Annotated in this window: 51 protein-coding genes (1 of these 51 running past the window's edge); 22 read left to right on the plus strand and 29 right to left on the minus strand. The window is 72.4% G+C overall.

Annotation, left to right across the window (positions count from 1 at the left end; all coding sequences use genetic code 11):
- On the minus strand, positions 1 to 1412 hold the 5' portion of the coding sequence (purL, locus tag AB4880_RS20785) for a phosphoribosylformylglycinamidine synthase subunit PurL (RefSeq protein WP_367921118.1). Its footprint begins 862 nt before the window's first position; 1412 of the gene's 2274 nt are visible here — the first part of the coding sequence; the start codon lies at positions 1410 to 1412; its stop codon lies beyond the left edge, outside the window.
- Between the two features lie 268 nt (positions 1413 to 1680).
- Here purL and AB4880_RS20790 point away from each other — a divergent pair, with 268 nt between their 5' ends.
- Entirely contained in the window at positions 1681 to 3102 is a 1422-nt protein-coding gene (locus AB4880_RS20790) for a glycoside hydrolase domain-containing protein (RefSeq protein WP_367921119.1), read from the plus strand.
- Between the two features lie 12 nt (positions 3103 to 3114).
- Here AB4880_RS20790 and AB4880_RS20795 read toward each other — a convergent pair whose 3' ends face one another.
- On the minus strand, positions 3115 to 4665 hold the full coding sequence (locus AB4880_RS20795; RefSeq protein ID WP_367921120.1) for a PucR family transcriptional regulator: 1551 nt from the start codon (positions 4663 to 4665) through the stop codon (positions 3115 to 3117).
- Between the two features lie 114 nt (positions 4666 to 4779).
- Between AB4880_RS20795 and AB4880_RS20800 the strand changes: the two genes are divergently transcribed.
- Positions 4780 to 5238 carry a nucleoside deaminase gene (locus AB4880_RS20800; protein WP_367921121.1) on the plus strand — a complete coding sequence of 153 codons (459 nt, stop codon included), beginning with the start codon at positions 4780 to 4782 and terminating at the stop codon, positions 5236 to 5238.
- Positions 5235 to 6521 (plus strand): cytosine permease, encoded by a 1287-nt coding sequence (gene codB / locus AB4880_RS20805; protein WP_367921122.1) that lies wholly within the window; start codon positions 5235 to 5237, stop codon positions 6519 to 6521. The genes AB4880_RS20800 and codB overlap by 4 nt, the downstream gene beginning before the upstream one ends.
- A gap of 124 nt (positions 6522 to 6645) precedes the next feature.
- On the opposite strand, the gene purQ is transcribed toward codB, so the two are convergent.
- Positions 6646 to 7314 carry a phosphoribosylformylglycinamidine synthase subunit PurQ gene (gene purQ / locus AB4880_RS20810; RefSeq protein WP_367921123.1) on the minus strand — a complete coding sequence of 223 codons (669 nt, stop codon included), beginning with the start codon at positions 7312 to 7314 and terminating at the stop codon, positions 6646 to 6648.
- Complete coding sequence (gene purS, locus AB4880_RS20815) at positions 7311 to 7556, minus strand: phosphoribosylformylglycinamidine synthase subunit PurS (protein ID WP_367921124.1); 246 nt, start codon at positions 7554 to 7556, stop codon at positions 7311 to 7313. Before purS ends, purQ begins: the two co-directional genes overlap by 4 nt.
- A gap of 75 nt (positions 7557 to 7631) precedes the next feature.
- Here purS and AB4880_RS20820 point away from each other — a divergent pair, with 75 nt between their 5' ends.
- From AB4880_RS20820 to AB4880_RS20835, 4 genes are all read left to right on the plus strand, one after another.
- Positions 7632 to 8138 (plus strand): YflT domain-containing protein, encoded by a 507-nt coding sequence (locus tag AB4880_RS20820; RefSeq protein WP_367921125.1) that lies wholly within the window; start codon positions 7632 to 7634, stop codon positions 8136 to 8138.
- 82 nt (positions 8139 to 8220) lie between these two features.
- A complete protein-coding gene (locus AB4880_RS20825) occupies positions 8221 to 9216 on the plus strand; it encodes a WXG100 family type VII secretion target (RefSeq protein WP_367921126.1) in 996 nt (331 codons plus the stop codon).
- Positions 9213 to 9563: a hypothetical protein gene (locus AB4880_RS20830; RefSeq protein WP_367921127.1), complete on the plus strand. Its 351-nt coding sequence runs from the start codon at positions 9213 to 9215 to the stop codon at positions 9561 to 9563. The genes AB4880_RS20825 and AB4880_RS20830 overlap by 4 nt, the downstream gene beginning before the upstream one ends.
- An 11-nt stretch (positions 9564 to 9574) precedes the next feature.
- Positions 9575 to 9907 carry a hypothetical protein gene (locus tag AB4880_RS20835; protein ID WP_367921128.1) on the plus strand — a complete coding sequence of 111 codons (333 nt, stop codon included), beginning with the start codon at positions 9575 to 9577 and terminating at the stop codon, positions 9905 to 9907.
- Here AB4880_RS20835 and AB4880_RS20840 read toward each other — a convergent pair.
- Complete coding sequence (locus tag AB4880_RS20840) at positions 9900 to 11456, minus strand: long-chain-fatty-acid--CoA ligase (protein ID WP_367921129.1); 1557 nt, start codon at positions 11454 to 11456, stop codon at positions 9900 to 9902. The genes AB4880_RS20835 and AB4880_RS20840 overlap by 8 nt on opposite strands.
- Before the next feature lie 99 nt (positions 11457 to 11555).
- Entirely contained in the window at positions 11556 to 12458 is a 903-nt protein-coding gene (locus AB4880_RS20845; protein WP_367921130.1) for a phosphoribosylaminoimidazolesuccinocarboxamide synthase, read from the minus strand.
- A gap of 96 nt (positions 12459 to 12554) precedes the next feature.
- Between AB4880_RS20845 and AB4880_RS20850 the strand changes: the two genes are divergently transcribed.
- Positions 12555 to 13538 (plus strand): sulfotransferase family protein, encoded by a 984-nt coding sequence (locus AB4880_RS20850; RefSeq protein WP_367921131.1) that lies wholly within the window; start codon positions 12555 to 12557, stop codon positions 13536 to 13538.
- Here the strand turns inward: AB4880_RS20850 and AB4880_RS20855 are convergent.
- Complete coding sequence (locus AB4880_RS20855; protein WP_367921132.1) at positions 13522 to 14412, minus strand: hypothetical protein; 891 nt, start codon at positions 14410 to 14412, stop codon at positions 13522 to 13524. The genes AB4880_RS20850 and AB4880_RS20855 overlap by 17 nt on opposite strands.
- Positions 14413 to 14512: 100 nt before the next feature.
- Between AB4880_RS20855 and AB4880_RS20860 the strand changes: the two genes are divergently transcribed.
- Entirely contained in the window at positions 14513 to 14875 is a 363-nt protein-coding gene (locus AB4880_RS20860; RefSeq protein ID WP_367921133.1) for a hypothetical protein, read from the plus strand.
- Between the two features lie 34 nt (positions 14876 to 14909).
- Positions 14910 to 15227, plus strand: coding sequence for an antibiotic biosynthesis monooxygenase family protein (locus AB4880_RS20865; protein ID WP_367921134.1), 318 nt, complete (start codon positions 14910 to 14912; stop codon positions 15225 to 15227).
- On the opposite strand, the gene AB4880_RS20870 is transcribed toward AB4880_RS20865, so the two are convergent.
- The 7 genes from AB4880_RS20870 to AB4880_RS20900 form a co-directional block, all read right to left on the minus strand.
- Positions 15214 to 15615 (minus strand): SRPBCC family protein, encoded by a 402-nt coding sequence (locus AB4880_RS20870; protein ID WP_367921135.1) that lies wholly within the window; start codon positions 15613 to 15615, stop codon positions 15214 to 15216. The two genes, AB4880_RS20865 and AB4880_RS20870, sit on opposite strands and share 14 nt — an antisense overlap.
- A 12-nt stretch (positions 15616 to 15627) precedes the next feature.
- Positions 15628 to 17055, minus strand: a complete 1428-nt coding sequence (gene purB, locus AB4880_RS20875; RefSeq protein ID WP_367921136.1) for an adenylosuccinate lyase — start codon at positions 17053 to 17055, stop codon at positions 15628 to 15630.
- 50 nt (positions 17056 to 17105) lie between these two features.
- Positions 17106 to 17612, minus strand: coding sequence for a GNAT family N-acetyltransferase (locus AB4880_RS20880; protein ID WP_367921137.1), 507 nt, complete (start codon positions 17610 to 17612; stop codon positions 17106 to 17108).
- Positions 17605 to 18033: a Uma2 family endonuclease gene (locus tag AB4880_RS20885; protein WP_367921138.1), complete on the minus strand. Its 429-nt coding sequence runs from the start codon at positions 18031 to 18033 to the stop codon at positions 17605 to 17607. Before AB4880_RS20885 ends, AB4880_RS20880 begins: the two co-directional genes overlap by 8 nt.
- A 160-nt stretch (positions 18034 to 18193) precedes the next feature.
- Complete coding sequence (locus AB4880_RS20890; protein ID WP_367921139.1) at positions 18194 to 18694, minus strand: GNAT family N-acetyltransferase; 501 nt, start codon at positions 18692 to 18694, stop codon at positions 18194 to 18196.
- Between the two features lie 2 nt (positions 18695 to 18696).
- A complete protein-coding gene (gene purD, locus AB4880_RS20895; protein ID WP_367921140.1) occupies positions 18697 to 19968 on the minus strand; it encodes a phosphoribosylamine--glycine ligase in 1272 nt (423 codons plus the stop codon).
- A 35-nt stretch (positions 19969 to 20003) separates the two neighbouring features.
- Positions 20004 to 21287, minus strand: coding sequence for an adenylosuccinate synthase (locus tag AB4880_RS20900; protein ID WP_367921141.1), 1284 nt, complete (start codon positions 21285 to 21287; stop codon positions 20004 to 20006).
- A gap of 213 nt (positions 21288 to 21500) precedes the next feature.
- Here AB4880_RS20900 and AB4880_RS20905 point away from each other — a divergent pair, with 213 nt between their 5' ends.
- Positions 21501 to 21881 carry a nuclear transport factor 2 family protein gene (locus AB4880_RS20905; protein ID WP_367921142.1) on the plus strand — a complete coding sequence of 127 codons (381 nt, stop codon included), beginning with the start codon at positions 21501 to 21503 and terminating at the stop codon, positions 21879 to 21881.
- A 165-nt stretch (positions 21882 to 22046) separates the two neighbouring features.
- On the opposite strand, the gene AB4880_RS20910 is transcribed toward AB4880_RS20905, so the two are convergent.
- Positions 22047 to 23477, minus strand: a complete 1431-nt coding sequence (locus AB4880_RS20910; protein WP_367921143.1) for a carboxyl transferase domain-containing protein — start codon at positions 23475 to 23477, stop codon at positions 22047 to 22049.
- 70 nt (positions 23478 to 23547) lie between these two features.
- On the opposite strand from AB4880_RS20910, the gene AB4880_RS20915 reads away from it, so the two are divergent.
- Positions 23548 to 24516: a diacylglycerol/lipid kinase family protein gene (locus tag AB4880_RS20915; RefSeq protein ID WP_367921144.1), complete on the plus strand. Its 969-nt coding sequence runs from the start codon at positions 23548 to 23550 to the stop codon at positions 24514 to 24516.
- A complete protein-coding gene (gene lysS, locus AB4880_RS20920; RefSeq protein WP_367921145.1) occupies positions 24456 to 26186 on the plus strand; it encodes a lysine--tRNA ligase in 1731 nt (576 codons plus the stop codon). Before AB4880_RS20915 ends, lysS begins: the two co-directional genes overlap by 61 nt.
- A 297-nt stretch (positions 26187 to 26483) precedes the next feature.
- Here the strand turns inward: lysS and AB4880_RS20925 are convergent, their stop codons facing one another.
- Together AB4880_RS20925 and AB4880_RS20930 are read right to left on the minus strand one after the other, a co-directional pair.
- Positions 26484 to 27530: a type IV toxin-antitoxin system AbiEi family antitoxin domain-containing protein gene (locus AB4880_RS20925; protein WP_367921146.1), complete on the minus strand. Its 1047-nt coding sequence runs from the start codon at positions 27528 to 27530 to the stop codon at positions 26484 to 26486.
- 211 nt (positions 27531 to 27741) lie between these two features.
- A complete protein-coding gene (locus tag AB4880_RS20930) occupies positions 27742 to 28182 on the minus strand; it encodes a DUF3151 domain-containing protein (protein WP_367921147.1) in 441 nt (146 codons plus the stop codon).
- A 96-nt stretch (positions 28183 to 28278) separates the two neighbouring features.
- Between AB4880_RS20930 and AB4880_RS20935 the strand changes: the two genes are divergently transcribed.
- Complete coding sequence (locus AB4880_RS20935) at positions 28279 to 29805, plus strand: MDR family MFS transporter (RefSeq protein WP_367921148.1); 1527 nt, start codon at positions 28279 to 28281, stop codon at positions 29803 to 29805.
- A 6-nt stretch (positions 29806 to 29811) separates the two neighbouring features.
- Here AB4880_RS20935 and ilvA read toward each other — a convergent pair whose 3' ends face one another.
- A complete protein-coding gene (ilvA, locus tag AB4880_RS20940; RefSeq protein ID WP_367921149.1) occupies positions 29812 to 31107 on the minus strand; it encodes a threonine ammonia-lyase IlvA in 1296 nt (431 codons plus the stop codon).
- A gap of 2 nt (positions 31108 to 31109) precedes the next feature.
- The gene (fbaA, locus tag AB4880_RS20945; protein ID WP_367921150.1) at positions 31110 to 32141 is read right to left on the minus strand and encodes a class II fructose-bisphosphate aldolase; all 1032 of its coding nucleotides are present in this window, start codon (positions 32139 to 32141) and stop codon (positions 31110 to 31112) included.
- A gap of 114 nt (positions 32142 to 32255) precedes the next feature.
- Between fbaA and AB4880_RS20950 the strand changes: the two genes are divergently transcribed.
- Positions 32256 to 32873, plus strand: a complete 618-nt coding sequence (locus tag AB4880_RS20950) for a hypothetical protein (protein ID WP_367921151.1) — start codon at positions 32256 to 32258, stop codon at positions 32871 to 32873.
- Complete coding sequence (locus tag AB4880_RS20955; protein ID WP_367921152.1) at positions 32870 to 33376, plus strand: SigE family RNA polymerase sigma factor; 507 nt, start codon at positions 32870 to 32872, stop codon at positions 33374 to 33376. Before AB4880_RS20950 ends, AB4880_RS20955 begins: the two co-directional genes overlap by 4 nt.
- Here AB4880_RS20955 and AB4880_RS20960 read toward each other — a convergent pair.
- Positions 33373 to 34020, minus strand: coding sequence for a TrmH family RNA methyltransferase (locus tag AB4880_RS20960; RefSeq protein ID WP_367921241.1), 648 nt, complete (start codon positions 34018 to 34020; stop codon positions 33373 to 33375). The genes AB4880_RS20955 and AB4880_RS20960 overlap by 4 nt on opposite strands.
- A 106-nt stretch (positions 34021 to 34126) precedes the next feature.
- Here AB4880_RS20960 and AB4880_RS20965 point away from each other — a divergent pair, with 106 nt between their 5' ends.
- Together AB4880_RS20965 and AB4880_RS20970 are read left to right on the plus strand one after the other, a co-directional pair.
- Complete coding sequence (locus tag AB4880_RS20965) at positions 34127 to 34861, plus strand: DedA family protein (RefSeq protein ID WP_367921153.1); 735 nt, start codon at positions 34127 to 34129, stop codon at positions 34859 to 34861.
- 189 nt (positions 34862 to 35050) lie between these two features.
- Positions 35051 to 35485, plus strand: coding sequence for a VOC family protein (locus tag AB4880_RS20970; protein ID WP_367921154.1), 435 nt, complete (start codon positions 35051 to 35053; stop codon positions 35483 to 35485).
- Between the two features lie 79 nt (positions 35486 to 35564).
- On the opposite strand, the gene pyrE is transcribed toward AB4880_RS20970, so the two are convergent.
- Complete coding sequence (pyrE, locus tag AB4880_RS20975; protein WP_367921155.1) at positions 35565 to 36110, minus strand: orotate phosphoribosyltransferase; 546 nt, start codon at positions 36108 to 36110, stop codon at positions 35565 to 35567.
- Positions 36111 to 36189: 79 nt separating this feature from the next.
- On the opposite strand from pyrE, the gene AB4880_RS20980 reads away from it, so the two are divergent.
- Complete coding sequence (locus AB4880_RS20980) at positions 36190 to 37398, plus strand: pyridoxal phosphate-dependent aminotransferase (RefSeq protein ID WP_367921156.1); 1209 nt, start codon at positions 36190 to 36192, stop codon at positions 37396 to 37398.
- A gap of 35 nt (positions 37399 to 37433) precedes the next feature.
- Here AB4880_RS20980 and AB4880_RS20985 read toward each other — a convergent pair whose 3' ends face one another.
- Positions 37434 to 38492 carry a hypothetical protein gene (locus AB4880_RS20985; RefSeq protein ID WP_367921157.1) on the minus strand — a complete coding sequence of 353 codons (1059 nt, stop codon included), beginning with the start codon at positions 38490 to 38492 and terminating at the stop codon, positions 37434 to 37436.
- 54 nt (positions 38493 to 38546) lie between these two features.
- Positions 38547 to 41138 carry an ATP-dependent chaperone ClpB gene (gene clpB, locus AB4880_RS20990; RefSeq protein WP_367921158.1) on the minus strand — a complete coding sequence of 864 codons (2592 nt, stop codon included), beginning with the start codon at positions 41136 to 41138 and terminating at the stop codon, positions 38547 to 38549.
- Between the two features lie 401 nt (positions 41139 to 41539).
- Between clpB and AB4880_RS20995 the strand changes: the two genes are divergently transcribed.
- Positions 41540 to 43033, plus strand: a complete 1494-nt coding sequence (locus tag AB4880_RS20995; protein WP_367921159.1) for a hypothetical protein — start codon at positions 41540 to 41542, stop codon at positions 43031 to 43033.
- Here AB4880_RS20995 and AB4880_RS21000 read toward each other — a convergent pair.
- From AB4880_RS21000 to dnaK, 6 genes are all read right to left on the minus strand, one after another.
- The gene (locus tag AB4880_RS21000) at positions 43030 to 43947 is read right to left on the minus strand and encodes an Abi-alpha family protein (protein WP_367921160.1); all 918 of its coding nucleotides are present in this window, start codon (positions 43945 to 43947) and stop codon (positions 43030 to 43032) included. The two genes, AB4880_RS20995 and AB4880_RS21000, sit on opposite strands and share 4 nt — an antisense overlap.
- 13 nt (positions 43948 to 43960) lie before the next feature.
- Entirely contained in the window at positions 43961 to 45295 is a 1335-nt protein-coding gene (locus AB4880_RS21005) for a DUF445 domain-containing protein (protein ID WP_367921161.1), read from the minus strand.
- Positions 45296 to 45523: 228 nt separating this feature from the next.
- Positions 45524 to 45955, minus strand: coding sequence for a heat shock protein transcriptional repressor HspR (locus AB4880_RS21010; protein WP_367921162.1), 432 nt, complete (start codon positions 45953 to 45955; stop codon positions 45524 to 45526).
- Positions 45955 to 47148: a molecular chaperone DnaJ gene (gene dnaJ / locus AB4880_RS21015; RefSeq protein ID WP_367921163.1), complete on the minus strand. Its 1194-nt coding sequence runs from the start codon at positions 47146 to 47148 to the stop codon at positions 45955 to 45957. The genes AB4880_RS21010 and dnaJ overlap by 1 nt, the downstream gene beginning before the upstream one ends.
- Before the next feature lie 31 nt (positions 47149 to 47179).
- Entirely contained in the window at positions 47180 to 47758 is a 579-nt protein-coding gene (gene grpE / locus AB4880_RS21020) for a nucleotide exchange factor GrpE (RefSeq protein ID WP_367921164.1), read from the minus strand.
- Positions 47755 to 49614 carry a molecular chaperone DnaK gene (dnaK, locus tag AB4880_RS21025; RefSeq protein ID WP_367921165.1) on the minus strand — a complete coding sequence of 620 codons (1860 nt, stop codon included), beginning with the start codon at positions 49612 to 49614 and terminating at the stop codon, positions 47755 to 47757. Before dnaK ends, grpE begins: the two co-directional genes overlap by 4 nt.
- A 132-nt stretch (positions 49615 to 49746) precedes the next feature.
- On the opposite strand from dnaK, the gene AB4880_RS21030 reads away from it, so the two are divergent.
- On the plus strand, positions 49747 to 50595 hold the full coding sequence (locus AB4880_RS21030) for an aldo/keto reductase (RefSeq protein ID WP_367921166.1): 849 nt from the start codon (positions 49747 to 49749) through the stop codon (positions 50593 to 50595).
- An 87-nt stretch (positions 50596 to 50682) separates the two neighbouring features.
- Positions 50683 to 51811, plus strand: a 1129-nt coding sequence (locus AB4880_RS21035) for a hypothetical protein (protein WP_367921167.1), incomplete at its 3' end; no start/stop codon positions are given.

The following is a 51811-nucleotide window of genomic DNA, read 5'->3' on the forward strand; positions in this document are numbered from 1 at the left end:
CGGACCATGCCCGAGTCGGCCGGCTGCGCGAGGACGGTGTTGCCCTGGACGTAGCGGTCGTACTGGTCGGTGATCCACGACTTGTCGCACAGGTTGGGGCTCGCCACGAGCCGCAGCAGGGTCGCGCGCAGCTCGTCGCCGGTGGTCGGGCGGGCCAGCGCCTCGGCGCCGTCGGCCTGGAGCGCGTCCTGCCACGCGGGGCGGGCGAACGGGCGCTCGTAGACCGGGCCGTCGTGGGCGACCGTGCGCGGCGGGACGTCGACGACGGTCTCGCCGTGCCAGTCGATGACCAGCCGGCCGGTCTCGGTGACCTCGCCGATGACCGCGGCCTCGACGTCCCACTTGGTGGTGATCGCAAGGAAGGCGGCGATGTCGCCGGGCTCGACGATCGCCATCATCCGCTCCTGGCTCTCGCTCATGAGGATCTCCTCGGGCGAGAGCGTGGAGTCGCGCAGCGGCACCTTGTCGAGGTGGACAAACATGCCGCCGTCACCGGCGGAGGCGAGCTCGGACGTCGCACAGGACAGTCCCGCGCCGCCGAGGTCCTGGATGCCGGCGACGACGCCGGCCCGGAAGAGCTCGAGGGTGCACTCGATGAGCAGCTTCTCCATGAACGGGTCGCCGACCTGGACGCTGGGACGCTTAGCCGGGCCGTCGGCGTCGAAGGTCTCGGAGGCGAGCACCGAGACGCCGCCGATGCCGTCGCCGCCGGTGCGGGCGCCGTACAGGACGACGAGGTTGCCCTCACCGGACGCCTTGGCGAGGTGGAGGTCCTCGTGGCGCAGGACGCCGACGCAGAGCGCGTTGACGAGCGGGTTGCCGAGGTAGGTCTCGTCGAAGACCGCCTCGCCGCCGATGTTGGGGAGGCCGAGGCAGTTGCCGTAGCCGCCGACGCCCGCGACGATGCCCGGCAGCACCCGGTGGGTGTCGTCGGCGTCGAGCGGGCCGAAGCGCAGCGGGTCCATGACGGCGACCGGGCGCGCGCCCATCGCGATGATGTCGCGGACGATGCCGCCGACGCCGGTCGCGGCGCCCTGGTAGGGCTCGACGTACGACGGGTGGTTGTGGCTCTCGACCTTGAAGCTGACCGCGTAGCCCTGGCCGATGTCGATGACGCCGGCGTTCTCGCCGATGCCCGCGAGCATCGGGCCGATCGGGGTCTCCTGGGGAATCTCACCGAACTGCTTGAGGTGGACCTTGGAGGACTTGTAGGAGCAGTGCTCGCTCCACATGACCGAGTACATCGCGAGCTCGGAGCTGGTGGGACGGCGACCGAGGATCTCCTTGATCCGGTCGTACTCGTCGGCCTTGAGGCCGAGCTCGGCCCAGGGCTGCTCGCGGTCCGGGTCACCGGCCGCCACGGCCACGGTGTCGAGGGTGGAACGGGCGGGTGCGGAAGCGGTGTCGGCCACGGCCCCAAATCTATCGGTCCCGGCTCCGAACCCTCGACTCCGCGTCCCTGTGAGACGCACCCGAGGCCGTCGCGGCCACCGGCCGGGACCTCGCCCCGGACGCCCGGTGAAGAATTTCCCGCTTGGTGCACCTTTGTCGAAGATCCTTCGGCCAAGGGTGAATTACACGGCTGTAGTTCAAGCGAAGCTCTGTTACGCCTGTGAAAGTTGTGGTTATCGTGACTCGGCTTCCTCCACCGGACCCGCCCACCTTCCCCTGGAGTCTCCGATGCCCGCCCGGCCTGTGCTCACCCGTCTCGACCGCCTCGACCGCGTCCGGCTGCGGCTGCTCGCCGCCGCGAGCGGCGCGCTCGTCGTCCTGCTCGCGCTCGCGCTGCTCGGCCCCAACCGGTCGACGCCCGACACGAGCTCGCCGGTCGACCTGCGCGCGAAGAGCACCAACCCGGTGACGCCCGGCAACTTCACCGGCTACGGCTTCGACCAGTGCCTGGCGCCGAGCCAGAAGGCGATGGACGCCTGGCTCGAGAACTCGCCCTTCCTGGCGGTCGGCATCTACATCTCCGGCAACTCCCGCGCCTGCCGCAACCAGCCCAACCTCACGCCGACCTGGGTGAGCACCCAGCTGGCGAAGGGTTGGCGGCTGCTGCCGATCACGCTCGGCCCGCAGTCGAGCTGCGTCGGTCGCTACCCGCGCTACGGCGCCAAGATCGACCCGACGATCAGCAACGTGAGCACCGACAGCTACGCCGCCGCGCGCGCCCAGGCCAAGGCCGAGGTCGACAAGGCCGTCGCCGCCGCCGGCGCGCTGGGCATCGTGCCCGGCAGCACCCTCTGGTACGACCTCGAGGGCTGGTCGAACGTCAACAACGCCACCTGCCGCGAGTCCGCGCTGGCGTTCCTGTCGACCTGGACCAAGCGGATCCGCAACCGCGGCTACGTCTCCGGCGTCTACTCCAGCGCCGGCTCCGGCATGAAGATCCTCGACGACGCCCGCCACGCCGGCCGCGCCGACGTGATCATCCCCGACCACATCTGGGTCGCGCGCTGGGACGGCGCGGCGAACACGTCGACGTCGTACCTGCGGACCGACGGCTGGATGCCCGGGCGCCGGATGAAGCAGTACCAGGGCGGCCACAACGAGACGTGGGGCGGCGTGACGATCAACATCGACCGCAACTACCTCGATCTCGGCAGCTACTACCCGGCCGCCGAGACCCACTGCGGCAACGTCCCGGTCGACCTGCCGGTCTATCGCAAGATCATGCCGCGCACGAAGACCTACCGGCCCGACCCGACGCAGGTGCGGGCACTGCAGTGCCTGCTCCGCGAGCAGAACGCCTATCCCGGCAACCTGACCGGCACCTTCAACACCCGCACCCGCGCCGCCGCCCTCGCGTGGCAGCAGCGGTCCGGCCTCGGCACCAGCACCTCCTGGCGCAAGAAGGACTGGATGAACCTGCTCACCGCCGGCGCCCGGCCGGTGCTGAAGGTGGGCTCGCGCGGCGCCGACGTACGACGGGTCCAGCGCGCGCTGCGCATCGCGATCCCGTCGGCGAACGTCGCGGTCAACGGCATCTACGACGCTCCGATGGCGAACGCCGTCACGGCGTACCGCAAGCAGGTCGGGCTGCCGGCGTACGGGATCGTGCAGGGCACGACCTGGGCCTACCTCGCCGGCGCCCGGCGCTAGCCCGAGCCGGCCTCAGCCGCCGAAGCCGACCTGCGGGTCGAGCCCGGTGCGCATCCGCCAGCCGAGCAGCGCGAGGTCGAGACCGGTGCGGTGGTCGGGCTCGTCGAGGGAGACGCCGAGCAGGCGCTCGATCCGGGCCAGCCGGTCGTAGAGCGACTGCCGCCGCAGCCCGAGCAGCTCGGCGGTGCGTGCCTTCGACAGTGAGCAGGCGAGGTAGGCGTCGAGGGTCCGCAGCAGCTCGCTGCGGTGCTCGCGGTCGTGGTCGATGAGCGGCCCGATCTGCTCCCGCACGAAGCCGCGCATCACGTCGGGGTCGATCGCGGAGGTGACCAGCCGGTGCGCGGCGACGTCCCGCTCCATGACGACGCCCTCGCGGCGGCCGTAGCGACGCGCGGTCCGCAGCACCTGCCGGGCGCGCGCGATCGCGGCGGCCAGGTCCCCGGGGTCGGCGACCGGGGTCGTGGCGCCGAGGAGCAGCCGGCCGGGCAGCCGCTGGGCCAGGCGGTCGCGGGCGGCCGTGAGCTCGTCGCGGACCTGTGCCGGCACGGCGCGCCGCCCGCCGCGGTGGACCACGACCACCTGCCCGCCGCTCACCCCGACGAGGACCGCCGGGTCGCCGCGGCCGTCGTCCAGGAGGACCTGCTCGGCGGCGGCGACCGCGTCGGTCAGCGGTACGGCGGCGTCGACCTCGAGCGCCGCGACCACCATGTGCCGTCCCTCCTGGGGCGGCCAGCCGAGCGCCGCCAGCCGGCGCAGCACGTCGGCGCGCGACACCACGACTCCCGCGGCCAGGTCGGAGACCAGCGACTGCGCGGGCCCGGGGCGGTGACCGGCCCCGCTCCCCCGCCCGAGCTCGAGCGAGACCGCGTGGCCCGCGACCTCGGCGAGCCGCAGCCGGTCGGCGTTCTCGGCGCCCAGCAGTCGCAGGGTGCCGAGCGGCCCGGCCGGCCCGCGGACCGGCACGCTCACCTGGCCCTCGTCGGCGACCGACGCGATCCGGCTCCGCTCGACCGTCTGCCCCTCCGGGTCGCGCAGCTCGACCGGGCAGCCGGCCAGCCGGGAGACCTCGTCGAGCAGCGCACGCAGGCCGTGGCCCTCGATGACCACCTGGGTCAGCGCCCGCCAGCCGGCATCGCCGCCGTCGCCCGCGCCGGAGCCCGCGGCGACCTTGCGGCGCACGAGCAGCTCGTGGAAGTCCTCGACCATCCGCTCGAAGGGCACCACCTTGTGGAACACCAGCACCGGCAGGCCGCGGCGGCGGGCGACCTCGAGCATCGACTCGGGAACCGCGAAGAAGGTGCGGCCGAGCTCCATGGCGAGCGCGGCGATGCCGACGTCCGCGAGCTGCTCGACGTACGACGCGAGGTGGTCGGCGGTGCGTCCGTGCAGACCGAGACCCGAGGTCAGCAGCACCTCGCCGCCCGCGAGCAGGGCGCCCATCTCGAAGACCTCCGAGGAGTGCACCCAGCGCACCTGGACCCGGTCGACGTCGCCGACCAGGACCTCGGTGTTGGCAGCCCGGAACGACGGCAGCGCCAGCACTTCGGCGAGACTTGCCCCCATCAGGACGTTCCGTCCAGACGATCGCGACTCATGCCGGACAGTATGTCCCTTGTCGGTCCGGATCGGCTCTGGTGGTGTGAGCGCCGACACACCCCGACCCACCGGAGGCGCCCCATGATCACCGACGACGACCGCAGGTTCCTCGATCTCGCGATCGAGCAGGCCCGGATCGGCTGGGAGGAGGGCGGCATCCCGATCGGCGCCGCGCTCGTGCACGAGGGCGAGGTGCTCGCCGTCGGCCGCAACCGGCGGGTCCAGCTCGGCTCCGCGATCCGGCACGGCGAGACCGACTGCATCGAGAACGCCGGCCGCCTGCCCGCGAAGGTCTACCGCGCGAGCACCCTCTACACGACCCTCTCCCCCTGCTTCATGTGCGCCGGGACGTCGGTGCTCTACGACATCCCGCGGATCGTGGTCGGCGAGAACGTCAGCTTCCAGGCCTCCGAGGAGTGGCTGCGCTCGCGCGGCGTGGTCGTCGACGTCGTCGACGACCCGACCTGCCGCGAGCTGATGGTCACGATGATGCACGAGAAGCCCGAGCTGTGGGCCGAGGACATCGGGGAGGAGGCATGACCGCACCCGTCACCGCCCCCGCGGGCGAGGCCGTCGTCGACCCGGACTACCCGGTCACGCCCGTCCCCGCGCACGCGCGCAAGTCGTTCCTCTCCCTGGCCGTCGTCCTGCTCGGCTTCACGGTCTTCACCCCGACCATGCTCGCCGGCGCCCAGCTCGGCTCGGCGTTCGCGCTCGGCGAGCTGCTCCGGGTGATCCTGCTCGGGTCGCTGATCCTCGGCACCTACGTCGCCGTCCTGGGCTGGATCGGCGCCAACACCGGCCTGACCACGGTCGTGATGGCCCGCTACGTGCTCGGCAACCGCGGCAGCAAGCTGGGCTCGATCCTGCTCGGCGGCACCCAGATCGGGTGGTACGGCGTCGTCATCGGCACCATCGGCGACCTCACCGCGCAGGCGTTCTCGTGGGAGTCGGGCGCCGCGAAGGCCGCGGTCATGATCCTGACCAGCATCCTGATGTGCCTGACCGCCTGCTACGGCTACCGCGGCATGTACTGGGTGTCGGCGATCTCGACCCCGCTGATCCTGATCCTCGCGTTCTGGGTGCTGCTCCGCTCGCTCGACGAGGTCGGCGGCTGGAGCGGGCTGGCCGACGTACGGCCGGACGGTTCGATGACGATGGCCGTCGCCATCACCACCGTCGTCGGCACCTTCGTCTCCGCCGGCACCCAGGCCCCGAACTGGACGCGCTTCGCGCGCTCGGGCAGCCAGGCACTGGTGGCCTGCGTGATCGGGTTCCTCATCGGCAACGGGCTGATGATCTTCTTCGGCGCCACCGGCGCGATGACCTTCGGCCAGGGCGACTTCGTGCTCGTGCTCTACGACCTCGGCCTGGTGGTGTGGGGACTCGTGCTGCTCTTCGGCAACCTCTGGAAGTCGAACGCCGACACGGCGTACGCCTTCGGGGTGGCGGGCGCCGAGCTGTTCGAGAAGCCCCGGAAGACGCCCTTCGTGGTCGGCGGCTCGGTCATCGGCACGGTGCTCGCGCTGGTCGGCGTCCAGAACCACCTGGTCGACTACCTGGTGCTGCTCGGCGTCTTCATCCCGCCGCTCGGCGGCGTCATCATCGGCGACTACTTCGCCCGCTGGCGCGGCGGGATGCCGGAGGGCGAGCGCCTCCCGGCGCTGAACGTGCCCAATATCGCGGTGTACGCCGTGGCCTCGGGGCTCGCGTGGATCGCCAAGGAGACCGAGTTCGGCGTGCCGCCTGTCAACGGCGTCGTCGTGGCCGCGATCGGCGCGTACGCCGTCGGGCGCGCCGGACTCAACCGCCGGCTCACCTGAGCCGGCCGGTCCGACCCCGGGCCCGCTTGTAACTCGGTGTTCGTGCAACTACCACGGTGCTGTGACGTGTCATGACCCTGTGGTGGATGCACGGACACCGAGTTACAGCTGCGTTACAGCTGCGTCAGGCGAACGCGCCCTCGACCAGCGACGTGAAGAACCCCAGCCCGTCGACCCCGCTGCCGGTCAGCGCCTCGACCGCGTGCTCGGGGTGCGGCATCAGGCCGACCACGTTGCCGCGGGCGTTGGTCACGCCAGCGATGTCGTTGAGCGAGCCGTTCGGGTTGACCTCGAGGTAGCGGGCCACGACCTGACCCTCGCCCTCGAGGCGCGCGAGGGCGTCGGCGTCGGCGACGAAGCCGCCCTCGCCGTTCTTGAGCACGATCCGGATCTCCTGGCCCTGCGTGTAGGCGGAGGTCCAGGGGGTGCGGTTGTTCTCGATGCGGAGCAGCTGGTCGCGGCAGACGAACTTGCGGTGATCGTTGCGGATCAGCGCGCCGGGCAGCAGGTGCGACTCGCAGAGGATCTGGAAGCCGTTGCAGATGCCGAGGACGGGCATGCCGCGCTCGGCGGCGGCGACGACCTCGCCCATCACCGGGGCGAAGCGGGAGATGGCGCCGCAGCGGAGGTAGTCGCCGTAGGAGAAGCCGCCGGGAAGCACGATCGCGTCGACGCCCTTGAGGTCGGCGTCGCCGTGCCAGAGGGCGACGGCCTCGTTGCCGCCGATGCGGATCGCGCGCTGTGCGTCGACGTCGTCGAGCGAGCCGGGGAAGGTGACGACGCCGACCTTCACTGCTCGACGCTCACGATGTAGTTCTCGATGACGGGGTTCGAGAGCAGCGTCTCGGCCATCTTCTCGACCTCGGCGAGCACCGCGTCGGTGACCTCGCCCTCGAACTGGATCTCGAACCGCTTGCCCTGGCGCACATCGGTGACGCCGGAGAAGCCCAGCCGGGGCAGTGCGCCCTGGACGGCCTTCCCCTGGGGGTCGAGGATCTCGGGCTTCGGCATGACAGCTACGACGACTCGGGCCACGGCCCGCAGTCTAGTGCCGCCGGGCGCGGGGACCGATTCCCGGCTTCCCCCTCGGGACGGGGGCAGACTGGAGGCATGAGCACCCCGACTCCCCTCGGCCGCGGCCGGTCCCTGTTGACGCTCGACTTCCCCCAGTCCCTCGCCGTCTACGACGACTACCCGACCGCCCAGCGCACCGTCGACTTCCTGTCCGACAACGAGTTCCCGGTGCAGAACTGCATGATCGTCGGCACCGACCTCAAGCAGGTCGAGCGGATCACCGGACGGCTGACCTACGGGCGGGTCGCTGCGGGCGGTGCGATGAGCGGGCTCTGGTTCGGCCTGTTCGTCGGCATCCTGCTCAGCTTCTTCGGCACCGGCGGAACCGGCGCGATCATCTTGTCGACGGCGCTGCTCGGCGCGGCGTTCGGCGTGATCTTCGCGCTCGCCGGCTACGCCGCGACCCGCGGCCAGCGTGACTTCTCCTCGGTCAGCTCGGTGGTCGCGACCCGCTACGAGGTGCTCGTCGAGCACAAGGTCGCCACCCAGGCGCGCGAGCTGCTCGCCAAGCTCCCCGGCGCGCTGCCCGACCCGTTCGCCTGAGCGGCGACGCCGGCCGGGTTTCCGCGGCGGCGGTCGCGGGCAGGAACGACCTGCCCGTGCCGTCCGCACCGAGGAGCCCACCATGGCCGCCGAGCTCAGCGTCGAACTGTCCGATCTCCGCGGCTGGGGGCATCAGGTACGACGGGCGGGCGGCCACTGCACCATGCTGTCGACGTACGTCGCGACGAACGTTCCGGACGGCGACTTCGGCCGCATCCTCTCGCTGATCCAGGGCGACTACGAGTCGATGGCGACCACCGTCCGGGAGGCGCTCTCGACCGACGGCCATCGCCTCGACCTGGCCGGCGACTCGCTGCACGCGACGATGCGGCACTTCGCCGACGCCGACGCCGACGTCGCGCAGAGCTTCGGCCTCGGCGCCCGGATCACCGACGACGGCAGCGCGGCCGCCGCCTTCTCCGACGGCGGCGGGACGACGGCAGCGGCGCCGACGTCCGGCGGCGAGACCCTGCCGGAGGTCAGCTTCGGCTGGCTGTTCGACAAGGCGTGCGAGCTCATCAGCTGGGTCGGCGGCCCCGACCTGCGCTCGTGGGTGACCGAGCAGATCGCCGGCGACGTCGACAAGGCGTCGACGCAGGCCTCGGCGTGGGCGAACGCGGCCACCGCGATGCGCGCGGTCGAGGCCGATCTCGACCGCGGCGAGCGTGCCATCGAGCGCACCTGGACCGGCGACGCCGCGACCGCCGCCCAGGCCTACCTCGACCAGTGGCTGGCGTCGCTGCGGCAGCAGGCGTCGTCGCTCGACCAGATCGGCAGCTACCTCCACGACATGGTCCAGCAGGCGGTCGAGATGGCCCAGGTGGTCGTGGACATCGTCAAGGAGATCATCAGCATCATCAGCGCCGGCTGGTCGATGGCGTCGATCCCGATCTACGGCCAGATCAAGCTGGTCGACAAGGTCAAGGACGCCATCAAGCTCGTCAACGACGCGCGCAAGGTGATCACCGTCTTCTGGAACGCGCTGAAGCTGGTCGTCGACGGCATCAAGCTGACGGTCACCGTCTTCACCTCCGAGTCGCTGCCGGCCGCGCCCGCCCTGCCCGGGGCGGTCGCGTGACCACCGGCGCGGGCCACGACCCGTGGCTCGAGCTGCGGGCCACGATCGCCGGCGCCCGGGCGGCGCTCGACCGGGTCCGCGCCGTCCCGACGACGACGCCCGAGGAGCGACGCGAGCTCCAGCGGGTCGCGCGGTCCGGCGAGCTGGGCCCGCGGATGCGCGAGCTCGCCGAGCACGTCGAGGCGGGCGAGACCAGCTGGCCGGAGGTGTTCGAGGGGATCTCGCCGTACACCGATCTGCTGCGCGACCACCTCGACGCGATGGTCGCCCTGCACGGCGAGAGCGTCCGGCAGCAGCTCGAGGCCGACCCCACGTTCGACCCGACGGCTCCACACGAGGACGTGTGAGGATGACCGGCATGTCCGCCGACCACGACCGCGCCCGGGACGACGAGCCCGGGTCGCGCCCGCTGGCCCAGGCCGGGTCGGCCGTCGCGAGCCTCGCCGAGGCGTGGCTGCGCGACTCCGTCTACTGCGGCGTCGGCCTGCTCGCCCTGGTCACCGTCGTGTGCGGCGTGGCGGCGTCCGACCGGGTCGGCATCGCGGTCCTGGGCGTCGTCGCCGGGCTGGCCTGCTTCGCGATCCCGACGGTCGCCGTCGTCCGCCGGCCGTCGGCATCGCGGGTGTGGCTCGCGCTGCTGGCCGGCGCCGTCATGGGCGGCGCCGGCCTCGCGCTGGTGCTGACTAGCTGAGCTCGCGCTTGAGGATCTTGCCGGTCGCGGTCATCGGCAGGGACTCCACGATCTCGACGACGCGCGGGTACTTGTAGGCCGCCATCTGCTCCTTGCCCCACGCCACGATCTCCTCGGGCGTGGCGCTGGCGCCGGGCTTGAGGATGACGAACGCCTTGATCTCCTCGCCGTGGCTCTCGTGCGGGACGCCGATGACGGCGGCGAGCGAGACGGCCGGGTGGGTGAGCAGGACCTCCTCGATCTCGCGCGGGTACACGTTGTAGCCGCCGCGGATGATCATGTCCTTGGAGCGGTCGACGATGTAGTACCAGCCGTCGGCGTCCTTGCGGCCGAGGTCGCCGGAGCGGAACCAGCCCTCGTCGTTGATCGCCTCGGCGGTGGCCTCGGGACGCTTGTAGTAGCCCTTCATGATGTTGTGGCCCTTGATGGCGATCTCACCGATGCCGTCGGGGTCCGTGATCTCGGCCCAGCTGTCGGGGTCGATCAGCTTCATCTCCACGCCGGGGATCGGCGTGCCGATCGAACCGACCCGCACCGGCGAGCCGAGACGCGAGAAGCTCGCGACCGGCGAGGTCTCGGACAGCCCGTAGCCCTCGAGGATGACGACGCCGAAGCGCTTCTCGAACTCGTGGTGCACCTCGACCGGCAGCGCGGCGCCGCCGGCGACCGCGACGCGGAGGTTGGCGGCGAGCTCGTGGACGTCGACGGTGTCGTCGAGCGCGTTGAGCAGGCCCCAGTACATGGTCGGGACGCCGGCGAAGAAGGAGACCTTCTCCTTGAGCATCAGCCCGATCGCGGGCGCCGCCTCGAAGCGCGGCAGCATGACGACGGTGCCGCCGAACGCGAAGGCGCCGTTCTGGATGACGGTCTGGCCGAACGAGTGGAACAGCGGCAGCACGCACAGGAAGGTGTCGGGCTTCGCCGCGTCGGCGCCGAAGAGGTCGGAGCCGGCGAGCGCGTTGGCGCGCATGTTGCGGTGACGCAGCTCGGCGCCCTTGGGCTGACCCGTCGTGCCGGAGGTGTAGAGGATGACGGCGGTGTCGTCGTCATCGACGTCGACGGTGTCGAACGTCGGCGGCTGGGTCGTCATGCCCTGCCCGAGCGTCTCGGTGCCCTCGATCGGGGACGGCGCCGTCGGGTCGGCGGTGATGACGAAGAAGTGGTCGCAGCCGTCGGCGGCCTGGAAGCCGGCGTACGCCTCGGTGCCGATCGGCAGGTCCGGCGTGCCCTGGAAGGCGAAGTAGGCCTTCGCGTCGGAGTCGCCGAGGTGGTAGGCGACCTCACGGCCCTTGAGCAGCACGTTGAGCGGGACGACCGTCGCGCCGGCCTTGAGGATGCCGTAGTAGACGATCGTGAAATACGGCAGGTTGGGGCAGCTGAGCGCGACCTTGTCGCCGGGCTTGATCCCGCGCGAGACCAGCAGGTTGGCGACCTGGTTGGCCGCGCCGTCGACCTGCGGGTACGACAGCCGCGTGTCGCCGAAGACGATCGCGGTGCGGTCGGGATAGCTCTGTGCGCTGTTCTCGAGGAACTCGGCGAGGTTCGTCATGCGCCACAACCTACTGGCCGGTCATGACGTGGGTCACTGGTCGCGGGACCAGAACCTCGCGAGCGGGGTTGTGCCCGGGACTAACCGCGGTCGTCCGGGTCAGAACCTCTCGCCGGTGAGCCGCTCGTACGCCTCGAGGTAGCGGCTGCGGGTCCGCTCGACGACCTCGGCCGGCAGGGCCGGCGGCGCCTCGCCGGACGCCTTGTCCCAGCCGCTCTCGGGCGAGAGCGCCCAGTTGCGCACGATCTGCTTGTCGTACGACGGCTGCGCGCGGCCGGGCTGCCAGTCGTCGGCGGGCCAGTAGCGCGAGGAGTCGGGGGTGAGGACCTCGTCGGCGAGGACGATCCGGCCGTCGCCCCCGGGGACGACGCCGAACTCGAACTTGGTGTCGGCGAGCAGGATCCCCTGGGCGCGGGCGATCTCCTCGGCCCGGGCGTAGACGCGGAGGGTGAGGTCGCGCAGGGACGCCGCGGCGTCGGCGCCGATGGTGGCGACGACGGCGTCGTAGGAGACGTTCTCGTCGTGGTCGCCGAGCTCGGCCTTCGTGGCGGGGGTGAAGATCGGGGTCTCGAGGCGGCTGCCGTCGTCGAGGCCGGCGGGGAGCGGGATGCCGCAGACCTCGCCGGTGGCGCGGTAGTCGACCAGACCGGAGCCGGTGAGGTAGCCGCGGGCGACGCACTCGACGGGGAACATGTCGAGCCGCTCGCAGATCACCGCGCGACCGCGGACGGCGTCCGGGACGTCGGTCGAGATGACGTGGTTGGGCACCAGCTCGGCGAGCTGCTCGAACCACCACAGCGACATCCGGGTGAGGATCTCGCCCTTGTCGGGGATCGTCGTCTCGAGGACGAAGTCGAAGATCGAGAGCCGGTCGCTCGCGACCATCAGCAGTTTGCCGACGTGGGGCCCCTCGGTCAGCTCGTAGAGGTCGCGGACCTTGCCGGAGTGCAGGTGGCGGGCGCCGGGGAGCTCCGGGGCGGGCGGGATGTTCGCGAGCGTCACGGACGACAGCCTATTGATCCCGACCTCCGGGCCGGCGTTGCGCCCGCCTACTTATCTATCTAGACTTATTTACAAGACTATCGGACGGGGGTCGCGATGCTCCGGGAACCACAGCCCGACTTCCTGCTCGTCGGCGCGCCGAAGGCCGGCACCAGCGCGCTCCATCTCGCGCTCGCGGCCCACCCGGACGTCTTCGTGACCACGCCCAAGGAGCCGAAGTTCTGGCTCTGCGAGGGGGCTCCGCCCCCGCACTGGCGCGGCCCCGGCGACCGGCACTCGCAGCAGGAGTGGATCTGGCGGGCCGACCAGTACGCCGACCTCTTCCGGCCCGCGCCGGCCAGCTCGGTCCGCGGCGAGAGCACGCCGTTCTACCTCTGGCACCGCGGCGCCCAGCGGCGTATCGCCGACAGCCTGCCCGAGGTCCGGATCATCGCCGTCGTCCGCGACCCGATCGACCGGGCCTACAGCAACTGGATGCACCTGTGGTCCGACGGGCTCGAGCCGGAGTCCGACTTCGAGACCGCGTTCGGACTGCAGGACGCCCGGAGCGCGGCGGGCTATGCGCCGTTCTGGCGCTACCGCGACCTCGGCCTGTACGGCGAGCAGCTGCGCGACCTGGTCAAGCTCGTCGACCCCGCCCGGGTCCTCGTCGTCCGCTATCGCGACATCGTCGACGAGCCGGCCGCGACCGTCGACCGCGCCTGCCGCTTCCTCGGCATCCGCGAGGGACAGGTCACGAAGATCCCGCGCGACAACTCGCGCCCCTATGTCGCGCCGGGATGGCGCCCCCGGGTGCTCGGCCCGGTGGTGCGCGGCGGCGCCCGGGCCGGCCAGTTCGCGCCGCCGCAGCTGTGGCGGCGCGCCAGCGCGCCCCTCGTCGCGCAGCTGCAGGCCCGCGACGCGCACCGGCCACAGCTGAGCCCCGCGCAGCGCGAGCGCCTGCTGCCGGCGTTCGCGGACGACATCCGGCTGCTCGGCGAGCTGACCGGCGACGACTTCTCCGACTGGCTCTCCACGCGCGACCGGGGCTCGTTCGCCCAGCGGTCGAACGGAGGAACCGAGGTCAGTGCACCAGCGTGACCAGGTCGTGCGCGCCGTCGGCGCGAGCGGCCTCGACGTAGAACCGGGTGCGGCCGTCGGGCAGCGGCACCGCGCTGGCATAGCGCCACGCCCCGTCGCCGTACGGCGAGGCGATCGGCGGCACGTCGGCCGGGACGAGGCGGGCGCCGTCCCAGACGGCGAGCCCGGTGGTCTCGGACCAGTTGGACGCGGCGTCGGGGCGGCCGTCGTACAGGACGGCGAGCGGGCCGCCGTCGGTGCGCGGCAGGACCGTGGTGACCCGAGCGCCGCGGGCATCCCACTCCCCCGGGCGGCCGGCAAGCACGACGCCGTGGTCGGTCCACGCCAGGCCGTCGACGCTGGTGAGCCGGCGGGTCGTCATCCGGTCCTCCTGGCCGGGCTCGTCGAGGGGGTGGCAGCACAGCCACATCTCCCAGCCGTCCGGCCCGTGGGTGACGACCGGGTCCTTCACCGCGACCAGGTCGTCGCCCGGCAGCACGACCTGCCGGCGACCGGAGGGAAGGTCGGCCGGCGTCGGCGCGGTGAGGCTGTCGACCCACCAGTGCTTCGAGCCGGGCGTCGCGCAGGACAGGTAGAGCCGCCAGCCCGCCCCCGGGACGGGCACGAGGACCGGCCGCTCGAAGGACTCGCAGCTGAACGCCTCGCGCTGCACCTCGGCGACCGGCTCGAACCGCCCCCCGTCGTCGGAGCGCGCGACCACGACGCTCACGCCACGACCCTCGGTGAGCGGGCGCCGCACACGGTAGGTCAGCCAGAAGACGCCGTCGACCAGGACCGCGCTCGCGGCGCCGGCCCAGTTGCCGGCGCCGGCGGCCGGAGCGGGGACGACGACCCGGGCGTCGCCGGAGGTCGGGACCGTAGCGGCAAGAGTCATGACCCGGATCATACTCCACAAGATTGATCGACTTATTGATCAACTTGACCAAAGGCGGGGTGGCCGCACGTGCGCGGCACGGCAATGGCAGCATGTCGCCATGACGGAGTCCGCGCAGCCGCTCACCGACAGCACGTCCTTCGCCGGAGACCAGGTGGTCTGGGAGGACGAGATCTGGGTCCTCGCCCGCCACGAGGCCGGCGACCGCCTCGGCCTGACCCTCCACCACCGCGACCCGGAGGGCTTCGGCCAGCTCTCCGACGAGCACGCCTCGCAGCTGGGCCGGATCGGCAACCGACTGATCCGGATCATCGAGCACCTGCCGGAGGCCGGGAAGGTCTCCCTCGGCCGCACCACCGACGAGCACGTCCAGCTGACCTTCGAGGTCACCGGCGTCGGGGCCGAGTGCCTGCACGAGGTGGCGGTCAAGCTCGCCAACTGGGGCGGCGACGCACGCGCCTGACCGGCGCTTCGGACACCCCTCCTAGAGTCGGGACATGTCCGTCGTGAAGATCAACGCCATCCAGGTCCCGCCCAACGCCGGCCCCGAGCTGGAGAAGCGGTTCGCCGCCCGGGCCGGCGCCGTGGAGGGCTCCCCCGGCTTCCTCGGCTTCCAGCTGCTGCGCCCGACCGCGGGCGAGGACCGCTACTTCGTCGTCACCCACTGGGCCGACGAGGAGTCCTTCGCGGCCTGGCGCGACGGCCAGGGCCGCGCCGTGCACGCCGAGACGCCGGGCGAGGCGCCCCGCAAGCCGGTCGCGACCGGCGCCGACCTGCTGGAGTTCGAGGTCGTGCTCGACGTCAAGCCGTCCTGAGCAGCTCCGCCGCACGGCGTAGGTCGGCGGCCACGGCCACCCGGGCGATCCGGGTGAGCAGCGGCCCGCCGACACCGAGCCCGCGGACCGCGAAGTCCGCACTCACCCGGCAGCCGTCGCCCTCGGGTGCGAACGTCAGCGCGAGCCGTGCGGTGAAGGGACCGCACGTGCCCTCCTCCACCCAGCGGTACGGCGGCTCGGCGAGCGTCGTCCGCATCCGGGGCCGGACGCCGGGCACCACGGTGACGTCGGTCCACGCGCTGTCGTCGTCGCGGACGGCGGCGACGGCGCGCAGCGACGACTGCCAGGCCGGGCGGTTGCGCGGATCGGCGAGGTAGCCGTAGGCCCGGTCCGCGGGGACCGGGACGGCGACCTCGATGCGGGTCATCGGCTCAACGGCTCAGAGGATCGCGCCGGGGACGTAGGCGGCCGCTGCCGGGTTGGCCCGGACGACGTCCTCGACCTGCCGGCAGACCTCCTGGGTCTGCGCGACCGCGGCCCCGGTGAAGGTGATCGGCTCGGCGACCAGGGTCTGCAGCTGCTCGGCGGTGAGACCGAGCCGGTCGTCGGCGGCGAGCTTGGCGAAGACGTCGTTCTCGGCCTGGCCCTGGCGCATCGCGAGGGCGGTGCCCACGGCGGCCTCCTTGATCGCCTCGTGGGCGGTCTCGCGGCCCACGCCGTTGCGCACCGCGGCCATGAGCACCTTGGTGGTCGCGAGGAACGGCAGGTAGCGGTCGAGCTCGCGCTGGATGACCGCCGGGAAGGCGCCGAACTCGTCGAGCACGGTGAGGAAGGTCTGGAAGAGGCCGTCGACGGCGAAGAAGGCGTCGGGCAGCGCGACCCGTCGTACGACGGAGCAGGAGACGTCGCCCTCGTTCCACTGGTCACCGGCGAGCTCGCCGACCATGGAGAGGTAGCCGCGGGTGACGACGGCCAGGCCGTTGACCCGCTCGCAGGAGCGGGTGTTCATCTTGTGCGGCATCGCGGACGAGCCGACCTGGCCCTCCTTGAAGCCCTCGGTCACCAGCTCGTTGCCGGCCATCAGCCGGATCGTGGTGGCCAGGTTGGACGGCGCCGCGGTCAGCTGAACCAGCGCGGAGAGGACGTCGAAGTCGAGCGAGCGCGGGTAGACCTGGCCGACGCTGGTGAGCACGCGCTCGAAGCCCAGGTGGCGGGCGACCCGCTGCTCGAGGTCGGCCAGCTTGACCATGCCGTCAGGGCCGCCGCCGAGCAGGTCGAGCATGTCCTGCCCGGTGCCCATCGGGCCCTTGATGCCGCGCAGCGGGTAGCGCGCGAGGAGCTGGTCGATCCGCTCGAGCGCGATGAGCAGCTCGTCGGCCACGGTGGCGAACCGCTTGCCGAGGGTGGTCGCCTGCGCGGCGACGTTGTGGGACCGGCCGGCCATCACGGTGGTCTCGTGCTCGGCCGCGAGCCTGGCCAGGCGGGCCAGGGTGGCGACCGCGCGGTCCTGGAGCAGGGTCAGCGACTGGCGGACCTGGAGCTGCTCGACGTTCTCGGTGAGGTCGCGGCTGGTCATGCCCTTGTGGATGTGCTCGTGACCGGCGAGGGCCGCGAACTCCTCGATGCGCGCCTTGACGTCGTGGCGGGTGACCCGCTCCCGCGCGGCGATGCTGTCGAGGTCGACGACGTCGACGACCTTCTCGTAGGCCTCGACCACACCGTCGGGCACGTCGATCCCGAGGTCGCGCTGCGCCTTCAGGACGGCGATCCACAGTTGCCGCTCAAGGACGATCTTGTGCTCGGGCGACCAGATCTCGGCGAGGTCGGCGGCGGCGTAGCGGGTGGCGAGGACGTTCGGCACGGTCACGGTGGTCGATTCTCCCACGGTTGGCGCCGGAAGCGTGACTCAGCGCCACCTCAACGCAGGGCGCGGACCAGGACCATCTCGCCGTCCTCGGTCGTGCCGCGGACGCCGGTGAACCCCGCCTTGGCCGCGACCCGCAGGCTCGCGGCGTTGTCGGGGGCGATCGACGCCCGGACCCGCACCCCCGCCGCGTCGGCCCGCGCCAGCAGCGCCCCGAGCGCCTCGGTGGCCAGCCCGTAGCCCCGCGCCGGCCCCACCAGGCCGTAGCCGACCTCGACCTCGGGCACCCCGTCGTCGGCCTCCTCGGGCGGCCCGAAGAAGCCGATCGAGCCGATCACGATCTGCTGCTTGAGCGACACGATCGACCGCGGACCCCACGGATCGCCGTCGTGCCACAGCGTCGCCGCGCCCCGGTCGTCCTCGCGCGGGAACTCCGGGTGCCAGTCGGGACGACGCCGCCCCTCGCGGATGTCGGCGACGGTCGCGGCGTCCCAGAGGACCAGGCGCAGGCGCGGCGTCTCGACGCCCGCGGGTGCGGCCGAACGGGGCGTGTCAGTCATCGAGCAGGCCGAGAAGGTCGACGGTCACGACGCCATGCTCCCCTATCGCGACCTCGCCAAAGGGACGGGCCTCGTCGAAGCGGGCCAGGGTGTGCCAGGAACCGTCGACGAGGGTGCGGACCTCGAGCCAGCGCTGGGCGGGATCGACGATCCAGAGCTGGCCGATGCCGGCCGCGGCGTAGTCGTGCGGCTTGCGGAGCAGGTCCTCCGCACGCGTGCTCGGGGACAGCACCTCGACCACGAGCACCGGGTCGTCGACGAAGAGCCCCTCGGGCCGGGTCGTCGCGTAGGCGTCGGCGATCCGAACCCGGTTGCGGGCCAGCCTGATGTTGCCCGAGGACGAGCCGTCAAGGCCGTCGACGGAGTCGAAGAGGTTCGCAAGCCTGCGGGCGACGCGCTGGACGGGCTCGACGACCTCCACACGAACTCCTGACCCCGAGACGGACACACCGGACCACTCCTTCCCCATCATGACCCGACCGTCGGGCACGGGGAAGACTCACCCGGCAACACCGCCGCCGAAACCGGCGGCGTGCGTTGTCCACGGGCAACGCGCTGACCTGCGGTTTCGCCGCCGGCGGTCAGTCGGAAGCGAGCATCTTCTGCCACCACACGACGTCGATCCACCGCCCGTGCTTGCGCCCCACCTCGCGCAGCACCCCCTGCCGCTCGAACCCGCAGGCCCGGTGCAGGCCCTCGCTGGCGTCGTTCGGGAGGGCGATGCAGGCCAGGGCGGTGCGCATGCCGGCGGCGGCGAGGCGGGCGAGCAGGTCGTCGTACAGCAGGCGGCCGACGCCGCGGCCGGTCGCCGCGGCGGCGAGGTAGACGGTCACCTCGCGGGTGTGGTGGTAGGCGCCGCGGTCGCGGAACGGGCCGGAGTAGGCGAAGCCGACGACCTCGGCGTCGACGACGGCGACGAGGAAGTGGTCGCCCTCGTGGGCCGAGGCGAGCTTGGCCGACCAGCGCTCGCGCGGTGGCGGCTCGACGTCGAAGGTGGCGTAGCCGTGGGCGACCTCGTGGGCATAGATCGCGGCGACCGCGTCGAGGTCGGCTTCGGCCGCCGGCCGGACGAGCGGCGCCACGGTCAGTCGTCCTTGAGCGAGGCGCCCTCGACGACGCCGAGCGGCTCCGCCGCGATGTCGGTACGGCGCTGCAGCCCGTCGAACGAGATCAGGTCGGCCGCGGCATAGGCGCGCGAGCGCGCGTCGGCGATGTCGTAGCCGACCGCCCGGACGGCGAGCACGCGGCCGCCGGCGGTGACCAGCGCGTCGTCGACGATCGCGGTGCCGGCGTGGATCACGTCGACGTCGGCGACCAGGTTGGCCGCACCGACGCCGGTGATGACGTCGCCCTTCGACGACGACTCCGGGTAGCCCGCCGAGGCGAGGACGACGGTGACCGACGCGGCGTCGCGGAACGCCGGGGCCGCCACCGACCCCAGCGAGCCGTGGGCGGCGGCCGCCAGCAGCTCGCCCAGCGGTGACTCGAGGACGGCGAGGACGGGCTGGATGTCGGGGTCGCCGAAGCGGCAGTTGAACTCGATGACCCGCGGACCGGCCGCGGTGAGCGCGAGGCCGACGTAGAGGCAGCCGACGAAGGGCGTGCCGCGGCGCGCCATCTCGTCGAGGGTCGGCTGGACGACCTGCTCCATGACGACGGACGCAAGGTCGGCGGGCGCCCACGGGAGCGGCGAGTAGGAGCCCATGCCGCCGGTGTTGGGCCCGCGGCCCCCGTCGAAGATCCGCTTGAAGTCCTGCGCCGGCTGGAGCGGGTGGGCCGTCGCGCCGTCGCAGACCGCGAACAGCGAGACCTCGGGGCCGTCGAGGAACTCCTCGACGACCACCCGGCCGCAGCCGGCCGCGTGGGCCAGCGCCTCGTCGCGGTCGCGGGTGACGACCACGCCCTTGCCGGCGGCGAGGGCGTCGTCCTTCACGACGTACGGCGCGCCGAACTCGTCGAGCGCCGCGGCCACCTCCTCCGGCGTGGTGCACGTGCGCGAGCCGGCGGTCGGGACGCCCGCGGCGGCCATGACCTCCTTGGAGAACGCCTTGGAGCCCTCCAGCATCGCGGCGGCCTTCGACGGCCCGAAGACCGCGATCCCGGCCGCGCGGACGTCGTCGGCGACGCCCGCCACGAGCGGCGCCTCCGGACCGACGACGACGAGGTCGGCGCCGATCTCCTGGGCGAGCGCGGCGACCGCGCCGCCGTCCATCGGGTCGACCGGGTGGAGCGTGGCGAAGGCGCCGATGCCGGGGTTGCCGGGGGCGGCGTGGACCTCGCTCACCCCCGGGTCGCGGGAGAGCGCGAGGGCGAGCGCGTGCTCGCGGCCGCCGGTGCCGATGACGAGGGTCTTCACGGGAGGATCCTAGGAGGGGTCGCGGGGTGGGATCGTCAGCGCAGCGGGTGGCGGACGACGGCCTGCTCGCGCTCGGGGCCGACGCCGACGACCGAGATCCGCGCGCCGGACCGGGCCTCGACGAACTCGACGTAGTCGCGGGCGTTCTTCGGCAGCTCGTCGAACGAGCGGCAGCCGGAGATGTCCTCGGTCCAGCCCGGGAGGTTCTCGTAGATCGGGACGGCGTGGTGGAAGTCGGTCTGGTTGACCGGCATCTCGTCGTGGCGGACGCCGTCGACGTCGTAGGCGACGCAGACCGGGAGCTCGGCCAGGCCGGTGAGCGTGTCGAGCTTGGTGAGGACGAAGTCGGTCACGCCGTTGACGCGCGCGGCGTAGCGGGTGATGACGGTGTCCATCCAGCCGCAGCGGCGCGGGCGGCCGGTGGTGGTGCCGTATTCCCAGCCGGCCTTGCGCAGGAACTCGCCGTTCTCGTCGTGCAGCTCGGTCGGGAACGGACCCTCGCCGACGCGGGTCGTGTAGGCCTTGGCGATCGCGATGACCTGGTCGATGCGGGTCGGCGGGATGCCGGTGCCGGTGCACGCGCCGGCGGAGATCGCGCTGCTGGACGTCACGAACGGGTAGGTGCCGTGGTCGACGTCGAGCAGGGTGGCCTGGCCGGCCTCCATCAGCACGACCTCGTCGCGGTCGAGCGCCTCGTTGAGGAGCAGGCCGGTGTCGCAGACGTACGGCGCGAGCCGCTCCGCGTGCGCCAGCAGCCCCTCGACGGTCTGCTCGACCGAGGGGGCGCGGCGGTTGTAGATCTTGGTGAGGATCTGGCCCTTGAGCTCGAGGGCGCCCTCGACCTTCTGGGTCAAGATCTTCTCGTCGAAGAGGTCCTGGACCCGGATGCCGATCCGGTTCATCTTGTCGGCGTACGTCGGCCCGATGCCGCGGCCCGTCGTACCGATCCGGCGGGAGCCGAGGAAGCGCTCGGTGACCTTGTCGATCGTCCGGTTGTAGTCGGCGATCACGTGCGCGTTGGCGCTGAGCTTGAGCCTGCTGGTGTCGACGCCGCGGGCCTCGAGGCCGTCGATCTCGTGGAAGAGCACGTCGATGTCGACGACGACGCCGTTGCCGATGACGGGCGTGCAGCCGGGCGTGAGGATGCCGCTGGGCAGCAGGTGGAGGGCGTACTTCTCGTCGCCGACGACGACCGTGTGGCCGGCGTTGTTGCCGCCGTTGAACTTGACGACGTAGTCGACCTGGCTGCCCAGGTGGTCGGTCGCCTTCCCCTTGCCCTCGTCGCCCCACTGGGCGCCGACGATCACGATTGCGGGCATCTGCTCGCTCCTTCGCTCGGGACGGAGTCCCTCCGCTCCGCCTGATCGGAACGGCTGCTCAACGCACCCAAAGTGGTGGGTTCCAAGCAAGGAGCCCCGGCAAGGACCGGGGCTCTTGCGGCGTCACGTTACCAAAACGCGACCGGACGGCTAGATTCGACATAACGAGAACATGTTCTACTTCGCGTTCGACCTACTCACCAGGAGACAGCCATGGGCGCCAGCCGGGAGACCATCCTCGAGACCATCCAGACCTACGTCGACACCGTCGCCACCGGCGCGTCCGCCGACGTCGTCGCCCTGTACGCCGACGGCGCCACGGTCGAGGACCCCGTCGGCTCCGAGGTCCTCACCACCCGCGAGCAGATCGCCGCCTTCTACGCCACCCTCGACAGCCTCGAGCAGACCGGCCGGCTGCTCTTCGCGCGGGTGGCGGGCAACGAAGCGGCGTTCTCGTTCGAGCTGGCCACCAAGGCCGGCGACCAGACGTTCACGCTGGCGCCGATCGACGTGATGACGTTCGACGACGACGGGAAGATCACCAGCATGCGGGCGTTCTGGGCGGGCGAGGACATGGTCGTCACCGACGCCTGACCGCGCGCCCCGGCCGGGCTTGTAACTCGGTGTCCGGTGTTCCACCACGGTGTCATGACCGGTCACGACACCGTGGTGGATGACGATTCACCGAGGTAGACCACGAACACCGTGGTGGCTGACGATTCGCCGAGGTAGATCACCGAACACCGAGTTACAAGAGGCCTAGGAGGCCAGCCGCGCCGCCACCTCCGCGACCACCGCCCGCGCGAGCGTCTCCGGCGTGTCACCGTCCACCTCCGGCACCACGCCGTGCACGTCGCCGTCCGCGAGCAGGTCGAGTGCGCCGACCTTCTGCTGCGCGGCCATCTCGGCGGCGTGCGACGGGTCGCCGTGGACGATGACACTGGCGCCCTCGGGCGGCAGCGGCGAGAGCCAGCCGCGCGAGGTGGCGAGGACGGTCTGTGCGGGCAGCATGGCGAGCGCGCCGCCGCCGCAGCCCTCGCCGAGGATGACCGACACGGTCGGCACGGTCATCGTGACGAGGGTGGCGATGCAGCGGGCGATCTCGCCCGCGATCGCGCCCTCCTCTGCCTCGGGCGAGAGCTCGGCGCCGGGGGTGTCGACGACGGTGACGAGCGGGAGGCGGAGCTCCTCGGCGAGCGCCATCGCCCGCCGGGCCTCGCGCAGTGCGCCGGGGCCCATCGGGGTGGCGGGAGTCTGCCGCGAGCGGTCCTGACCGACGAGGACGCACGGGCGGCCGTCGAGCCGGGTGAGGGCGATGAGGACCGTGTCGTCGCGCTCGCCCTCGTCGGTGCCACGCAGGCGCAGCGTGTGCGAGCCGCCGTACCGCAGCAGGTCGCGGACGCCGACCCGCCCTGCGGCACGCGTGATCTCGATGTCCTCCCAGACCGGGTGGTCGAGCGGGGTTCCCGGCACGACCGGCGTACGGCGCTCCAGCGTCTGCCCGTCCGCCGGGTCGACGAGGACGCCGAGCGCGTGGTCGACCAGCGCCGGCAGCTCCTCGGCCGGTACGACGGCGTCGATGACGCCCTTCGCGGCGAGGTTCTCGGCGAGCTGCACGCCGTCGGGGAACGGTCGGCCGTTGAGCGCCTCGAACACCTTCGGCCCGAGGAAGCCGACGAGCGCGCCCGGCTCGGCGACGGTGATGTGGCCGAGCGAGCCCCACGAGGCGTAGACGCCGCCGGTCGTGGGGTGGCGCAGGTGGACGAGATACGGCAGGCCGGCCGCGCGATGCTCCATCAGCGCGCGCGAGATCTCGACCATCTGCACGAACGCACGGGTCCCCTCCTGCATCCGGGTCCCGCCCGACGACGTGCTCGCCAGAACCGGCAGCCCCTCCGCCGTCGCCCGTCGTACGGCGGCCGCGATGCGGGTCGCGGCGGCCACGCCGATCGAGCCCGCCAGGAACCGGAACTCGTTGACCACGAAGGCCACCGGCCGCCCCCGCACCGTCCCGCGCCCGGTCAGCACCGACTCGTCGGTCCCGGCCCTCTCGGCGGCGGCGCGCAGCTCCTTCTGGTACTCCTCGCGCTGCCCGCTGATGTCGACCGGCGTGTCCCAGGACTCGTACGAGCCGTCGTCGAGGACCAGGTCGATCAGCTCACGGGCCGTCCAGCGGCGGGAGGTGCTCATGCCCCGGCATCCAACCACGGCCAGGCGCGGCTCACCTGGGCAACAACTGCCGAATGTCTAGGGTGGGCGCATGTCCACGCGGATGCTGGTGATCACCAACAGCGACGCCGGTACGGCGGACCGGGAGGCCGTCGACGCCGCCCTGGCCGTGCTGCGCGCACACGCCGAGGTCGAGGTCCGCGCGACGTCCTCCCCCGACGAGCTCGACGACGTGCTGGCCGACGTCGGCGACCGGACCATCGTGGTGGCCGGCGGCGACGGCAGCATCCACGCCGTCGTCCAAGGTCTTCACGCCCGCGGCGAGCTGAGGACGGCGACGATCGGTCTGATCCCCCTCGGCACCGGCAACGACTTCGCCCGCACCCTCGGCATCCCGCTCGAGCCGGCCGAGGCCGCCGAGGTCATCGCCCGAGGCGTCACCCGCGCGACCGACCTCATCGTCGACGAGGACGACCGGGTCACCGTCAACAGCGTCCACCTCGGCGCCGGCGCGGAGGCCGGCAAGCGCGGCGCCTACTGGAAGCAGCGGCTCGGCCGGATCGGCTACCCGATCGGCGCGCTGCAGACCGCCCTGCGTCCCCCGCGCCTGCGGCTGACCGTGGAGGTCGACGACCGGGTCGTCGTCGACGTCGACCGTCCGGTGCTCATGGTCGCCCTCGGCAACGGCGCGTCCGTGGGCGGCGGCACCGAGCTGACGCCCGACGCCGACCCGCACGACGGCGCGGTCGACGTCCTCGTCGCGACCCCGGAGTCACCGCTCGCCAAGCTCGGCTACGCGCTCCGTCTCCCCTTCGCCCGGCACGAGGAGCACGAGGACGCGACGATCGTGCGCGGCCGCACGATCCGGGTGTCGGGGACGCCCTTCGACTGCAACAGCGACGGCGAGGTCGACGGGCCGGTGAGATCGCGGAACTGGCAGGTCGTGCCCGCGGCGTACGCGATGGTGGTGCCGAGCCCCGAGAACCCTAGGCTTGGCCTGTGGCACGAGGACAGCGCAACCAGCAGGGCGACCAGCAGCAGGACCCCAGCGACTGGGTGACCCGGACCGCCGACCTGGCGCTCCGGCACGCCGAGTCGGTCAACGGCGGCACGCTGCCCGACCTCATCACCTGCGCGTCCGGCATCAGCCCGTCCGGCCCGATCCACCTCGGCAACCTGCGCGAGTTCCTCACCGTGCACTTCGTGGCCGAGGAGATCCGCCGTCGCGGCATCAACGTCCGCCACCTGCACAGCTGGGACGACTACGACCGCTTCCGCAAGGTCCCGGCCGGCGTCGACCCCGCGTGGAACGAGCACATCGGCCGCCCGCTGTCGGCCGTCCCCGACCCGACCGGCGAGTTCGCCAACTGGGCCGAGCGCTACAAGGCGCCGCTGCGCGCCGCGCTCGCCGACCTCGGCTGCGACATGGTCGAGGTCGACCAGACCGAGATGTACCGCTCCGGCGCCTACCGCGAGCAGATCCTCACCGCGATCCGCAAGCGCGGCGAGATCGAGTCGGTGATGGCGACCTTCCGCACCAAGAAGGCCGCGCCCGCGGTCGACGGTGAGGTCGCGGGTGAGGCCGAGGGCGCCGAGTCGACCGCCGAGGACGACGACGCCGGCCACGGCGCCAGCGAGGACCTCGCCCGCTTCCCCTACAAGCCCTACTGCCGCGGCTGCGGTCGCGACACGGTGACCCTGACGTCGTACGACGACGAGACCACCGACCTCGCCTACACCTGCGACGTCTGCGGCGACTCCTTCGTCACCAACGTCGCCACCCAGGACGAGGGCAAGCTGGTCTGGAAGGTCGACTGGCCGATGCGCTGGACCTACGAGGACGTCCACTTCGAGCCCGGCGGCGTCGACCACGCGACGCCCGGGTCGTCGTACACCGTCGGCAAGGCGATCGTCGGCCCGACCTTCGGCGGCTCCGCCCCCTCCTTCGTCGGCTACTCCTTCGTCGGCGTGGCCGGCATGCCGAAGATGTCGTCGTCCAAGGGCGGCGTGCCCACCGCGGCCGAGGCGCTGCGGATCCTGGAGGCACCGATCCTGCGCTGGCTCTACGTCCGCCGGCAGCCGAAGCAGGCGTTCAACGTCGACTTCGGCCAGGAGGTCCTGCGCCTGTACGACGAGTGGGACGCGCTGACCAAGAAGGCCGCCGACCCGGCCAAGCGCGACGCCGCCGTCCTCGCCTGGGAGCGGGCGTCCGCGACCTCCTCGGCCGGCACGCTGCCGACGCCGGCGGTCGTCGTCCCGTTCCGGATGCTGTCGTCGGTCGCCGACGTCACCGCGGGCTCGCGCGAGATCACCGCTCGCACGGTCGGCGCCACCGAGGCCGAGCTCGAGCCCCGGCTCGAGAAGGCCGCCACCTGGATCACGTCGTACGTCGACCCCGAGGACCGCACCACCGTCCGCGAGTCCGCCGACCTCGACCGGCTCAAGACCCTCGGCGACGACGAGTCCCGCTGGCTCGGGCTGCTGCTCGACGGCCTCCCGGCGACCTTCGAGGACGCCGACGAGCTCACGGGCCTGATCTACGGCGTCCCGAAGCTCGCGCACGGACTGGCGATCACCGACGCCCCCACCGACGAGGTCAAGGCCGACCAGAAGGCCTTCTTCAAGCTGCTCTACGAGCTGCTCGTCGACGCCGAGCGCGGCCCGCGCCTGCCCACGCTGTTCGCGGCGCTCGGACCGGAGCGGGTGCGCGCGCTGCTCACGCCGGCCTGACCGCCGGCGCGGTAGCGGTGGTCGCCGGCGCCCATGTAACTCGGTGTTCGTGGAGCCACCACGGGGTTGTGACCGGTAACAGCGCCGTGGTGGGTGACGCAGCGCCGTGGTGGGTGACGCAGCGCCGTGGCAGATGACGCAACACCGCGGCAGATGCCCCAACACCGCGGCAGTTGACGCAGCGCCGTGGCAGATGCCCCAACACCGCGGCAGATGACCGAGCACCGCGGTGCACGACGCAACGCGTTGGCAGGCGACGCCGCACCCGGCGCACGACCGCGCCGCGGGGCGTGCGCCCTACGCCGGCATCCCCGGCCGCCGCCGGCGCTCGCCGTACTCAGCTCGGATCAGGTCGGCCTCGCGTGCCAGCCGTTCGCTGAGCTCGGCGCCGTGCAACGCCGCGGTCTCGGCCGCCTCGCGTTGCAGCCGCCGGATGGCGACGGCACGGCGCGCACCCCAGTGGTCCTCCCAGTAGACCCTGCTCACACCGAGGCCCTCGTCCTTCAGCAACCGCTCCCTCTTGCGCTCCTCCGCGACGACCTCGTGGGCCGGCCGCGGGGCCACACCACCCTCGGCGACCGGGCGCAGCTTGGTGTGGCCGTCGGCCTCGACGATGTGGTTGCCGACGCGCAGGTCGCACCAGCGGACACCGGCGGCGGTCCGCACCGGGAACTGGGTCTCCGGCGTTCCGAGGCCTGCGTCGATCACCAGTAGACGGGTGAGCGACTCATGGACGCTCTCGGCCCCCGGATCGGCGAGATCGACGGCCTCGCGAGCAGCGCGTACTCCCGGCCAGAACGCCATGATGGCGTACGCGTCCTCGAGATCGCCCCGCGTCACACCGCGCTGCATCGCCGCGTCGCAGGCTACGACCCCGTCGGCCACACCCCGCTCACGGGCGATGTCGACCGCCGTGCGCGCCAGGTCGAGCGCCGGCAGGCCGGCGGCCTGTTGCACCTGGCGCGACGAGAAGCGGGCGAGGTGGTGGCGTACGCCGTACTCCGTCCACGCGTTGGTGAACCCGGGCCGGGTGACGTGGACGAGCGGCACGGCCGGACGGAGGATGGGCAGCTCCCACGCGTGGGCGGCGGAGTCGTGGCTGAGCACCCACCCGCGCTGCATGGTCGCGATCGCGGCTCGGGCGAGGAGCAGCGGGCGGTCGACGTACTCGTCGAGTGATTCCCACAGCTCACGCGACGTGTAGACGCCGCGGCGCAGGCGGACAAGCGCTCCGGCGTTGATGAGGCGACGGATCTCCGAGGGAGAGACGCCGAGGTCGAGTAGCTGGAAGCGCCGGATCACTCCGCCGCCGGCCGCGATGCGGGCGTGGACACGAGGGGTCATGCCACCGAAGCCTGCGCCGATCCGGGCCTTCAGCCAAGAACGTTCTCGGAGCCTGTGGACAACCCGCTCGGCGTCCGCTCCGGTCGTCGGCAACTACCACGGTCGTCCGTCATCTGGCTGGGTGTCGTTACCGGTCATGACACCCAGCCAGATCCACGGACACCGAGTTACATGCGGTTTCGGAAGTCGCAGCGACGGGTGATTCCGGGCGTCAGCCCAGGAGCGCGTCGTACGCCGTGGGGCTGGAGTCGCGCAGGAAGGTCGCGCAGCGCTCCCACTCGTCGGTCTCGCCGATCGCGCGGGCGGCGACGGCGAGCAGGCCGAGCGCGCGCAGGAAGCCGCGGTTGGGCTCGTGCTCCCACGGCACGGGGCCGTGGCCCTTCCAGCCGCTGCGGCGCAGCATGTCGAGCGAGCGGTGGTAGCCGACGCGGGCGTAGGCGTAGATCGTGACCCAGTCGACGCTCTCGTCGCCGCCGTCCAGCCGGCGCTGCGCCTCCTCGGCGAGCGTGGCCCAGGCGAGGGGCGAGGCCGGCAGGCGTCGTACGACGGACGCGGGGGCCTCCCCGGCCGCGAGCAGCTCGGCGGCGGGGTCGACGGGCAGGTGCGTGGGCGGGGGGCCGGCCATCAGGTCAGCGCCGGGCGTGATGCTCATGAGCTCATTGTGACGCGCACGCCGCGGCGGCCGGGGGCCGGTGCCGGTGCCGGTGCCCGTGGGTTTGTGTCGGTGGTCAGGTGTTGACTGGAGTCCATGACCAGCAGCGCACCCATCCCGGAGGCCGCGACCACGCCTGCTGAGTCGGCCAGCCCCTGGCCGGCCCTGTGGGCGTTGGTGATCGGCTTCTTCATGATCCTGGTCGACCTGACCATCGTGACCGTCGCGACGCCGACGATCATCGAGAAGCTCGACGCCTCCGTCAACGACGTGGTGTGGGTCTCGAGCGCCTACATGCTCGCCTACGCCGTGCCGGTGCTCATCACCGGGCGACTCGGCGACCGGTTCGGCTCGAAGTACATCTACCTCGCCGGCCTCACGGTCTTCACCCTCGCCTCCCTGTGGTGCGGCCTGACCACCACCGTCGGCGCGCTCATCCTCGCGCGCGTGGTGCAGGGGCTCGGCGCGTCGATGATGACCCCGCAGACGATGGCGATCATCACCCGCATCTTCCCGGCCGCCTCGCGCGGCCAGGCGATGGCGATCTGGGGCGCGACCGCGGGCGTCGCGCTCGTCGTCGGCCCGGTGCTCGGCGGGGTGCTCACCGACAGCCTCGGCTGGGAGTGGATCTTCTTCGTCAACATCCCGGTCGGCATCGTCGCCTTCGTGATGGCGGTGCTCAAGGTGCCGGCGCTGCCCACCCATGCCCATCGGTTCGACTGGCTCGGCGTGGTGCTGTCCGGCAGCGCGATGTTCCTGCTCTGCTTCGGCATCCAGGAGGGCCACCAGAAGGACTGGGCCGGCTGGATCATCGCGATGATCGCCGGCGGCGTCGTGCTGCTGGTCCTCTTCCTGGTCTGGCAGCGGCTCAACCGCGCCGAGCCGCTGGTGCCGCTCAGCCTCTTCCGCGACCGCAACTTCACCGTCTCCAACGCCGCGATCACCTGCATGGGCGCGATCGCGGCTTCCTTCGGCTTCCCGCTGATGCTCTACGCCCAGGCCGTCCGCGGCTACTCGCCGCTGCAGGCGGCGCTGCTGATGGTGCCGATGGCGGTCATGTCGATCTTCCTGGCCCGTCTGGTCGGCTCGCTCAGCGACCGGCTGCACCCGCGTCGCGTGCTCGGCTTCGGGTTCGCCACCGCGCTGCTCGGGTTCCTGCTGCTCACCTGGCGGCTCTCCCCCGGCGTCGCGGTCTGGGAGCTGGCCGTCCCGATGGGCGTGATCGGCGTCGGCAACGCCTTCATCTGGGCGCCCACCGCCACCACCGCCAACCGCAACCTGCCGATGAGCCTCGCCGGCGCCGGCGCGGGCGTCTACAACGCCACCCGTCAGGTCGGCTCGGTGCTCGGCGCGGCGGCGATCGCCGTCCTCATGGACAGCCGGCTCGCCCACTACCTCCCCGGCGCCGCCGCCCACGGCGACGCCGGCGCCGCCCAGATCCGCGACCCCCACGTCGCCGAGCTGTTCAGCAAGGCGATGCAGCAGTCGCTGTGGCTGCCGACCGCGATGTACGTCGTCGGCCTGATCGCCGTGATGTTCTACGAGCGGCCGCGCCACGAGGGCTTCGGCGGGCACGCCGCCGCGGCCGCGGCACCCCAGGGCGCACCGGCCGAGGGTCGCTGAGGCCGGTCAGGACAGCACGAAGCCGAACAGCGGGCTGTCCGGCGGCACGATCTCCACGCGCAGCCGCGACTCCTCCATCCGGGCGAGCAGCCCGTCGAGGTCGTGCCGCGACTGCATCTCGATGCCGACCAGCGCCGGGCCGGTCTCGCGGTTGTTGCGCTTGGTGTACTCGAAGAGCGTGATGTCGTCGTCGGGCCCGAGCACGTCGTCGAGGAAGCGGCGCAGCGCGCCCGGCTCCTGCGGGAACTCGATGAGGAAGTAGTGCTTGAGCCCCTCGAAGACGAGGGCCCGCTCGACGATGTCCGCATAGCGCGAGACGTCGTTGTTGCCACCGGAGACGACGACCACGACCCGGCTGCCGGGGGCGAGTCCCTCGAGCCCGGGCAGGCCGCCGTCGACGCGCAGCGCGGCGGGCGCGAGGGCGCCGGCGGGCTCGGCGATGATGCCGTCGACCTGGTAGAGGTCGAGCATCTCGACGCAGATCAGGCCCTCGGGGACGGCGGCGACCGAGAGGTCGACGAGCGTGCGGGAGGCCGCGACGGCGCGGTAGGTCAGGTCACCGACCCGGCGCACCGCGGCGCCGTCGACGAACGGGTCGACGCTGTCGAGTTCGACCGGGCCGCCGGCGTCGAGTGCCGCGGCGAGCGAGGCGCCGCCGGAGGGCTCCGCGGCGACCACGCGGACGCCGGGCAGACGTTCGCCGAGGACGGTGAGGCAGCCGGCGATGAGTCCCGCGCCACCGACCGGCAGCACGAGGGCGTCCGGCTGCCAGCCGAGCTCGGCCGACTGGGCGAGGATCTCGGCCGCGACGGTGCCCTGACCGGCGACGATGCCGGGGTGGTCGAACGCCGGTACGGCGGTCGCGCCCGAGGCCGCGGCGAAGTCGGCCGCGGCGACCGCGGCGTCGTCGTACGCCTCGCCGGCGATGACGACCTCGACCTGGTCACCGCCGAGGGCGGCGACCCGGTCGCGCTTCTGCCGCGGCGTGGTGCGCGGCAGGAAGATGGTGGCGTGGACGCCGGCCCGGGCGCACGCGAAGGCGACGCCCTGGGCGTGGTTGCCGGCGCTGGCGCAGGTCACGCCGCGCGAGCGCTCCTCCTCCGAGAGACCCGCGACGACCGTGTAGGCGCCGCGGCCCTTGTACGAGCGGACCGGGGTGAGGTCCTCGCGCTTGAGCCAGACGTCGTAGCCGGTCAGCGCCGAGAGCCGGTCGGCGCGCTGAAGCGGGGTCGGCGCGATCACCGGGCCCAGCAGCGCGGCCGCCCGGTCGACGTCCGCCGCGGTGGGGAGGGTCGCGGTCACCGTCAGCCGACGGTCTTGCCGGCCGAGCGGAGGTTCTCGCTCGCCTCGACGACGCGCGCGGCCATGCCGGCCTCGGCGGCCTTGCCCCAGGCGCGCGGGTCGTAGGCCTTCTTGTCGCCGACCTCGCCGTCGATCTTCAGCACGCCGTCGTAGTTGCGGAACATGTGGTCGGCGGCGGGCCGGGTGAAGGCGTACTGGGTGTCGGTGTCGATGTTCATCTTCACCACGCCGAAGTCGACGGCGGCGGCGATCTCCTCGGCCGACGAGCCGGAGCCGCCGTGGAAGACCAGGTCGAACGGCTTGGAGCCGGCCGGGAGGCCGAGCTCGGCGACGATCGCGGCCTGCGCGTCGCGCAGGATCTCGGGACGGAGCTTGACGTTGCCCGGCTTGTAGACGCCGTGCACGTTGCCGAAGGTGAGGGCCGTCAGGTAGCGACCCTTCTCGCCGATGCCGAGCGCGCGCACGGTGGCGAGGGCGTCCTCGGGGGTGGTGTAGAGCTTCTCGTCGATCGCGCCGACGATGCCGTCCTCCTCGCCGCCGACGACGCCGACCTCGATCTCGAGGATCACGCGCGCGGCCGCGGCCTTGGCGAGCAGCTCCTCGGCGATCTGCAGGTTCTCGTCGAGCGGTACGGCGGAGCCGTCCCACATGTGCGACTGGAACAGCGGCGCCTCACCGCGGGCCACGCGCTCGGCCGAGATGGCCAGCAGCGGGCGGACGAAGCCGTCGAGCTTGTCCTTGGGGCAGTGGTCGGTGTGCAGCGCGATGTTGACCGGGTAGCTCTTCGCGACCTCGGCGGCGTAGGCCGCGAAGGCGACCGAGCCGGAGACCATGTCCTTGATCGAGGGGCCGGAGAGGTACTCCGCGCCGCCCGTCGACACCTGGACGATGCCGTCGGACCCGGCGTCCGCGAAGCCCTTGAGCGCCGCGTTGAGGGTCTGCGAGGAGGTGACGTTGATGGCCGGGAAGGCGAACGAGCCCGCCTTCGCGGCGTCGAGCATCTCGGCGTACTTCTCGGGAGTGGCGATGGGCATGCTGGGTGGCTCCTGCGCGAGGTCCGGTTACGACCGTCTCAACCTACCGTGACAACCGATCGGAGTCGGCGTGCGTATCCCTGGTTGAGTGAGTCCCCACCCGACGGAGGAGCCATGCAGGAGATCATCGAGCGGCTGGACGCCGAGCTCGGCGCCGCGCCGCCGCCCCCGACCTTCGACGTCCGGACGACGATCGGCGCCGGTCGCCACGCCGTACGACGTCGCCGGCTGGCCGCGGGGGGCGCCGTCCTGGCGCTCGCGCTGGTCGTCGGCGGAGCCGGCGTGGCGGTGACCTCACAGTTCGGCGGGGGGCAGGGCAGCGACCATTCGGTGCTGGTCGCGGCGGGGGTCTCCGAGGAGGGCCTCGCCCCGACCTCGGGCCTGAAGGACGTGTTCCCCGCGGGCTACGACCCGCAGGACGACAGCGAGGTCCTCATCCGCGACGGCTGGGAGGTTTACCAGCGCGTCGACGGCCCGGTCGACGGCCTGGTCGACGGCCTGGTCGACGGCCTGGTCGACGGGTCGCAGCAGGTCACCTCCTCGGTGGGGCTCGCGCTGCGCAAGGGCGGCGACATCGTGTGGGTGCTGCTCTACCGCCACGCGGCCGTGGCCGGCGACCCCGGCTCGAGCACCGGCGGCGGGGTGGCCGAGACGCCGGCCGAGTCCGGCTACGACGACCTCGCCGGCTGGCTCGCCCACCAGAAGGACCGGATGGCGGGGACCGCCCGATGAGGCGTGCCGAGCGCGAGGCGGCATACACCGAGTTCGTCGCGGCCCGCCGCGACCAGCTGCGCCGGATCGCCTACGGCATGTGCGGCGACTGGCACCGGGCCGACGACCTGGTCCAGGTCGCGCTGGTCCGGCTGTACGTCGCGTGGCCGCGGGTCGCGCGCAGCGGGACCGAGGAGCCCTACGCGCGCAAGATCCTGCTCAATGCGGCGATCGACGAGTCCCGCCGAGCAGTACGCCGCGAGCGCCCGGCCGACGTCCTGCCCGAGGTGGTGGCGCCGGGCGGGCTGTCCGTCGAGGACCGCACCTCGCTCGTCGCCGCGCTGCAGACCCTGCCGGCGCAGCAGCGGGCCGCGGTCCTGCTCCGGCACTGGCTGGGGCTGCCGGTCGCCGAGGTGGCGGCCGAGCTCGGCATCGCCGAGGGCACGGTCAAGAGCCACACCGCGCGCGGGCTGAGCGCGCTGCGCGGCCGGCTGGAGGAGGCCGACGCGGCCGAGCCGGCCTAGCCCCTCCAGGCGGTGTCGCCGGTCAGGTCCGCGTGCTGCCGGACCCAGGCGTGCATCGCGATCGCGGCCGCCGCGGAGGCGTTGATCGACCGGGTCGAGCCGAACTGGGCGATCGAGAAGGTCCCGTCGCACGCCTCGCGCGCGGCCTCCGACAGCCCCGGACCCTCCTGCCCGAAGAGGAAGCAGACCCGCTCGGGGATCTGCATCGTCTCCAGGTGGGCGGAGCCGGGGAGGTTGTCGATGCCGAGCAGCGGGATCCCGTCGGCGGCGAGGTAGGCGTGCAGCTCGGCGACGCTCGGGTGGTGGCGCACGTGCTGGTAGCGGTCGGTGACCATCGCGCCCCGGCGGTTCCACCGGCGGTTGCCGACGATGTGGACCTCGGCCGCGAGGAAGGCGTTGGCGGAGCGGACGATGGTGCCGATGTTGAAGTCGTGCTGCCAGTTCTCGATGGCGACGTGGAAGCCGTGCCGGCGGCGGTCGAGGTCGGCGACGATCGCCTCGACACTCCAGTACCGGTAGCGGTCGACGACATTGCGGCGGTCTCCCTCGCGCAGCAGCTGCTCGTCGTACACCTCGCTGCCGGGGCCCTCCGGCCACGCTCCGGACCACGGCCCGACGCCCACCTCGGGCTGCCCGTGGGGCATCGGGTCGTACGGCGCGCGCCGCTCCTGCGCCGCCTCCGCCGCCTCCCCGTCCACGAACGGCACCCTATCCGTCACGCCGTTGGGCACCGGCCGGTAGCGTGGCGTCGTGAACTCGCTGGTCGCGACGCCGCTCGTCGTACCGATGCTGCTCGGAATCAAGTGGCTCGACCCCACCTGGCTGCAGCATGAGTACGGCAGCACCTTCATCTGGATCGCGATCGCCATCGTCTTCGTGGAGTGCGGTCTCTTCTTCCCGTTCCTCCCCGGCGACACGCTGCTCTTCGCGCTCGGCCTGTTCATCGCGGGCAGCAGCAAGACCGGCTACTCGGTGATCGGCATCAACAACGAGCCGATCGAGCTGCTCATCGCGATCGTGCTGCTCGTCGCCGCCGCCTTCGCCGGCAATGTGGCGGGCTACGAGATCGGGCGCAGACTCGGGCCGCCGCTCTACGAGCGCGACGGCCGGATCCTGAAGAAGAAGTACTTCGACAACACCGGCGCCTTCTTCGACAAGCACGGCAACAAGGCGCTGGTCATCGGCCGGTTCGTGCCCTTCGTGCGCACCTACATCACCGTCGTGGCCGGCGTGACGATGATGGCGCGGCGCCGCTTCTTCCTCTGGAGCGCGGTCGGCGCCCTGCTGTGGGTCACCTCGATCACGCTGCTCGGCTACTTCCTCGGCGCGGCCATCCCCGCGCTCGGCGAGAACATCGACTACGTCACCCTCGCCATCCTGGCCTTCTCCGCCGTCCCGATCGGCTGGGAGTGGTGGCGGCACAAGCGGCCCGGCGCCAAGCGGCCCGACGGGAGCGACCAGCCGGTCGACTCCGGCGTCGAGTGAGTCCCTGCTCGACGCCCTGCTCGCCTCCCCTGCTCGACCCCCTGATCGACCCCTGATCGACCCCCTGATCGACCCCCTGATCGCGGGTTCATCCGCCGTTGGTGGTGGGTGTCGGTGGTCGGAGCGATGATTCTCGGGATCCGCGCCGGTCGATCCCGGCGTCCACCCTCACCACGTCGGGAGCAAACCATGGCGATCAACCTCAACCCCTACATCAACTGGCGCGGGCAGGCCCGTGAGGCGATGGAGTTCTACCGCTCCGTCCTCGGCGGCGAGCTCTCCGTGATGACCTTCGCCGACATGGGCGGCACCGCGATGGGCGTCGCCGAGGACGAGGTCGACTGGGTCATGCACGCGGCCCTGTCGGTCTCCGACTCCGTCCTGCTCATGGGCGCCGACCACCCGCACCACGTGCCGGGCGAGCCCCAGAAGCAGCAGGTCAGCATCAGCGGCCCCGCCGAGGACGAGGCCACCCTGCGCGCCTGGTGGGACGGCCTGTCCGAGGGCGCGACCATCCACCAGCCGCTGGAGAAGGCGCCGTGGGGCGACAGCTTCGGCATGCTCGACGACAAGTACGGCGTGAGCTGGCTGGTCAACATCGCGGGCGCACCCGCGGCCGAGTGACCTTCGGCCGTCCGGCCTGAGCGACCCGCCCGCACGGGCGGGTCGGCTCAGGCCCCGGCGGGCGGGTGGCGGCCGGCGGTCAGGCCTGGGCGGCCGCCCGGGCCGTGTCCAGCTGCGCCTTGGTCAGCACCGCGCGGACCTCGAGCGCGACGTCGGCCAGCGGGTTCTCCCCCGCCGGGCTGCGGTCGATCGCGCAGACCACCGTCTCGACGATCGCGCCGCCCTCACGCAGCGCCTTCGTGGCGTCGCGCACCGCGCCGCCGGTCGTGATCACGTCCTCGATGAGCACGACCTTCCGGCCGTCGTACGACGAGCCCTCGGCCAGCTTGGCGGTGCCGTACTCCTTGGCCTTCTTGCGCACGAACACCACCGGGATCCCGACCAGCTGGCTGACCGCGGTCGCGATCGGGATGCCGCCCATCTCGAGCCCGCCGAGCAGCTCGGCGTCGGCCGGCAGCAGCTGCGCGACCTCGCGCGCGACCCGGGCGAGGAGCAGCGGGTCGGCCTCGAAGAGGTACTTGTCGAAGTACTCGTTGCTCACCTGGCCGGACCGGAGCGTGAACTCGCCGGTCAGGCGGCAGGTGGCGTCGATGTCGGCGGCGAGGGAGGTGTCGGTGGTCGTCACGCTCCGAGATTAGAGCGTGCGGCGCCGTCCGGAGAACGCGGGCGGTCCGCTGCCCACGGCCATGCCCTAGGGTCGACAGGTGTCCGACCACGCCGCTGCCCGCGCCTCCCGTGCCGCCGCCCCCGCCGCCGCCCGCGTGGCCGGGATGGGCGAGACGATCTTCGCCGAGATGTCGGCGCTCGCCGTCCGCACCGGCGCGGTCAACCTGGGCCAGGGCTTCCCCGACACCGACGGTCCGCCGGAGCTGATCGGGGCGGCGGTCGACGCGCTCCGCGGCGGGGCCAACCAGTACGCGCCCGGCATCGGCGTCCCCGCCCTGCGCCACGCGATCGCGCGGCACCAGCAGCGGCGCTACGGGATCGAGCTCGATCCCGACACGCAGGTCGTGGTCACGACCGGGTGCACGGAGGCGATCGCGGGCGCGCTGCTCGGGCTGGTCGACCCGGGCGACGAGGTGGTCGTGCTCGAGCCGTACTACGACTCCTACACGGCGATGATCGACTTCGCCGGCGGCGTACGGCGTCCGGTCACCCTGCGCGCGCCGGACTTCCGGCTCGACCCGGCCGAGCTCGAGGCCGCGGTCACCGACCGGACCACGCTGATCCTGCTCAACACCCCGCACAACCCGACCGGCCGGGTCCTCGACGCCGACGAGCTCGCCGCGGTCGCCCGCGTCGCGCAGGAGCACGACCTGATCGTGGTGACCGACGAGGTCTACGAGCACCTCACCTTCGACGGCCGCCCGCACCTCCCCCTCGCCACGCTGCCCGGCATGGCCGAGCGGACGCTCACGCTCTCCAGCGCCGGGAAGTCCTGGTCGGTCACCGGTTGGAAGGTCGGCTGGGCGACCGGTCCGGCGCCGCTCGTCGCGGCGGTGACCTCGGCCAAGCAGTGGCTGACCTTCACGTCCGGCTCCCCGCTCCAGCCCGCCGTCGCGGCCGCGCTCGACGCCGGCGACGCCTTCCCGACCGCCCTCGCGCACGACCTCCAGGCGCAGCGCGACCAGCTCGTCGACGGCCTGCGCGCGGCCGGACTCACCACCTACGTCCCCGAGGGGACCTACTTCGCCACGACCGACGTCAGCTCGCTCGGCTGGGCCAGCGGCGGCGACTTCTGCCGGGCGCTGCCCGAGCGCGCCGGCGTGGTCGCGATCCCGTCGGAGGTCTTCTACGACGACCCGGACGTGCCGGGCAGCGGCCGGCACCTGGTCCGGTGGGCGTTCTGCAAGCGGCCCGAGGTCATCGCCGAGGCGGTACGACGACTCGCCGCGGCCGACCTGCGGGCCTGAAGTGTCGCCGTAGCGTCAGCTCCTCAGGAGCTCTTTCAGCGCCCGCCGGCGTACCAGCGGCCGATCTCGCCGCGCATCAGCAGCGCCGTGGCGCCGGCGATGAGCGCCACCACGATGATCAGCGGCCACGCCGAGCCCGAGCCGAGCAGCGTCAGGCCCGCGGCGCCGATGCCGGAGACGGCGAGGGTGATGCGCGCCCAGTTCTGGCCGGCGTAGGCGAGGCCCGCGAGGAGGACCGCCACCAACGCCCAGGCGATCATGCCGGCGAGGATCAGGTACAGGTAGGTCACGACCTGCTGCTCGGTGACCTGGGCGGCGTCGACCAGCTGCGGCTGGGTCCGCTTCATCTCGGCGAAGACCTGGCCGCTCTCGCTGGCCACCCGGGTCATGCCGAGGGACAGCCCGACCACCACGACCAGCGCCGTCAGCCAGGTCAGCACGCACGCCGCGATGAGGGCCGGCGGTCGCGGACCACGCTCGATCCGCCCGCGCGGGCCGGCGACGGGCCGCGGCACCGGGGCCGGGTACGGCGGGGGCACCGGCCGCTGCAGTTGCTGCGACGCGCCCGGAGCACCCGGGCCGGCCGACGGCCCCTGCAGGGACGACGGCGCCGGTGGCGCCGGCGGGCGCAGCATCGCCGCGCGCGCCGCACGGCGCTCCTCGTAGGCCTGGACCCACGGCCGCCCGGCGTACCAGTCGCGGGTCGGCGACGCCCACAGCAGCGCGACACCGGCGATCAGCAGGAAGGCCGGGAAGACGTCGATCGCGATCCCGCCGACCAGGAACAGCGGCGTCAGCGCGGTCAGCGCGACCCGCGCGCTCAGCGAGCGCCGGTAGACCTGGGTGCCGAGGATCACCGCGGCGGTCGCCGCGCCCGCGCCGATCAGGCACAGCACGCGGATCATCGTCTCGACGCCGTCGAGGCTCATGCCGAGCTCGGTGACGAGCGGATCGGACGCCAGGTGGCGCTGCCCCTCCAGCGAGTGGAGGCCGGCGATCCGGTCCCACGCGCCGAGGACGACGACCACCGCGCCGGCGATGATGAGCGCGCCCGCCAGCGTCGCCTGTCCCGGCCGGGGCTGCTCCTCGCTCATGCCTCCATTCCATCAGAAGGCACGAGCGGGAGCCCCATCCCGGGTGGCCGGGCGTCAGCGGCGGAGGACCAGCCCGTCCTCACCCCGGTCGACCGTCACCGACCCGCCGTCGGTGACCTCGCCGCCGATCAGCATCCGCGCCAGCGGGTCGCCGATCGCGGACTGGATCAGCCGCCGCAGCGGACGCGCGCCGTAGGCCGGGTCGTAGCCGACCTCCGCCAGCCAGGCGCGAGCGGCGGGCGTGACGTGGATCGAGATCCGCCGCACGGCCAGCCGGCTCTCCAGCAGCGCGAGCTGCAGGTCGACGATGTGGCCGAGGTCGTCGCGCGAGAGCGCGTCGAAGGTGACGATCTCGTCGAGCCGGTTGAGGAACTCGGGCTTGAACGACTGCCGGACGACGCCGAGCACGGCCTCCTTCTGTGCCTCGGGCTCCAGGGTCGGGTCGACCAGGTACTGCGAGCCCAGGTTGGAGGTCAGGATGAGGATCGTGTTGCGGAAGTCGACCGTGCGGCCCTGGCCGTCGGTCAACCGCCCGTCGTCGAGCACCTGCAGCAGGATGTCGAAGACCTCGGGGTGGGCCTTCTCGACCTCGTCGAGCAGGACGACGGAGTAGGGGCGCCGACGCACGGCCTCGGTGAGCTGCCCGCCCTCGTCGTATCCGACGTAGCCCGGAGGGGCGCCGACCAGACGTGCGACGGAGTGCTTCTCGGCGTACTCGCTCATGTCGATCCGGACGATCGCCCGCTCGTCGTCGAACAGGAAGTCGGCCAGCGCCTTGGCGAGCTCGGTCTTGCCGACGCCGGTGGGGCCGAGGAACAGGAACGAGCCGGTCGGGCGGTTGGGGTCGGCGATGCCGGCCCGCGCGCGTCGTACGGCGTCGCTCACGGCGCCGACCGCGGCCCGCTGCCCGATCAGACGCTCGCCGATGACGCTCTCCATCTCCAGCAGCTTCGCGGTCTCGCCCTGCAGCATGCGCCCGGTGGGGATGCCGGTCCAGGCCTCGACCACCTCGGCGACCTGCTCGGCGCCGACCTCCTCGCCGACCAGCTTCTCGGTCGGCAGCTCGGCGTCCTCGACCGCCTCGACGGCCTTGATCTGCTCCTCGAGCGCGGGGATCCGGCCGTAGAGGATCTCGCTGGCGCCGGCGAGGTTGCCTTCGCGGGTCAGCTTGTCGGCCTCGACGCGGAGCTGGTCGAGCTGACGGCGCAGCTCGCCCTCCCCCTCGAGCGAGGACTTCTCCCGCTCCCAGCGGGCCTCGAGCCCGCGCAGCTCCTCCTCCTTGTCGGCGAGGTCCTGGCGCAGCGCGTCGAGCCGCTCGCGGGAGGCATCGTCGGACTCTTTTGCGAGCGCGAACTCCTCCATCTTCAGCCGGTCGACCTGGCGACGGAGCTGGTCGATCTCCTCCGGGGAGGACTCGATCTCCATCCGCAGCCGGGACGCCGCCTCGTCGATGAGGTCGATCGCCTTGTCGGGCAGCTGGCGGCCGCTGATGTAGCGGTCGGACAGGGTCGCGGCGGCGACCAGCGCGGCGTCGGTGATCCGGACGCCGTGGTGGGCCTCGTACTTCTCCTGGATGCCGCGCAGGATCTGGATCGTGTCCTCGACGCTCGGCTCACCGACGAAGACCTGCTGGAAGCGGCGCTCCAGCGCGGGGTCCTTCTCGATCCGCTCGCGGTACTCGTCGAGGGTGGTGGCGCCGATCATGTGCAGCTCGCCGCGCGCCAGCATCGGCTTGAGCATGTTGCCGGCGTCCATCGCGGAGTCGCCGCCGGCGCCCGCGCCGACGACGGTGTGCAACTCGTCGATGAAGGTGATCACCTGGCCGCTGGCCTGCTTGATCTCCTCGAGGACGGCCTTGAGCCGCTCCTCGAACTCGCCGCGGTACTTCGCACCGGCCACCATCGCGGCCAGGTCGAGGCTGAGCACCCGCCGTCCCTTGAGCGAGTCGGGGACGTCGCCCGCCACCACGCGCTGGGCGAGTCCCTCGACGACGGCGGTCTTGCCGACGCCGGGCTCGCCGATGAGGACCGGGTTGTTCTTGGTACGACGGCTCAGCACCTGCACCACCCGCCGGATCTCGGCGTCGCGCCCGATCACCGGGTCGAGCCGGCCCTCCTCGGCGGCGGCGGTGAGGTCGACGGAGTACTTCTCGAGCGCCTCGTAGGTGTCCTCGGCGTCCTGGCTGGTCACCCGCCGGTTGCCGCGCACCGCCGTCACCGACTCGCGCAGCCCGTCGGCGGTGAGCCCGGCCTCCTCGAGGACCGTCTTGGCGGTCGACTCGACCGTCGCCAGCGCGATGAGCAGGTGCTCGGACGCCACGAAGTCGTCCTTCATCGAGCGCGCCAGGTCGAGCGCGGACGCCAGGACGCGGGTCAGCGCCGCCGAGCCGGCGGGCTGCTGGACGGTCGCCCCGCTGGCCCGCGGCAGCGCGTCGCGCGCGGCGGAGGCGGCGTGGACGAGCGCGGGGGCGTCGACACCGGCCTTGGCGACCAGACTGGCCGCCGTCCCGTCGGTCTGCAGCAGCAGCGCGACGAGCAGGTGGATCGGCTCGACGGTGGTGTTGCCCGCCGTGGTCGCGGCGAGCTGGGCGGCCTCGATCGCCTCGCGACTGCGCGTGGTGAACTTGTCGGCCCCGAACTGGCTCATGAGTGGTCGGCTCCTGTCGAGAGTGCTGGGTTCATCTTGGCCGGGATCGTCCGGCCGGTCACTCTCTCAACGACACCAGAGTTGAGTCTGTTCCTATCAACTTTGAATTTCTCGCCAGCCAGGGGCGCAGCGCGGCGACGCCGACGCCAGGGGCCCGGGGCTCGGGGCGGGCGAGAACAGCGACGGTGGGTGGAGGAATCTCGGGTTCCCCCACCCACCGCGGGTGATCGCGGTCGAACGGGTTCCCCCTGGTCCCCCGCAGGCGGAGCACGGCCCCACGCCGCACCGGACACTCGCGCTCGACCGCGCTGGAGTTCAAAATCGCACAGCAGGAGGGCCCGATCGCGATTGTTTCGGTCCGATCGGTCGATGAAACGACGGCCGACCTGCCACCATGCCCTATGGCTCGCCACGCCGACGAGATCGACGACGCCTCCCCGCTCGCGGGTGCGCGGATCGACGTCGGCGCGCGGATCGGCTGGCTCCTGCGCAGCACCCGCGCCGCGGCGGGCGTGCCGCTGCGCGAGCTGGGCCGCCGTACCGACGCCAGTACGGCGCTCTCGCCGGCCACCCTCTCCCGCGTCGAGACCGCCGGCCGGCGCAGCGGGCGGGTCATCGCCGCCTACGAGCGGGCGCTCGACATCCCCTACGGTCACCTCCGCGCGCCGGTCGACGTCCTGTGCCGGACCTTCTCCTATGCGCCCGCCGACGCCGAGCCGTTCGTGCCGGCGCCCACCCTCGAGGGCTTCAGCACGGCGTGCGACGCGGTCGCCGCCGACGAGCCCCTGGCCCACGAGTGGCTGCGGTTCGCGGAGTACCACACGCTCACGCCGTTCGGCCTGCCCGCGCGCACCGCCCGGCCGCTGATCGCGAAGCTCGTCGACGAGGTCGGCCGGTCGGCGGGGCTGGCCTACCAGCTGCGCTACGAGGCGCTCGCCAAGCTCCGCTGCAGCCCCTACGGCGCCGTGGTCGCGGAGGTCATCCGCGAGGCGGTCGAGGCGCCCGGCATGCAGCGCGCCGCCGACCTGCTCAGCGCCGTCACCGAGCGTCCGACGGCCGACCTGGTGACCTGGTGCGGCGAGCTGCTGTCCCATGAGTCGTGGGTGATCGCGCGCGCCGGCTGCCTCGGGATCCAGAACATGCGCAGCGTCGGCGGCCTGCGCCGCTCCGACTGGATGCCGCTCGTGCCGGTGTTCGCCGCCGCGTGCGACGCCGCGGTCGGCGACCCGCTGCGCCAGCCGATCCTCAGCTCGACGCTGGCGTGCTGCCCGCCCGAGTTCCGTACGGCGGTCCGCGCGCTGCTCGCCCGCGACCTCGTCGAGCCGCGCCGCGCCGCCACCTGGTCCCGCACCCGCCGCAACCGCCACTTCGCCCACGCCGCGTCGCTGGCCGCCCAGATCACCGGCACGTCCGCCGGCGAGAGCCTGCTCGCCCGGCTGCTCTTCGAGGTGCTCTACGACTTCCGCGCCACCCACGTGGTGACGTCGTCCTTCCTGCTCGTCGCCTCGCCGTTCGCCGACGCGGTGCGTGAGCAGCTCTGCATCTCCGCGCTCGACGGCCCCGACGAGATCACCCGCCACGGCGCGGCGTTCGCCTTCGCCAACTTGATGATCCCGTTCGAGACCGCGGATCCCGCCCCCTGGCTGGCCTCCGACGACCCTGTGGTGCGTGGCGCGGGCCTGACCATCTGCGGGTTCGCCGGCGTGCCGCTGCCCGAGCCGCTGCTGCGCGATCTGGTCGTCGCCGACGACGAGGTCGGCTACGACGCGCTCTTCGCGGCCGGCATGTCGCGGCAGCCGGAGCTGGCCGCGCTCGCGTCGCGGGACGACCTGCCGCCCGCCGTACGTGCGGCGGCGCGGTGGTGGCGCGGCGCCGGCGGGCGGATCGTCAGTTAGTTTCCGTCGATCTCCGGCGGCGCCTCGTGCTCGGGCAGGTCGTCGCTGGCGGCGGTCTGCTCGTCGACGAGCGCGAGCTTGCAGAACTCCTCGCCGAAGGGCGTGAGGTGGATGCTGCGGCGCACGACCTTCGCGAACTTCACCGAGTGCAGCGCGCCGAGGACGTCGGGCTGCGCCTCGAGCACCTGGTACTCCAGGTGGTCGCGCACCGGCTCGCGCGAGAACCAGACCAGGCCCAGCCGGAACAGGTTGTTGAGGTACGACGGCACCTGGTCGAGGTAGCGCAGCCCCGCGCGCGGCCCGACCATGTTGAGCCCCGGCGCGATCAGCTGGCTGTTGACCATGCCGATCGGCCCGCCGGTGCGGACGTCGACCGACGGCTGCGGGCCGTTGCGCAGCAGCATGACGAGGATCCGCGCCTCGTCGGGCGCGAGCTCGTCGAGGATCCGGTCGAACGCCGGGTGGCGGTCGTCCTGGCTCCACACGTCGCGCGAGCGCTGGAGCAGCTCGTTGCCGCGGTCGCGCAGCGACTGCGGGCGCGACGCGACGACCTGGCCGTCGACGACGGGCGCGACGGGGACCTCGCGCGTGCGCTCCGCGCCGGCGCCGAGCGACTCCCCGGCGCGCATCAGCGCGGTGGCGACGGGCACGCCGCCGGAGACCTGGCGGGCCACCTCGCCGAGCGCGCCGACGTACGAGCCGACGTCGCGGATGAGGGAGGCCGCCTCGTCGCGGCTGGTCACGGCCTTGCCGACGCGCAGCCAGTTGCGGGTCGTCGTACGGACGCCCCAGCCGGCGGTGTGCAGCGCCGCGGAGCCGGCCACACGGGCCAGTCCGGGCAGGGACTCGGCCACGGCCGGTCCGGGCAGCGCGGGCAGCCGCGGCAGTCCGTCCTTGTCGAGGTCGTCGGTCATGTCAGCCTTCCGCTCAGGCCGGGGGGAATCCCGGAATCCATCCCCAATTGAAGATCCCGAGGTGGATGAACCCGCCGGCGGCACCCATGATCGCGCCGTGGGCGTAGAGCATCCACTCGTCCTCCTTGATGGCCGAGCGCATCATCTCGACGAAGTCCTTGGGCGGGAGCTCCTTGGTACGCCGCGCGATCAGCACCCGGATCTTCTCCGACTGCTGGCGACTGAACTCGGCGTCCCGGAACGGCGTGATGGTGCGGCCGACGGCCTCCTGTGCGAAGGAGTCCTTGATGCTGTCGTAGCGGCGCCCGCCCATCGCGACGTTGACCGCGCCGCGCAGCGGGCCGGCGGCCTTGTCGATCGCGGGGCGCATCGCGGTGGCGATCATCTGCCGGGTGCGGTCGCCGCGCGGGCCGTCCATGAGGAAGTCGCCGATCCGCTCGAGCGTGATCACGTCGTCGGCGATGATCCGCGCGTAGACCTCGGCGCACTCGTCCTGGCGGCGCAGGAAGAGACCCTGCACCTTGATGCCGAGGATCCGCTTCTCCTCCGGCGGGTCGAAGATCAGCCACATGCCGAGCAGGTTGGTGGTCCAGCCGACGAAGACGCCGAGCAGCGGCAGCAGCCACCAGATGTGCCAGGTCTGGTCGATGATCGCGACCGGGACGCCCAGCAGGAAGCCGAAGATGAAGCCGAAGGCGACCATCAGGTTGAGCTCGCGCTGGCCGACGTCCTTGAAGACCTTGACGACCAGCTCGGGGTTGTTGCGGAAGTGGTCGATGACCATGATCTTCGGGTCGAGCAGCTGGTCGATGTGGACGCCGATCTCGTCGGTGATCGTCTTCACGACGCCCGGCAGCTGCGCCTGGACCCGGTCGATCACCGCCTGGCGCACCGGCTTCGGCAGGTCGCGCCACAGCCGCGGGTGCTCGCGCATCATGACCTCGTCGACGAGAGCCGGCAGGTCGGGGCGGAAGACGGCGACGATGTGCTCGGCGATCTGGTCGGGCTCGAGCTGGGAGTAGAACTCCGCCGGCGTACCGAGCTTGGCGATCACCTTGTCGACGGCGATGCTGCCCATCTTGGCGGCGCGCGCGGGGACGATGCCCTGCCAGCCGACGCCGCCCTCCATCAGGCCCGGGATCTCCTGCAGCTTGCGCGGGATGACGCCCGCGATCTCACGCAGGCCGGGGACCCGGAAGCCGTGGAAGCTGACCGGCTTGAAGAGCATCCACAGGCCGGACCAGTTGATCAGCCAGCCGATGATGCCGGTGAAGAACGGGATCGACACGAACGCGAACCAGTCGACGTGGTCGGCCCAGTCGCCGAGCCACTCGAGCACTGAACTCACACGCACCTCTCGTCCCGTGGGGGTCCCGCCGCGCCCCATGCCCTCGGACGGTCCCGACGGGTGGAGGTTAACGCCTGCCCTATCAACCCCGACAGAGATCTCAGGTCACGGTGTCGCAGCAACCGGGGGTCGCGGACGGCGTACTTCCTGACGGTTGCTGGCGCTTCCTGGCCGTTGCAACGGGCAGGAAGCGCAGGAATCCCCGCTGAAGCGGGGATCCCAACACCCTCAGGGCCGCCGGCGCCAGACGACCATCGACTGCCCGACAGGAGCGTCGGGCAGCGCGGGCAGGTTGGAGCGCGGCGTGGGACGGCTGGCCATCGCCTGACGCAGCGCCTCACGGGCGGCGTCCAGCTCGGCGGCGAGCTCGGCGTTGCGGGCGCGCAGCGCGGCGACCGCGTTCTCGAGGTCGAGGATCCGGCGGACGCCCTCGATGCCGATGCCGGACGCCGTCAGGGCGGCGATCGCGCGGAGCCGCTCGATGTCGCGGTAGGAGTAGCGCCGTCCGCCGCCACCGGTGCGGCCGGGCGTGATCAGCCCGACCCGCTCGTAGGTGCGCAGGGTCTGCGGGTGCAGCCCGGAGAGCTGGGCGGCCACGCTGATGACGTAGACCGCGTCCTCCGCTCCGGGCGGCCCCTGCGGTGGGCGGACGGCGGCCATCAGCGTGCCTCGCCGGCGTCGCCGGTGAAGAGCCCGGCGCGCAGCGGCGTGCCGGCGGTCGCGGCGGCGTAGGCCTCGAGGGCCTCCTTGGCCTCGGCGCCGAGCGAGCTCGGCACCTGGACCTCGACGGTCGCGAGCAGGTCGCCCTTGGTGCCGTCGGCCTTGGCCGCGCCCTTGCCGCGGATCCGGAAGGTCCGGCCGTTGGGCGTGCCGGCGGGGACCTTGAGGGTCACCGGGGCGCCACCCAGCGTGGGCACCTTGATCTCGGCGCCGAGCGCCAGCTCGGCGAAGGAGACCGGTACGTCGACCGTCAGGTGCTCGCCCTTGCGGCCGAACACCCGGTGGCCGGCGACCTTGACGGTGACGTAGAGGTCACCGGCGGGGCCGCCGTTCTCGCCCGGGGCGCCCTTGCCGCGCAGCCGGATCCGCTGGCCGTCCTTGACCCCCGCGGGGATCTTGGCCTGGATCGTGCGCGCGGACTGGCCGCGGCCGGTGCCGTGGCAGGTGGGGCACGGGTCGTCGTAGACGAGCTGGCGACCACCGCACGAGGGGCAGGTCTCGTTCATCGAGAAGGCGCCGCCCACGGACGCCGTGACGAAGCCGGTGCCGTCGCACGTCGGGCAGACGTGCGGCTTGGTGCCGGGCTTGCCGCCGGTGCCGTGACAGGTGGCGCACGCGCCGTCGGAGCTGATCCGCAGCGACACCGTGACGCCCTCGAGCGCCTCGGTGAAGCCGATCGTCGCCGTCGTCTCGAGGTCGCCGCCGCGGGCGGCCCGCGGCGCCCGGCGGCCCTGGCCGAAGCCGCCGCCGAACAGGTCGCCGAACAGGTCGCCGAAGCCACCACCCCCGCCGCCGGCCCGCTCACGGAGCAGGTCCTCGACGTTGACGCCACCGCCGAAGCCGCCTCCCGGGCCGAAGCCCGCCCCGGCGGGGAAGCCGCCGCGGCCGAACATCTCCCGCGCCTGGTCGTACTTCTGGCGCTTGTCGGCGTCGCCGATCACGTCGTAGGCCTCGGCCACGGCCTTGAACTTGTCGTGCTTGGCCGAGTCGTCGGGGTGCGAGTCGGGGTGGTTGGCACGCGCGAGCTTGCGGTAGGCCTTCTTGATCTCGTCCTGCGACGCGGTCTTGGCGACGCCGAGCTCCTTGTAGAAGTCCTTGGTCGCCCAGTCGGACCGGATGCCGTCGTCACTCATCGCGCACCTCCCTTCTCCTTCGTAGCGTTGATCAAGCCGGGTCGACCACCAGCACCTGCGCCGCGCGGACCACCCGGTCGCCGATCTTGTAGCCGGCCTTGGCGATCACCTTGCAGGTGGTCACCTCGACCTCGGCGTCGGTGCCGATGTGCGACAGCGCCTCGTGCACGGTGGGGTCGAAGGCGTCGCCGACCTCGCCGAACTTCACCAGGCCCAGCTGGGCGACCACGCGCTCGAGCTGCTCGGCGGTGGCCTTGAAGCCGCCCTCGAGCGGCTCGTGCTCCCGCGCCCGGTCGATCGTGTCGAGGACGTCGATGATCGGCGTGAGCGCGGCGTACGTCGCGTTCTCGCGCAGCAGCTCGCGGTCACGCTCGACCCGGCGCTTGTAGTTGAGGTACTCGGCCTGCAGGCGCTGCAGGTCGAGGGTCCGCTCCTCCAGCGCGATCTTGGCCAGGGCGAGCTCGTCGGCCTCGGCGGTCACGGCGTCGGCCGCCGCATCGGCGACGGCGTCGGCGGCGCCCTCCTCGGCCGGGGCGTCCTGGCCCTCGGGCGAGGGAGCCGCAGTCTCCTGCAGCTCCCCCTCCTCCGGGTTGACGCTGTCGTCGCTCACTTGGCGTCGCCCTCGGTGTCCTCGTCGACGATCTCGGCCTCGACGACGTCGTCGTCGGACTCGCCGGTCGCGCCGGTGGTGCCACCCGCAGCGGCCGAGTCGGCCTCGGCGGCGGCGTACATCGCGGCGCCCATCTTCTGGCTGGACTCACCGAGCTTGGAGATCGCGGCCTGGAGCGCGTCGGCGGACGCCTCGGCGTCGGCCAGCACGGTCTTGAGCGACTCGACGTCGGCGGAGACCTCGGTCTTCACGTCGTCCGGGATCTTGTCGCCGTTGTCGGCGAGGAACTTCTCGGTCGTGTAGACGAGCTGGTCGCCCTGGTTGCGGACCTCGACGGCCTCGCGGCGCTTGGCGTCCTCCTCGGCGTACTGCTCGGCCTCCTTGACCATGCGGTCGATGTCGTCCTTGGACAGCGCGCTGCCGCCGGAGATCGTCATCGACTGCTCGCGGCCGGACGCCTGGTCCTTGGCGGAGACGTGGACGATGCCGTTGGCGTCGATGTCGAAGGTGACCTCGATCTTCGGCACGCCGCGCGGAGCCGGCGGGAGGCCGGTCAGCTCGAAGTTGCCGAGGCCCTGGTTCTGCGACCAGATGGCCCGCTCGCCCTGGGCGACCTTGATCTCGACCGACGGCTGGTTGTCGTCGGCGGTCGTGAAGATCTCGGAGCGCTTGGTCGGGATCGTGGTGTTGCGCTCGATCAGCGTGGTGAACACGCCGCCCTTGGTCTCGATGCCGAGGCTGAGCGGGGTGACGTCGAGGAGCAGCACGTCCTTGACCTCACCGGCCAGGACGCCGGCCTGCAGCGCGGCGCCGACGGCGACGACCTCGTCGGGGTTGACGCCCTTGTTGGGCTCCTTGCCGCCGAGCATCTCCTTGACCAGCTCGGTCACGGCCGGCATGCGGGTCGAGCCGCCGACGAGGACCACGTGGTCGATCGCGGAGAGCGCGACGCCGCCGTCCTTGAGGACGTTCTGGAAGGGCGCCTTGGTGCGCTCGAGCAGGTCGGCGGTGAGCCGCTGGAACTCGGAGCGGGTGAGCCGCTCCTCGAAGTGCAGCGGGCCGTTCTCGCCGTGGGTGATGTAGGGCAGGTGGATCGTGGTGTCGCTCGAGGAGGACAGCTCGATCTTCGCCTTCTCCGCGGCCTCCTGGAGGCGCTGGGCGGCGATCTTGTCGGCGGCCAGGTCGACGCCGTTGGCGTCCTTGAACTTCTTGACCATCCACTGGACGATCGCGTTGTCCCAGTCGTCGCCACCGAGGTGGTTGTCGCCGCTGGTGGCCTTCACCTCGACGACGCCCTCGCCGATCTCGAGCAGGGACACGTCGAACGTGCCGCCACCGAGGTCGTAGACGAGGATGGTCTGGTCGTCGCCCTTGTCGAGGCCGTAGGCCAGCGCGGCGGCGGTGGGCTCGTTGACGATGCGGTCGACCTTGAGGCCCGCGATCTCACCGGCCTCCTTGGTGGCCTGGCGCTGCGCGTCGGAGAAGTACGCCGGGACGGTGATGACCGCGTTGGTGACGGTCTCGCCCAGGTAGGCCTCGGCGTCGCGCTTCAGCTTCTGCAGGATGAACGCCGAGATCTGCTGCGGCGTGAAGTCCTTGTCGACGGGGTCGCCGATGTGCTGGGTCCAGTCGGTGCCCATGTGGCGCTTGACGGACCGGATGGTGCGGTCGACGTTGGTGACGGCCTGGCGCTTGGCGACCTCGCCGACGAGCACCTCACCGCTCTTCGCGAAGGCGACGACGGACGGCGTGGTCCGGGCTCCCTCCGCGTTGGCGATGACCGTGGGCTCGCCGCCCTCGAGGACCGCGACGACGCTGTTCGTCGTACCGAGGTCGATGCCGACAGCTCGTGCCATGTTCATTGCTCCTGTCGTAAAGTGGTTCAGCTCGTGATGCAGGTTAGTTGAGCCGGATGGACTCAAGTCTGACACAGGCTCCAACGGGTGGTCCCCCGGGGTTGTTCCCAGCTGCGTGAGAAAGTCGGGACCATGAGCATTCCTCGACTCGACCTCAGCGACGGAACCTCCATCCCCCAGCTCGGCTTCGGCGTCTTCCAGGTGCCGCCGGCCGACACCCAGGCGGTCGTGACCGACGCCCTCGCGGCCGGCTACCGGCACCTCGACACCGCCCAGATGTACGGCAACGAGGAGGGCGTCGGCGCCGCGGTCGCGGCCTCCGGCATCCCCCGCGACGAGCTCTACGTCACGACCAAGCTCCACAACAACAACCACCGGCCCGACGACGTACGCCGCAGCTTCGACGAGTCGCTCGCCCGGCTCGGCCTCGACCACGTCGACCTCTTCCTCATCCACTGGCCGCTCCCGACGCGCTACGACGGCGACTACGTCTCGACGTGGCGGGCCATGACCGAGCTCACCGCCGACGGTCGCGCCCGCTCCGTCGGCGTCTCCAACTTCCAGCCCGACCACCTCGACCGGATCGTCGCCGAGACCGGCGTCGCGCCGGTGGTCAACCAGATCGAGGTCCACCCCTTCATCACCAACGAGGACGCCCGCGCCGCGACCCTGCGCCACGGCGCGCTGGTCGAGGCGTGGTCGCCGATCGCGCGCGGCCGGGTGCTCGACGAGCCGACGATCGTCAAGATCGCCGACGACCTCGGCCGGACGCCGTCGCAGGTCACCCTGCGCTGGCACATCGAGCGCGGCGACATCGTCTTCCCCAAGAGCGTCCGTCCCGAGCGGATGGCCGAGAACCTCGGCATCTTCGACTTCGAGCTCACCGCCGAGCAGATCGACGCGATCTCCGGTCTCGACGAGGGCGACGCGGGCCGCACGGGCCCCAACCCCGACGAGTTCGACTGGGTCCCCGAGCGCTGATCCACCCGCCCCGCCGGGGGTTCCCGGCGGGGCGGCCTCCGCCCTACCCTCGACGTGGGACCGCTGAGCGCCCGAGGGGGTAAGGCCGTGAGCCCCGATCCCGACGCCCGCCGCCAGGAGATGTGGGCGCGGATCGGTCGTGGGGAGCTGAACGCCGCCGCGACCGACGCCCAGCTGATGCTGGAGACGACCCCCGACCCGCTGGTCCGCGCCGAGCTGCACGCGGCGCTCGGCCTGCTGCTGCAGCGGGTCGGGCGGATCGCCGAGTCGCGGGACCGGTTCGCGCTGGCCGCCGAGCTCGCCGCGGGCGCGCCCGCCACGCAGGCGTCCTACCTGGCCGACGAGGCGGGCTCGCGCTTCCTGCTCGGCGACGTCGCCGGGGCCGGTACGACGGCCGACCGCGCGCGGCGGCTCGGCGACCGGCACGGCAACCGGTTCGCCGCCTGCGAGGCGCTCAACACCCAGGCCGCGATCGCGATGAGCGCAGGCCGCCCGGCCGACGCGCTGCGGCTCACCAAGCTCGGCATCGGGCTCCAGGCGTCCGAGCGGCAGAGCTCCGGCGGCGCGCCGCTCTCGCACCTCTACCACGGGCTGGCGCTGGTCGAGCTGGACCGCTTCGCCGACGCCGAGGCCTCCTTCACCGAGGGCCTGCGCCGCAGCGGCGCCGCCGGGGCGACCGGCCAAGCCGCCTGGTACCACGCGATGCGCGGCCTGGCCCGCTACCTCAACGGCCGGTGGGACGACGGCGTCGCCGACGCCCGGCTCGCCCTCGACGGCGCGCACGCGGCCGGCACGCTCGTCGCCCGGCCGATCGCCGACGCGGTGATCGCGCTCGTCGAGGCGCTGCGCGGCAACGTCGGCTCGGCGCAGGCGCAGGTCCGGCCCGGCGGAGGGTCGCTCACCGCGCTCGGCGGGCCCGGCGAGGACTGGCTCTCGCTCGCCCGCGCGGCCGCCGGCCCCCGGCACCGGGAGAGCCTCACGGCGCTGACCGAGGGCTGGCTGCACACCCGGCCGACGCCGTACTTCCTGAGCTGGCGGTCGCTCGCGCCGGCGCTGGTCCACCAGGCCGTGCCGTACGGCGACCCCGACCTCGCCGCGGCCGTGACCGCGGGCGCCGGGACCGGCGCGGCCCACGCCCGCGGCGTCGGCTCGGCCGAAGGCGCGGCGCTGCGCTGCCGGGCGCTGCTCGACGACGACCCGGACGCCGCCCGCGCCG

This window comes from Nocardioides ginsengisoli (genome assembly GCF_039537225.1).
Classification (GTDB): Bacteria; Actinomycetota; Actinomycetes; order Propionibacteriales; family Nocardioidaceae; genus Nocardioides; species Nocardioides ginsengisoli.

Excerpts from the sequence above, each read along its gene's own strand:
- AB4880_RS20925 (WP_367921146.1), bottom strand. The coding sequence starts at position 27,530 with ATGACCCCTCGTGTCCACGCCCGCATCGCGGCCGGCGGCGGAGTGATC.
- AB4880_RS20960 (WP_367921241.1), bottom strand. The coding sequence starts at position 34,020 with ATGCCCCACGGGCAGCCCGAGGTGGGCGTCGGGCCGTGGTCCGGAGCG.
- AB4880_RS20800 (WP_367921121.1), top strand. The coding sequence starts at position 4,780 with ATGATCACCGACGACGACCGCAGGTTCCTCGATCTCGCGATCGAGCAG.
- AB4880_RS20880 (WP_367921137.1), bottom strand. The coding sequence starts at position 17,612 with ATGACTGACACGCCCCGTTCGGCCGCACCCGCGGGCGTCGAGACGCCG.
- dnaK (WP_367921165.1), bottom strand. The coding sequence starts at position 49,614 with ATGGCACGAGCTGTCGGCATCGACCTCGGTACGACGAACAGCGTCGTC.
- AB4880_RS20935 (WP_367921148.1), top strand. The coding sequence starts at position 28,279 with ATGACCAGCAGCGCACCCATCCCGGAGGCCGCGACCACGCCTGCTGAG.
- AB4880_RS20900 (WP_367921141.1), bottom strand. The coding sequence starts at position 21,287 with ATGCCCGCAATCGTGATCGTCGGCGCCCAGTGGGGCGACGAGGGCAAG.
- dnaJ (WP_367921163.1), bottom strand. The coding sequence starts at position 47,148 with ATGAGTGACGACGGCATCCGGTCCGACTGGGCGACCAAGGACTTCTAC.
- AB4880_RS20850 (WP_367921131.1), top strand. The coding sequence starts at position 12,555 with ATGCTCCGGGAACCACAGCCCGACTTCCTGCTCGTCGGCGCGCCGAAG.
- AB4880_RS20795 (WP_367921120.1), bottom strand. The coding sequence starts at position 4,665 with ATGGGGGCAAGTCTCGCCGAAGTGCTGGCGCTGCCGTCGTTCCGGGCT.
- AB4880_RS21000 (WP_367921160.1), bottom strand. The coding sequence starts at position 43,947 with ATGACCGACGACCTCGACAAGGACGGACTGCCGCGGCTGCCCGCGCTG.
- AB4880_RS20905 (WP_367921142.1), top strand. The coding sequence starts at position 21,501 with ATGGGCGCCAGCCGGGAGACCATCCTCGAGACCATCCAGACCTACGTC.
- AB4880_RS20835 (WP_367921128.1), top strand. The coding sequence starts at position 9,575 with ATGTCCGCCGACCACGACCGCGCCCGGGACGACGAGCCCGGGTCGCGC.
- fbaA (WP_367921150.1), bottom strand. The coding sequence starts at position 32,141 with ATGCCCATCGCCACTCCCGAGAAGTACGCCGAGATGCTCGACGCCGCG.
- AB4880_RS20820 (WP_367921125.1), top strand. The coding sequence starts at position 7,632 with ATGAGCACCCCGACTCCCCTCGGCCGCGGCCGGTCCCTGTTGACGCTC.
- AB4880_RS20970 (WP_367921154.1), top strand. The coding sequence starts at position 35,051 with ATGGCGATCAACCTCAACCCCTACATCAACTGGCGCGGGCAGGCCCGT.
- AB4880_RS20950 (WP_367921151.1), top strand. The coding sequence starts at position 32,256 with ATGCAGGAGATCATCGAGCGGCTGGACGCCGAGCTCGGCGCCGCGCCG.
- AB4880_RS21030 (WP_367921166.1), top strand. The coding sequence starts at position 49,747 with ATGAGCATTCCTCGACTCGACCTCAGCGACGGAACCTCCATCCCCCAG.
- AB4880_RS20955 (WP_367921152.1), top strand. The coding sequence starts at position 32,870 with ATGAGGCGTGCCGAGCGCGAGGCGGCATACACCGAGTTCGTCGCGGCC.
- AB4880_RS20910 (WP_367921143.1), bottom strand. The coding sequence starts at position 23,477 with ATGAGCACCTCCCGCCGCTGGACGGCCCGTGAGCTGATCGACCTGGTC.
- AB4880_RS20870 (WP_367921135.1), bottom strand. The coding sequence starts at position 15,615 with ATGACCCGCATCGAGGTCGCCGTCCCGGTCCCCGCGGACCGGGCCTAC.
- AB4880_RS20825 (WP_367921126.1), top strand. The coding sequence starts at position 8,221 with ATGGCCGCCGAGCTCAGCGTCGAACTGTCCGATCTCCGCGGCTGGGGG.
- AB4880_RS20860 (WP_367921133.1), top strand. The coding sequence starts at position 14,513 with ATGACGGAGTCCGCGCAGCCGCTCACCGACAGCACGTCCTTCGCCGGA.
- clpB (WP_367921158.1), bottom strand. The coding sequence starts at position 41,138 with ATGAGCCAGTTCGGGGCCGACAAGTTCACCACGCGCAGTCGCGAGGCG.
- AB4880_RS20865 (WP_367921134.1), top strand. The coding sequence starts at position 14,910 with ATGTCCGTCGTGAAGATCAACGCCATCCAGGTCCCGCCCAACGCCGGC.
- AB4880_RS20985 (WP_367921157.1), bottom strand. The coding sequence starts at position 38,492 with ATGAGCGAGGAGCAGCCCCGGCCGGGACAGGCGACGCTGGCGGGCGCG.
- AB4880_RS20915 (WP_367921144.1), top strand. The coding sequence starts at position 23,548 with ATGTCCACGCGGATGCTGGTGATCACCAACAGCGACGCCGGTACGGCG.
- AB4880_RS20790 (WP_367921119.1), top strand. The coding sequence starts at position 1,681 with ATGCCCGCCCGGCCTGTGCTCACCCGTCTCGACCGCCTCGACCGCGTC.
- AB4880_RS20840 (WP_367921129.1), bottom strand. The coding sequence starts at position 11,456 with ATGACGAACCTCGCCGAGTTCCTCGAGAACAGCGCACAGAGCTATCCC.
- AB4880_RS20995 (WP_367921159.1), top strand. The coding sequence starts at position 41,540 with ATGGCTCGCCACGCCGACGAGATCGACGACGCCTCCCCGCTCGCGGGT.
- codB (WP_367921122.1), top strand. The coding sequence starts at position 5,235 with ATGACCGCACCCGTCACCGCCCCCGCGGGCGAGGCCGTCGTCGACCCG.
- AB4880_RS20855 (WP_367921132.1), bottom strand. The coding sequence starts at position 14,412 with ATGACTCTTGCCGCTACGGTCCCGACCTCCGGCGACGCCCGGGTCGTC.
- AB4880_RS20930 (WP_367921147.1), bottom strand. The coding sequence starts at position 28,182 with ATGAGCATCACGCCCGGCGCTGACCTGATGGCCGGCCCCCCGCCCACG.
- AB4880_RS21010 (WP_367921162.1), bottom strand. The coding sequence starts at position 45,955 with ATGGCCGCCGTCCGCCCACCGCAGGGGCCGCCCGGAGCGGAGGACGCG.